50 protein-coding genes and 2 pseudogenes are annotated in these 45,385 nt (G+C 58.3%); 24 read left to right on the top strand and 28 right to left on the bottom strand.

The features are described 5' to 3' along the window. The first annotated feature begins 243 nt into the window (after positions 1 to 243). Both O4H62_RS25400 and O4H62_RS25395 read left to right on the top strand, forming a co-directional pair. Positions 244 to 495, top strand: a complete 252-nt coding sequence (locus tag O4H62_RS25400; protein WP_269391685.1) for a type II toxin-antitoxin system RelE family toxin — start codon at positions 244 to 246, stop codon at positions 493 to 495. Between the two features lie 11 nt (positions 496 to 506). Next, a complete protein-coding gene (locus tag O4H62_RS25395; protein WP_269391684.1) occupies positions 507 to 851 on the top strand; it encodes a helix-turn-helix transcriptional regulator in 345 nt (114 codons plus the stop codon). Positions 852 to 912: 61 nt separating this feature from the next. On the opposite strand, the gene scpB is transcribed toward O4H62_RS25395, so the two are convergent. The 3 genes from scpB to O4H62_RS25380 form a co-directional block, all read right to left on the bottom strand. Continuing rightward, positions 913 to 1,602 carry an SMC-Scp complex subunit ScpB gene (gene scpB / locus O4H62_RS25390; protein ID WP_430538522.1) on the bottom strand — a complete coding sequence of 230 codons (690 nt, stop codon included), beginning with the start codon at positions 1,600 to 1,602 and terminating at the stop codon, positions 913 to 915. Positions 1,603 to 1,604: 2 nt separating this feature from the next. Next, a complete protein-coding gene (locus O4H62_RS25385) occupies positions 1,605 to 2,558 on the bottom strand; it encodes a DUF1403 family protein (protein WP_269391682.1) in 954 nt (317 codons plus the stop codon). A 371-nt stretch (positions 2,559 to 2,929) separates the two neighbouring features. Continuing rightward, positions 2,930 to 3,829 carry a hypothetical protein gene (locus O4H62_RS25380; protein ID WP_269391681.1) on the bottom strand — a complete coding sequence of 300 codons (900 nt, stop codon included), beginning with the start codon at positions 3,827 to 3,829 and terminating at the stop codon, positions 2,930 to 2,932. Positions 3,830 to 4,223: 394 nt separating this feature from the next. On the opposite strand from O4H62_RS25380, the gene O4H62_RS25375 reads away from it, so the two are divergent. After that, positions 4,224 to 5,426 carry a site-specific integrase gene (locus O4H62_RS25375; protein ID WP_269391680.1) on the top strand — a complete coding sequence of 401 codons (1,203 nt, stop codon included), beginning with the start codon at positions 4,224 to 4,226 and terminating at the stop codon, positions 5,424 to 5,426. Between the two features lie 55 nt (positions 5,427 to 5,481). Here O4H62_RS25375 and O4H62_RS25370 read toward each other — a convergent pair whose 3' ends face one another. The 5 genes from O4H62_RS25370 to repA form a co-directional block, all read right to left on the bottom strand. Continuing rightward, positions 5,482 to 5,895 (bottom strand): type II toxin-antitoxin system VapC family toxin, encoded by a 414-nt coding sequence (locus O4H62_RS25370; protein WP_269391679.1) that lies wholly within the window; start codon positions 5,893 to 5,895, stop codon positions 5,482 to 5,484. Then, positions 5,892 to 6,140 (bottom strand): plasmid stabilization protein, encoded by a 249-nt coding sequence (locus O4H62_RS25365; RefSeq protein ID WP_269391678.1) that lies wholly within the window; start codon positions 6,138 to 6,140, stop codon positions 5,892 to 5,894. The genes O4H62_RS25370 and O4H62_RS25365 overlap by 4 nt, the downstream gene beginning before the upstream one ends. Positions 6,141 to 6,428: 288 nt before the next feature. Beyond that, a complete protein-coding gene (gene repC, locus O4H62_RS25360; RefSeq protein ID WP_269391677.1) occupies positions 6,429 to 7,667 on the bottom strand; it encodes a plasmid replication protein RepC in 1,239 nt (412 codons plus the stop codon). 156 nt (positions 7,668 to 7,823) lie between these two features. Next, on the bottom strand, positions 7,824 to 8,816 hold the full coding sequence (gene repB, locus O4H62_RS25355; protein WP_269391676.1) for a plasmid partitioning protein RepB: 993 nt from the start codon (positions 8,814 to 8,816) through the stop codon (positions 7,824 to 7,826). Between the two features lie 87 nt (positions 8,817 to 8,903). Continuing rightward, positions 8,904 to 10,094: a plasmid partitioning protein RepA gene (gene repA, locus O4H62_RS25350; protein WP_269391675.1), complete on the bottom strand. Its 1,191-nt coding sequence runs from the start codon at positions 10,092 to 10,094 to the stop codon at positions 8,904 to 8,906. 379 nt (positions 10,095 to 10,473) lie between these two features. Here repA and trbB point away from each other — a divergent pair, with 379 nt between their 5' ends. From trbB to trbI, 11 genes are read left to right on the top strand one after another with little or no spacing between them, the layout of a single operon-like run. Continuing rightward, positions 10,474 to 11,439, top strand: a complete 966-nt coding sequence (trbB, locus tag O4H62_RS25345; protein ID WP_269391686.1) for a P-type conjugative transfer ATPase TrbB — start codon at positions 10,474 to 10,476, stop codon at positions 11,437 to 11,439. After that, a complete protein-coding gene (locus tag O4H62_RS25340; RefSeq protein WP_269391674.1) occupies positions 11,429 to 11,815 on the top strand; it encodes a TrbC/VirB2 family protein in 387 nt (128 codons plus the stop codon). The genes trbB and O4H62_RS25340 overlap by 11 nt, the downstream gene beginning before the upstream one ends. Next, positions 11,808 to 12,107, top strand: a complete 300-nt coding sequence (locus O4H62_RS25335) for a conjugal transfer protein TrbD (RefSeq protein ID WP_269391673.1) — start codon at positions 11,808 to 11,810, stop codon at positions 12,105 to 12,107. Before O4H62_RS25340 ends, O4H62_RS25335 begins: the two co-directional genes overlap by 8 nt. 10 nt (positions 12,108 to 12,117) lie before the next feature. After that, entirely contained in the window at positions 12,118 to 14,553 is a 2,436-nt protein-coding gene (locus O4H62_RS25330) for a conjugal transfer protein TrbE (RefSeq protein WP_269391672.1), read from the top strand. Further along, on the top strand, positions 14,546 to 15,352 hold the full coding sequence (gene trbJ / locus O4H62_RS25325; RefSeq protein WP_269391671.1) for a P-type conjugative transfer protein TrbJ: 807 nt from the start codon (positions 14,546 to 14,548) through the stop codon (positions 15,350 to 15,352). Before O4H62_RS25330 ends, trbJ begins: the two co-directional genes overlap by 8 nt. Further along, positions 15,346 to 15,522 carry an entry exclusion protein TrbK gene (gene trbK, locus O4H62_RS25320; RefSeq protein ID WP_269391670.1) on the top strand — a complete coding sequence of 59 codons (177 nt, stop codon included), beginning with the start codon at positions 15,346 to 15,348 and terminating at the stop codon, positions 15,520 to 15,522. The genes trbJ and trbK overlap by 7 nt, the downstream gene beginning before the upstream one ends. Before the next feature lie 25 nt (positions 15,523 to 15,547). Next, positions 15,548 to 16,705 carry a P-type conjugative transfer protein TrbL gene (gene trbL / locus O4H62_RS25315; protein ID WP_430538521.1) on the top strand — a complete coding sequence of 386 codons (1,158 nt, stop codon included), beginning with the start codon at positions 15,548 to 15,550 and terminating at the stop codon, positions 16,703 to 16,705. A gap of 24 nt (positions 16,706 to 16,729) precedes the next feature. Next, complete coding sequence (locus O4H62_RS25310) at positions 16,730 to 17,392, top strand: conjugal transfer protein TrbF (RefSeq protein WP_269391668.1); 663 nt, start codon at positions 16,730 to 16,732, stop codon at positions 17,390 to 17,392. A 15-nt stretch (positions 17,393 to 17,407) separates the two neighbouring features. Then, on the top strand, positions 17,408 to 18,238 hold the full coding sequence (gene trbG / locus O4H62_RS25305) for a P-type conjugative transfer protein TrbG (protein WP_269391667.1): 831 nt from the start codon (positions 17,408 to 17,410) through the stop codon (positions 18,236 to 18,238). Positions 18,239 to 18,241: 3 nt separating this feature from the next. Then, positions 18,242 to 18,685: a conjugal transfer protein TrbH gene (gene trbH / locus O4H62_RS25300; protein WP_269391666.1), complete on the top strand. Its 444-nt coding sequence runs from the start codon at positions 18,242 to 18,244 to the stop codon at positions 18,683 to 18,685. A gap of 12 nt (positions 18,686 to 18,697) precedes the next feature. Continuing rightward, the gene (gene trbI, locus O4H62_RS25295; protein ID WP_269391665.1) at positions 18,698 to 19,993 is read left to right on the top strand and encodes an IncP-type conjugal transfer protein TrbI; all 1,296 of its coding nucleotides are present in this window, start codon (positions 18,698 to 18,700) and stop codon (positions 19,991 to 19,993) included. Between the two features lie 15 nt (positions 19,994 to 20,008). Here trbI and O4H62_RS25290 read toward each other — a convergent pair. The 5 genes and pseudogenes from O4H62_RS25290 to O4H62_RS25275 all read right to left on the bottom strand — a co-directional run. Next, positions 20,009 to 20,629 (bottom strand): annotated as a pseudogene (locus tag O4H62_RS25290) (acyl-homoserine-lactone synthase); the annotation flags it as partial. 117 nt (positions 20,630 to 20,746) lie between these two features. Next, on the bottom strand, positions 20,747 to 21,523 hold the full coding sequence (locus O4H62_RS25285) for a helix-turn-helix transcriptional regulator (protein ID WP_269391664.1): 777 nt from the start codon (positions 21,521 to 21,523) through the stop codon (positions 20,747 to 20,749). 40 nt (positions 21,524 to 21,563) lie between these two features. Then, the gene (locus tag O4H62_RS26460; protein ID WP_331284490.1) at positions 21,564 to 21,767 is read right to left on the bottom strand and encodes a hypothetical protein; all 204 of its coding nucleotides are present in this window, start codon (positions 21,765 to 21,767) and stop codon (positions 21,564 to 21,566) included. A gap of 64 nt (positions 21,768 to 21,831) precedes the next feature. Then, positions 21,832 to 22,740, bottom strand: coding sequence for a HEPN domain-containing protein (locus tag O4H62_RS25280; protein WP_269391663.1), 909 nt, complete (start codon positions 22,738 to 22,740; stop codon positions 21,832 to 21,834). 36 nt (positions 22,741 to 22,776) lie between these two features. Beyond that, a complete protein-coding gene (locus tag O4H62_RS25275; RefSeq protein ID WP_269391662.1) occupies positions 22,777 to 23,157 on the bottom strand; it encodes a hypothetical protein in 381 nt (126 codons plus the stop codon). Between the two features lie 277 nt (positions 23,158 to 23,434). On the opposite strand from O4H62_RS25275, the gene O4H62_RS25270 reads away from it, so the two are divergent. Next, a complete protein-coding gene (locus O4H62_RS25270) occupies positions 23,435 to 23,734 on the top strand; it encodes a transcriptional repressor TraM (protein WP_269391661.1) in 300 nt (99 codons plus the stop codon). Between the two features lie 14 nt (positions 23,735 to 23,748). Here O4H62_RS25270 and traR read toward each other — a convergent pair whose 3' ends face one another. Next, positions 23,749 to 24,453 carry an autoinducer-binding transcriptional regulator TraR gene (traR, locus tag O4H62_RS25265; RefSeq protein WP_269391660.1) on the bottom strand — a complete coding sequence of 235 codons (705 nt, stop codon included), beginning with the start codon at positions 24,451 to 24,453 and terminating at the stop codon, positions 23,749 to 23,751. Positions 24,454 to 24,756: 303 nt separating this feature from the next. Between traR and O4H62_RS25260 the strand changes: the two genes are divergently transcribed. The 3 genes from O4H62_RS25260 (at position 24,757) to O4H62_RS25250 (ending at position 26,971) form a co-directional block, all read left to right on the top strand. Continuing rightward, positions 24,757 to 25,008: a hypothetical protein gene (locus tag O4H62_RS25260; RefSeq protein ID WP_269391659.1), complete on the top strand. Its 252-nt coding sequence runs from the start codon at positions 24,757 to 24,759 to the stop codon at positions 25,006 to 25,008. A gap of 586 nt (positions 25,009 to 25,594) precedes the next feature. Then, the gene (locus O4H62_RS25255; RefSeq protein WP_269391658.1) at positions 25,595 to 26,350 is read left to right on the top strand and encodes an XRE family transcriptional regulator; all 756 of its coding nucleotides are present in this window, start codon (positions 25,595 to 25,597) and stop codon (positions 26,348 to 26,350) included. Continuing rightward, complete coding sequence (locus tag O4H62_RS25250) at positions 26,351 to 26,971, top strand: RES family NAD+ phosphorylase (RefSeq protein WP_269391657.1); 621 nt, start codon at positions 26,351 to 26,353, stop codon at positions 26,969 to 26,971. A 32-nt stretch (positions 26,972 to 27,003) separates the two neighbouring features. Here O4H62_RS25250 and O4H62_RS25245 read toward each other — a convergent pair whose 3' ends face one another. Genes O4H62_RS25245 through traA form a run of 4 tightly spaced genes read right to left on the bottom strand, consistent with a single transcriptional unit; the run spans position 27,004 to position 32,675 of the window. Further along, positions 27,004 to 27,615: a TraH family protein gene (locus O4H62_RS25245; protein WP_269391656.1), complete on the bottom strand. Its 612-nt coding sequence runs from the start codon at positions 27,613 to 27,615 to the stop codon at positions 27,004 to 27,006. Positions 27,616 to 27,632: 17 nt separating this feature from the next. Further along, the gene (locus tag O4H62_RS25240) at positions 27,633 to 28,799 is read right to left on the bottom strand and encodes a conjugal transfer protein TraB (protein WP_269391655.1); all 1,167 of its coding nucleotides are present in this window, start codon (positions 28,797 to 28,799) and stop codon (positions 27,633 to 27,635) included. Then, positions 28,789 to 29,325: a conjugative transfer signal peptidase TraF gene (gene traF / locus O4H62_RS25235; RefSeq protein WP_269391654.1), complete on the bottom strand. Its 537-nt coding sequence runs from the start codon at positions 29,323 to 29,325 to the stop codon at positions 28,789 to 28,791. Before traF ends, O4H62_RS25240 begins: the two co-directional genes overlap by 11 nt. 26 nt (positions 29,326 to 29,351) lie before the next feature. Next, a complete protein-coding gene (gene traA / locus O4H62_RS25230; protein ID WP_269391653.1) occupies positions 29,352 to 32,675 on the bottom strand; it encodes a Ti-type conjugative transfer relaxase TraA in 3,324 nt (1,107 codons plus the stop codon). Positions 32,676 to 32,927: 252 nt separating this feature from the next. Here traA and traC point away from each other — a divergent pair, with 252 nt between their 5' ends. The 4 genes from traC to O4H62_RS25210 all read left to right on the top strand — a co-directional run bounded on the left by traC (position 32,928) and on the right by O4H62_RS25210 (position 35,974). Continuing rightward, the gene (gene traC, locus O4H62_RS25225) at positions 32,928 to 33,236 is read left to right on the top strand and encodes a conjugal transfer protein TraC (protein ID WP_269391652.1); all 309 of its coding nucleotides are present in this window, start codon (positions 32,928 to 32,930) and stop codon (positions 33,234 to 33,236) included. A 4-nt stretch (positions 33,237 to 33,240) separates the two neighbouring features. Further along, complete coding sequence (gene traD, locus O4H62_RS25220) at positions 33,241 to 33,456, top strand: type IV conjugative transfer system coupling protein TraD (RefSeq protein WP_269391651.1); 216 nt, start codon at positions 33,241 to 33,243, stop codon at positions 33,454 to 33,456. Then, a complete protein-coding gene (gene traG / locus O4H62_RS25215) occupies positions 33,443 to 35,380 on the top strand; it encodes a Ti-type conjugative transfer system protein TraG (RefSeq protein WP_269391650.1) in 1,938 nt (645 codons plus the stop codon). The genes traD and traG overlap by 14 nt, the downstream gene beginning before the upstream one ends. 312 nt (positions 35,381 to 35,692) lie before the next feature. After that, on the top strand, positions 35,693 to 35,974 hold the full coding sequence (locus O4H62_RS25210; protein WP_269391649.1) for a WGR domain-containing protein: 282 nt from the start codon (positions 35,693 to 35,695) through the stop codon (positions 35,972 to 35,974). Positions 35,975 to 36,038: 64 nt separating this feature from the next. Here the strand turns inward: O4H62_RS25210 and O4H62_RS25205 are convergent, their stop codons facing one another. The 9 genes from O4H62_RS25205 to O4H62_RS25165 form a co-directional block, all read right to left on the bottom strand. Further along, positions 36,039 to 36,455 (bottom strand): hypothetical protein, encoded by a 417-nt coding sequence (locus tag O4H62_RS25205; RefSeq protein ID WP_269391648.1) that lies wholly within the window; start codon positions 36,453 to 36,455, stop codon positions 36,039 to 36,041. Then, positions 36,452 to 36,718 (bottom strand): type II toxin-antitoxin system prevent-host-death family antitoxin, encoded by a 267-nt coding sequence (locus O4H62_RS25200; RefSeq protein ID WP_269391647.1) that lies wholly within the window; start codon positions 36,716 to 36,718, stop codon positions 36,452 to 36,454. Before O4H62_RS25200 ends, O4H62_RS25205 begins: the two co-directional genes overlap by 4 nt. Before the next feature lie 288 nt (positions 36,719 to 37,006). Continuing rightward, positions 37,007 to 37,171 (bottom strand): hypothetical protein, encoded by a 165-nt coding sequence (locus O4H62_RS25195; RefSeq protein WP_269391646.1) that lies wholly within the window; start codon positions 37,169 to 37,171, stop codon positions 37,007 to 37,009. 305 nt (positions 37,172 to 37,476) lie between these two features. Continuing rightward, positions 37,477 to 37,791 carry a DUF736 domain-containing protein gene (locus O4H62_RS25190; RefSeq protein WP_269391645.1) on the bottom strand — a complete coding sequence of 105 codons (315 nt, stop codon included), beginning with the start codon at positions 37,789 to 37,791 and terminating at the stop codon, positions 37,477 to 37,479. Positions 37,792 to 38,539: 748 nt separating this feature from the next. Beyond that, positions 38,540 to 39,469 (bottom strand): ArdC family protein, encoded by a 930-nt coding sequence (locus O4H62_RS25185; RefSeq protein WP_269391644.1) that lies wholly within the window; start codon positions 39,467 to 39,469, stop codon positions 38,540 to 38,542. A gap of 300 nt (positions 39,470 to 39,769) precedes the next feature. Next, positions 39,770 to 40,369: a hypothetical protein gene (locus O4H62_RS25180; RefSeq protein ID WP_269391643.1), complete on the bottom strand. Its 600-nt coding sequence runs from the start codon at positions 40,367 to 40,369 to the stop codon at positions 39,770 to 39,772. 492 nt (positions 40,370 to 40,861) lie between these two features. Then, the gene (locus tag O4H62_RS25175) at positions 40,862 to 41,089 is read right to left on the bottom strand and encodes a hypothetical protein (protein ID WP_269391642.1); all 228 of its coding nucleotides are present in this window, start codon (positions 41,087 to 41,089) and stop codon (positions 40,862 to 40,864) included. 176 nt (positions 41,090 to 41,265) lie between these two features. Further along, positions 41,266 to 41,742, bottom strand: a complete 477-nt coding sequence (locus O4H62_RS25170) for a hypothetical protein (protein ID WP_269391641.1) — start codon at positions 41,740 to 41,742, stop codon at positions 41,266 to 41,268. A gap of 95 nt (positions 41,743 to 41,837) precedes the next feature. Then, positions 41,838 to 43,607, bottom strand: coding sequence for a ParB N-terminal domain-containing protein (locus tag O4H62_RS25165; RefSeq protein WP_269391640.1), 1,770 nt, complete (start codon positions 43,605 to 43,607; stop codon positions 41,838 to 41,840). 363 nt (positions 43,608 to 43,970) lie between these two features. Here O4H62_RS25165 and O4H62_RS25160 point away from each other — a divergent pair, with 363 nt between their 5' ends. Both O4H62_RS25160 and O4H62_RS25155 read left to right on the top strand, forming a co-directional pair. Further along, on the top strand, positions 43,971 to 44,237 hold the full coding sequence (locus tag O4H62_RS25160; RefSeq protein ID WP_269391639.1) for a type II toxin-antitoxin system ParD family antitoxin: 267 nt from the start codon (positions 43,971 to 43,973) through the stop codon (positions 44,235 to 44,237). Next, entirely contained in the window at positions 44,234 to 44,530 is a 297-nt protein-coding gene (locus O4H62_RS25155; RefSeq protein ID WP_269391638.1) for a type II toxin-antitoxin system RelE/ParE family toxin, read from the top strand. The genes O4H62_RS25160 and O4H62_RS25155 overlap by 4 nt, the downstream gene beginning before the upstream one ends. Positions 44,531 to 44,575: 45 nt before the next feature. Here O4H62_RS25155 and O4H62_RS25150 read toward each other — a convergent pair. Then, positions 44,576 to 45,385, bottom strand: a pseudogene (locus O4H62_RS25150) (lactate dehydrogenase); the annotation flags it as partial.

The following is a 45,385-nucleotide window of genomic DNA, read 5'->3' as shown; positions in this document are numbered from 1 at the left end:
GCAGCGGTTGCCGATGGTCGGCTCAAGCAAGCTAAGATTGCCCTTGCGGCTTGAACCCCACCTTTTTCCCACTCCCCCCGTCGATCATCAGCAAGTCATCGCCTCATGAAACTGAAATCACAGAAATTCACGGGCTAACTTGACGATGCCCAGCAATCCATTGCGCAGTCGGATCTGCTGCGAACATGTAGCTTTTAGCGACCACCTCTTGACTCTCGACTGAATGTCGCCCATAGCTACAAAATGAGGCAGATCAGTTATACGAAGATCGCCATTCGGGTCTTGCGCCGGATGCCAGTGAACAAGGCTAAACTGATCCGGTCCAAGATCGAAGCCTATGCACAAGACCCGGCCTCGCAGGCGAACAATGTGAAGTCCTTGAAGGGGCGAGATGGGATCCGACTGCGCGTGGGCGATTGGCGGGTAATCATGGATGAACAAGACAATGTCCTGGCCATTCTGGATATAGGCCCCCGCGGCGGCATTTATGATTGAAAGGGTATGACATGAACGAGATGGTGACGATCCCCCGCGAAGAATATGATCGCCTTCAGGCGGCAGCCGAAGATCTGGCCGACCTTCAAACCTATGATCGCGCCAAAGCGGCGCTGGCAGCGGGCGAGGACGAACTGATCCCGGAAGGCTTTGCAAACCGCCTGATGAATGGCGAAAGCCCACTGCGCGTCTATCGTGATCTGCGCGGCTTGACCCAGGCGGCGCTGGCGGAAAAGGCCGGTGTGAACCGCGTCTCCATTGCCGAGATAGAGACCGGTCGCAAGCAGGGGTCGATCGCGTCCCTGCGCGCTTTGGCAGATGCCCTTGGGGTCACACTGGACGATCTGGCAGACTGACTTCTGGCCTCTTGCGATTGTTGGGTCCGCTGCGCATCGTTTCCGAAAGCGGTGGCTCGTCCTACTCGTCTTCTTCAGGACTTTCTTCCGCAAAACATTTGCCCAAGGGTATACGGGCATCCAGCAACCCCGCGTCCTCCAGCGCCTCGATGTCGGGCAGGTCACGCAAGGTCTCCATGCCGAAGGCTGACAGGAAGTGTTTTGAGGTAACATAGGTATAGGGTGCCCCCGGGGTCGGGCTTCGCGGCCCAGATGCAATGAACCCCGCACTGCGCAACGAGGCGATGACATCACGGCTGACCTCCCTGCCAAAAATCTTCGACAGCTCGCTCCTCGTTATGGGCTGGGAATACGCAATCGCCATAAGCACCATCGCCTCGAACTCGGACAGAGCCGCAGCCCCGCCCCGCGTCGGCGTCTGAGATGCCCGGATCGCATCCGCGTAAGCCGTACGGCTTCGGTGCTGCCAACCACCCGCGACAGATACCAATTCATAGGGCCGGGAACGAAGTTCCTCGTGCAGATCGTCGATCAGCAGATCAATACTGCAATCCTTGCCGACAACGCGCGCCAGGGTCTCACGCGTCACTGGCTCGGCCGAGGCAAAGATCACCGCCTCAACCCGCATCATCCATTCCCGCCAGCGCAGATCTGCCGGCAGATCCCCGAGCTCCCGATCAAACAGCCATTCGGCTGTCCGTTTTGTTTGTTCTTTACTGCGGGACGACTTTGCGGGTTTGGCTTCGGACATTGTCATAGGCCGTAAATCCGGAAGGACGATCGGCTGGACAGCTCTCTCACAGCGCCAAAACTCTGAAGCCGTTCGAACATACGCGTGCTCGCCCAACGGGACAGACCACTGCCGGGTGCGGATGCTGCAATCGCATCCTCATCGAGCAATGTCTGTATCACTGGCTCCGCACCCTTGGTTCGCAGTTTTGGCGCTACGGCCAATAGCTGGTCAGCTCGGCGGGCAATTTCCGTTGCTGACCGTAAGGCTGCCTCTGTGCCGTCGACCAACGCCAAACACATCGCCGTGGCGAATGCCACTTCGCCGGGGCGGACGCGCCCCCTGCCCCCGATCGTGCGGAAAGCTGGGCCATACCGTTCGGCCATCAGAAGCGGGACGGGCCTCGACCAGTTGAGTTTATTGGCCAGGACGAGATCAGCGAGAGCGAACGCCAAGACCTCTGCGTCGGGACGAACGGCACAAATCGCACCTATCAGGTCCGCCACTGCGAAAGGCGCCGCTCGACCGGACTGAAGGGCAGCATCCGTCAGATCGGGAACACTGGCAAGAGCGTCATCCCATCTAAGGGCAAAAAGGCCTGCTAGTTCCTCAACGAACGCCGTCCTCACTCCGCCGGTCCGGCCAGACACCTTCTGCATGGCCAAAAACAGGTTTCCGGCAGGTCCGGGATCATCCCCCGGAGCGGTCAACAACGTGGCGTCACGCAAAGCGTGTTCGTCCACGTTGCGGCCCATCAGCCGTACGGCGGCGGCGGCGCATTTGAGCGCCTGCCGCGAGCGCCAGCAGCCGGCCCAGACGGGATCCAGCCGAACCAGATCGTCAAGCGATTTCAGGGCGATGCCGGCAGCAAACGCGGCGTCCGTCTCGGTCACATCACGACCCCGCGACAACGCCCAGCTCGGGAGGCGGAGCGACCAGAAACGGTCTGATGATATGGCTGGCGGCAGCGAATCCATATCCGTGACGCTACACCATACGTGCGGTTTAGGCTATCATTTTCAACATTATCCGCACGGCATGTCGTGATCCTTTTATGAATGATAAGATTGTATTATCGTTCATTATGCTCTTTATAGAGGGAATGGCCCATGTCGCTCGTTTTTCACCGGCGGACAGCCCCTTTTGAGCGTCAGATTGACGAGAATTCGCGTTCATTGAGCGGACCGGGTTTGCGGCCAATTCCCGGACTGCTGGCCGAGGATGGCCTCTGTCGTCGAGCAGAAGGCTGAAATCAACGTAAATCATCTCCCGGACGAAATCTGGCGCACCATTGTGAGACTGGATGAGTCGGAATTCGTGAGACTCCCGGTTAAAGTGCGCAGTCTCACTAAATCTGAATCTCCTCTCCGTTGCTCGACTGGGACAACAATGTTGGTCCGTGCGCTGCCGCCAAGTTCCCGGCAAGCGCAGCATCGATCAGGAGTGCCCGGACACCCTCGCGTTTTCGCCGGGATAGTTTTTCCGCGGCGATCCAACGCGGATCAGCTATGATTTGCATTGCCAGGCGCTCATACTCGGCCGGGGAGCGCTTCAGCGCCTGAACATGCGGCCGTCGGCCTGGCCTTGGGAGGCGGCACTGCCGCGGCGCGGCGCGCCGGACCAGTTGAACGGCCAAAGGTGGCATTTCCCCGTCCCCGGCCAAATCAGTGCCGAAACAGTCGTTGAGAGCAAGCAGCGTCACCAGACGCCAGCGCACTGGCAACTGACCGAGCGGAGCTGCGGCGCCAACTGCATGCCGGACATCGTAGGGACAGCGCCAGCCCGCTTCTTTTAGCCACAGCGCCAATACGGGCCGCGCGGCGGCCGGATGATCGAGCGGCGCCCAGAGGATCGCAAGCGCCTCCTCAAACCTTTGCTGTTCAGGATATCCACGATCCACACTCGCCGTGATCCGCTGCTGGATGGCGAGCGTGCTGAGCATCAGGTTTTGGTCGTGCAGTCGGTCGCGCACCCCTCCCCTGTCGGCCAAAATCGAGCCGCAAGAGCCGCAGACTGGCTGCGCGCGCCCCTCAAGGAGGCGAAAAGCAACAAAAAGATGCCGATGGCACGACTGGCAGCGATCAAGCAGCAGCTCGCCATCAACAGAGCAGATGCAGCGTTCGGCGAGCACCCAGCCGGATCGCAAATAGCCGTCGCGCCCTGCGGATTGATCGGCAGCGAAACAGCGCAGACAAACCGGGGTCGACCCGGTTAGCGTCGACGGTATCCATTCCGGTCCAGTGTTCATGTACCAAGCTCGAGTGCGTCGCGGGTAAAGCCAGTTCAATGACAAACGATACAGCCGATTGGGATCGACACCGCAGAATTGTGCCCAAACCTTCGTCTGGCCAGCCGCTGGAACCCTGTCATCAATAGGCAATGGTGACGGCCTATACACTTTGATCAGCTCATAAAGCCGGGTTCGCTTGAGGCCGAGCTCATGACAAGCTCGAAGGAAATCGGACCGGCTTGGGCTATCGATCGAAACCAGCGTTCGGATCACAACTTCCCTTGCGACCGCCTCACTCCAGGAGGCATCATCAATGGTATCTTTGTCAGGTCCGTGAACCACAGCGGCCTCGCCGTAAAGTTCGTCCGCTCGAATATTACAAAAAATCCGCTGATTCGGCTAGAATCCGGAAATGAACCAAAAACCTGATTCGTGCGAGATCAATGAGTTGCCGTCCGTTGATAAAACGCGAACGACAGCCCATATCGTCGAGCAAAACACCAAAAATGACGCCCAGGAGTGCTCAGCGCCGTCTGACAGCACGGCGGTTTCCGGTGAAGTTCCGGCGGCACAGGCGCCGGCCGGGCTCCCCTCCCCTCTTGCAGAGATCAATGCCGGCGTGCCGGCTCATCTCCGCGACCTGACCGATCGCGCCCGCACCTATGTCGAGGCGGCGTCTTCCGCAAACACGCGCCGCGCCTATGCCAGCGACTGGAAGCATTTTGCGGCTTGGTGCCGCCGCCAGAATCTGGCCCCCCTCCCCCCGGATCCAGAAGTCGTCGGTCTCTACATCACAGCTTGTGCCTCAGGCAGTGCCTTGGGCAACCGGAGCGGCAAGCCCAACAGCGTCTCGACCATCGAGCGGCGCCTGGCTGCGATCGGCTGGAACTGTACCCAACGCGGCATGATGCTCGATCGCAAGGATCGCGCCATTGCGACGGTGATGGCCGGTATTCGCAACACCCACGCAGCCCCACCCAGGCAGAAAGAAGCGTTGCTACCGGAAGATCTGATTGCCATGCTAGAAACGCTTGATCGTGGTTCATTGCGTGGCTTGCGCGACCGGGCGATGCTGTTGATCGGCTTTGCAGGTGGCTTACGCCGTTCAGAAATCACCGGACTCGATCTCGGCCGCGACCACACAGACGATGGCCGCGGTTGGACTGAGATGCTTGAGAAAGGATTGTTGATCACCCTGCGGGGCAAGACCGGTTGGCGCGAGGTTGAGGTCGGCCGCGGCTCGTCTGACGCCACCTGCCCGGTCGTCGCTATCGAGACCTGGATCAAATTCGCCAAACTGGCCAAGGGGCCACTTTTTCGCCGGGTAACGGGCAAAGGCAAGGATGTCGGGCCGGATCGCCTCAACGATCAGGAAGTTGCGCGGCTGGTCAAGAAGACTGCCCTGGCCGCCGGTGTGCGCGGTGATCTATCGGAAACTGAACGCGGACATAAATTCGCCGGACACTCGTTGCGCGCCGGTCTAGCGTCGTCAGCCGAAGTCGATGAGCGCTACGTCCAGAAACAACTCGGCCATGCAAGTGCGGAAATGACCCGCAAATACCAAAGACGGCGTGATCGGTTCCGAGTCAACCTGACAAAAGCTGCGGGACTGTAGAGACCACGCGCGCCCTACCCTGCCCTGGTCACGACGGAAGGGTCCCAAAAAGGCTTCAGAAATCCCACGGAGATGTAAGATCAAGCCCTGTCGTCTCGAAATCGGTCAGATTACGAGTTGCCAGGCGACCGCCATTGACGCGGGCAATAGCTGCGATCATCCCGTCAGGTGCCGACATTCCTCGTCCCTGACGTGCAGCACTTCCCATGAGTTCCCCGTAGGCAAGGGCTGCTTCCTCGGTCAAACCAAAAATCCGATCCGCAAAACGACGTCGCCAATCGTCAAGCCCCCGCTCCAGTCCATCGGCTCTCTGGTCCGGCTTTATCTTCTGGATGCCATAGGCGATCTCGGCAATCGTCACCGTCGACAACGCGAGTTCTGCATCGTGTCGGACCAGCCAGGCGATAACCGCCTCGTTGGGTGCCTTCCTCAGGGTTTCGGAAACGACATTGGTGTCGAGAAATATCAAAGCTCGACAGCCTGATGCGGTTGCCTGTTCTCGCGGACAACTGACTCCAGATTGATGTCTGTGCCAGATTGCGTCGTAAGGCGCGAGTAGAAGAGAGAAGCGGGTTCACGACCTGCTTCTCGAACCTCATAGGATTCGAGCGCACGCTCGACCACATCGGCAATCGAGCGGTTTTCGCGCCGGGCAAGCCGGTGGGCCAGATCTCGCGCCTTCGAGCTTCGAACAGAAAGTTGTGGTTCAGCCATATCGAGCTCCTTTTGACACCGAATATAGGGTAAAAATCAACTGCCATCAAGATGGCTGCCGATGGCGTGTCGTCAACTTCTCGCATCCAATCCAACGTTGCAACTCGCTTCGTTGTGATTCAGCAGCAATGTTTTTCCGAAACCACAAGGCTTCTCGGTTCTGAAGGGTCGGTAGCCACGACGCAAATCAAACCGACCTTGAGCAGTTGATAGGCGAAGCGATGCTCGCATTGCACCTTTCGACAAATATGCCGATGCGCCATGCCGTGATCACGTTTGACCGCCGCTTCATGCCGTTTGGCGCTCCTCACCAGAATTCACTCGCATCAGCGACATCAGCATCGGCCCAAGCCCGAACTCCCCAAGACGCGCCCTGCGTGTCAGATCACGAAGATAACCGCCAGCCGAGTTGATATGCCCGGCTCGCTCAAGGATGCAGGCCATGGCAGTGGCCGCATTTTCAGGCCCCATGGCTTCGCACGCCTCCTGGTAGGCTGAGGGGCTGACGCCCAGCATCGAACGAACCACCACGGCCGCGGTCATCAACTCGCGCCAATGCGAAATCGCCCCATTCGGCCCGTAGTCAGTGATCTGCGGGCAAGCCCGAAGCACCATGGCCAGCGGGAACACCTTCATTTGTTCCGCTACCGGTACCGGTTTCGCGCTGTTCTGCGCATGCTGTTCCTGCAGCGCTCTCTCTTCGTGCTCTTTTCGAGAGCTAGGTTCAGATTCATTGATGGATTCTGGTTTTGAATTCTGTATGTGGCATCCATTCTGGCTAGCATTGCCATCCATATTTTCAGATTTTACCTGACTTTCCAGGATGTTGATCACTTCAGAGAGCAAAAGCTGCATTTCATCGAGGATGGCCTCAACCTGAGTGCGGTCCGGATTGCGTGGCAAGCGGTCGATGAGCCCGACATACATGGCCTCAATGACGTCCCAGTCGCCCTCTGCGCCCTCCTCTATGGCTGCGGTGATGAGCTTGCGGACGTCTCGCCGGCAGATCGTCAATGCCTCTTTGGTTCTCCGGAGACGCAAACGCTCCGCGGCAATTTCCTGGGCGAGCGCTGCAAGCTCAGCAGCCCTTGCCAGGAGCGGCGTCAGATCGAAACCGAACGCCTGTTCGATCTCCCCCTCGCGATCGCGGTGGGCGTAGCGTTTTCCGTTGGGACTGTCGCGGCGCTGTATCAACCCCGCTTCAACCAGTGCTGCCAGATGTCGGCGTAGTGTTGTTCCGGTGATGCCGTGAGCTCTGATCGAGAGCTGAGCATTCGAGGGAAACACCACGAGCCCATGCTCGGAATTGAGTTCCGGTTCCGGGTAGAATGTCAGCAGCGCGTCGAGGACCGCGAGCGCTCTGTCTTGAAGTCCCAGATGTTCCCGGGCCTCGCAGGCATCACGGAACACTTTCCATTTCTCGACCGGCTTGCCAGGTTTGAATTCAGCCGTCTGAAGCTGCCTTTTGAAAAGGGCAAGCGCCATCGGCCGCCGCCCAAAGGGCGTCGTCACGTTCGTTATCTGCATTTTCTCTCACCTTTCTAAAGGCAATAGAAAAACTCTCGCCAAAACGGCGCCAAAGACTCTTGACTAGGTTTCGTGGAAGTGCGATTCTCGATCTTGCTACAGATGACGAGGAAGGCTTCCACGGTTTGCCGTTTGGGGGCCTTTTTCTTTTGCGGTTTAGTCTCCATTATGTTGAGGTTTGGACCGCCGGTATTCATCATACAAGCGATCAAGATGATCTGACAGCCAGTTGCCAAAAGGTCTCGCTTCGGAGTTAGTAAACTCCATTGCGACCTTCTTCGACCGCGAGTTCATTACAAAGTTCACGGAGCTATCGGGAGAAGTCCAGGACTTTGAGCTCTGGGTCTTCTTCGGAGTCTTCGCTGCGGACTTCACTTTGTAGCGGCGAAGATAATCACTAAGCGCATCAAAACGATTATCTTCGGCCATTTGAACGAAGTTCGCGCTTGAAATGTATTCCTGCGCAGCACTCAAATGGGACGGGTTCAGTATCATCTGCCTCAAGTTCAGCCATTTATCGCGGCCAATCTTCTTTGAAGCACCCAACATCGTCAGCATCTCGGCAGGGACGGTTTCGATGACACTGAGCATTTTTGACAACATCGCGTCATCAATCCCGATAGAGGACTTTACGACATCCTTGGTCATTCCGCGCGAAAGCAAATTTTGAGCGAAAAATGCTCGCTCGATAAAGGACAAGTTAGATCGTGCAGAGTTCTCCTGTCCTTGTGCGACCGCGGACGCGATATCATCGAGCCTTTTCACGACCGCCTTTACCGTGATCCCAAGATCTTTGGCCACCCGTGCACGACGGTGCCCGAAGACGACCATATAGCGTTGACCATCATTCGGGTTCGGGCGCACCAATATTGGGGTGGACTGCCCGTGATCCCTAATTGCTTTCTTCAACTCCTCAAATTCGTCGTCCTCAGTTGAGAGGCGATCCGATACGGATGAATCATCAAGCAGCGTAGGATCGAGATCGATAATTATCTCCCCATCCATAAGCTTCTTAGTATTCTCTGCCATTTCCTCGATTGAACGCACAACAGTCTTCGCAGCACCCGTCATACCGTATCCTGGTTTCGTAGACTGCGCTCCGGACAGAGCGGCAATATCGATCGCATCGAAGGGGTTCTTACGAGACATTCATAACCTCCCGTTTTGCTGTCAAATCCACTAAACATAAGCTTTCATTGAGAAAAAGAGCAAAAAAACCGGCTGACAAATAGAACATCATCTGCGCCCCCATGAGCTGTGGATGATATCTGCAATCTCCCCATTTGATGCATTCAAACTCTCCATCGCTCGGTCATATGTCGCGCGAACGAAATCAGTTCTGTCAACTTCGTATAAAGTCTGTTTCCTGATAGAAGCATCCGAAATCGCAGTCGATTTCAGAACGTGGCAATTCAGCATGTTCTGAGCGAACATGGACTGCATAAAGCCCACCATCTGAGCCTGCGGTATGTCTGTCGGCTCAAAGCGCGTTATCAAGTAGCGAAACCACTTCACCCGAATCTCTGCACCGACTTCGGCAATTGATGTCAGGATCCCACCGAGCATAGTCAAGAACTGGCTCATTGACATGATATCGAGCATCTGAGGATGGATGGTAATCAAAATACCCGTGGAAGCCATCAAAGCAGTGATGGTCAGATAGCCGAGTTGGGGAGGGCAGTCGATAATCACTACGTCATAATCGGAATCCACCTCCTTTAAGGCATTTACAATACGCATGTGAAAGAGGCGGCCCTGCTCCCCCTTTTTTCCTGAGATGGCCAAAGGCACATCGTATTCATATTCCTGCAAAACAAGGTTCGCCGGGACAATGTTCAGGTTCGGCACGTTCGTCTTCTGGATAATTTCAGCAATCGGTTTCCGCTCGTCATCAAACCGCAGCGCCTCGTACAATGAAGCGGTCTCATCAAGCTCCGGCTGAATGCCGAACATTGACGTGAGCGATGCTTGTGGGTCGAGGTCTATCGCAAGAACCCTATGGCCTGTCAGAGCAAGATATTGGGCGAGGTGTGCCGCCGTCGTAGTTTTCCCGCTGCCACCCTTAAAATTGACAACGGATATGACTTGGAGAGGCTCGCCCTCTTTCCGTCGCGGAACATAGAATCTCTTATCGGATTTCTTATTGGATTCAAGATAATCGCGAAGTTCGAGCATTTGGCTAGCAGTGTAAAACCGGCGCCCACCTATCGTTTCGACCTCTGGGCCTTTGCCTTCAATATGAAGTTGCCTCAGGTGGCTTTGTGTAACGCCAATTAGATCGGCTACTTCAGCAATCTGAAACTTTCGCAATCCCTTGCGTGCATCAGGTGGATACTGCTGCATTCTCAGCATATTCAGCGCATTCGAAATCTTGGTACCCTGTTCCGCGATTTCGAAATCGAAACGGTTTGCAGCATGATCATTCATTTCGTGAACTAGTTCCCATAAGAGGACATTTTCGCAAATTTGCCCTATGCGCTGAAATTTGCGCAACTATAGTTCTGATTCTGCGATAGCTGCAAGAAATTTAAGGTTAACAGAATCTTAACGCAATCGTTTCTATCCAGCTCTGGTTTATATTCCACCTGCATTTTCATACCGTTAGCTTCCCTACTGCGCCTCTCCATACGAAAGGCCCCCACAGCCAATGCCTGCTTAAATGCGTCCAAAACGCCGCTGACTCGATGATTTGCGTAACCGTGACGGAACCGCGGGAGAATCGCGAGGTACAAATTTGTACGTGGACAAGACCGCTGGGTCAGGCTTTTTTCCTCGCGAACCAATCAACGAGGAGACAGTGCTTCAAATGCTTCAATCGCATTCCCGCCTTGTCCGCAAACTGCAGGAAGCCTTGGGTGACCGCCTATGTGACGCACTTGACGATCCAGGTGTCGTGGAGATCATGCTCAATCCTGATGGAAAGGTCTTCATAGAAAGGCTGGGCCAAGGTATCGCTCAAGCTGGCGAGATGGCGCCAGGCGTTGCAGAAACCGTAGTCGGCTCAGTTGCCCATGCCCTCCAGTCCGAAGCCGATCATGGGCGCCCGATAATATCAGGCGAACTTCCAATTGGCGGGCACCGCTTCGAAGGCCTCTTGCCGCCTGTGGTGGCGTCACCAACCTTTACGATCCGCCGGCGAGCGTCTCAGCTCATTCCGCTCAACGACTATGTCGCTGACAACGTGATGACAGAAGCACAGGCCGCGGTGATCCGAAACGCGATCGCGAACCGCCTCAACATCGTGATTGCTGGCGGCACGGGCTCTGGCAAGACGACACTCGCCAATGCAGTGATTGCAGAAATCATTGCCTCAGCGCCGGACGATCGAATGGTCATCCTTGAAGATACCGCAGAAATCCGCTGCGCTGCAGAAAACGCGGTTTGCCTGCATACAAGTGACACCATCGACATGGCTCGGCTGCTCAAGAGCACAATGCGGCTTCGTCCTGACCGTATCATCGTTGGCGAAGTCCGCGATGGCGCCGCGCTGACACTGTTGAAGGCCTGGAACACAGGCCATCCCGGTGGCGTAACCACGGTCCACTCCAACACCGCCATGTCTGCTTTGCGCCGATTGGAGCAACTGACAGCCGAGGTCAGCCAACAGCCAATGCAGGCGGTAATCGGGGAGGCCGTCGATCTCGTCATCTCGATCGAACGCGCGGGGCGGGGAAGGCGAGTGAAGGATGTAATCAATGTCGAGGGCTTCAACGGCACTCGGTATCAGACAGAACATTATGCTCAAATATACGAGGACATTCATGCCGCATAATCGCACTTTGCACCTGGGCCTGCTCGCTGCTTCCTTCTGCGCCGTCGCCGTAGCGCCGGCACTCGCCAGCTCCGGGGGAAGTCTTCCGTGGGAAGGCCCGCTTGAACAGATCCAGGAATCCATCACGGGGCCGGTTGCGGGAGCGATTGCGTTGGCCGCCATGGCGATTGCCGGCGGGATGCTGATATTTGGCGGCGAACTCAACGATTTCGCGCGCCGACTTGTCTACATCGTGCTTGTCGCCGGTATCCTGCTGGGAGCCACGACGATCGTCGGGCTGTTCGGTGCGACCGGAGCTTCGATCGGCATTGCTGGGACGGGTGCACAAGGTGATTTTTCGCAGAGGTCGATAAGAGGGGAGGGGGCACATGAGTGAGCCGCAATCCACACTCCAACGCAATCGCATTCACCGCGCGCTCTCTCGGCCGAACCTGCTGATGGGAGCAGACCGCGAGCTCCTGCTTGTCACAGGGTTGGTGGCGATCATCCTGATCTTCGTCGTCCTGACCCTGTATTCGGCGCTGTTCGGCATTGCCATCTGGTTCGTGATCGTCGGTGCATTGCGCATGATGGCAAAGGCCGACCCCCTCATGCGTCAGGTCTACGTGCGGCATCTGCGCTACCGCCATCACTACCTGCCCACGTCGTCGCCGTGGCGACGTTTCTAGAGGTGCTGTGATGGTTGCTTTGCGTTCCCTTCGCCCGTCAGCGCCTTCATTCGCTGATCTTGTCCCCTATGCCGGACTGGTCGACAACGGCATCATTCTCCTCAAGGACGGAAGTCTTATGGCAGGTTGGTACTTTGCCGGCCCGGACTCTGAGAGCGCAACGGATTTTGAGCGCAGCGAACTCTCCCGCCAGATCAACACGATCCTTTCACGGCTTGGTTCCGGCTGGATGATCCAGGTCGAAGCCGTGCGCATTCCAACGACTGACTATCCCTCCGCTGAGCGCAGTCATTTTCCCGATCTCGTGACACGCATGATCGATGACGAGCGGCGCAAACACTTCGAACGAGAGCGTGGGCATTTCGAGAGCCGGCATGCGCTCGTCCTTACATATCGCCCGCCTGAGCGCCGACGTTCGGGCGTCACTCGCTACATTTATTCGGATACGGAGAGCCGAACGGCGACCTATGCCGATACGGTCCTCGACAGCTTCCGGCGCTCCATCCGGGAGATCGAGCAGTATCTCGGCAACGTCATCTCCATCGAGCGCATGCGAACGCGCGAGGCGCCAGAGCGCGATGGCGCCCGTATTGCCCGCTATGATGAGTTGTTTCAGTTCATCCGGTTTTGCATTACCGGTGAGAACCACCCGGTGCGCCTGCCCGAAATCCCGATGTACCTCGACTGGCTGGCAACAGCGGAGCTTGAACACGGCCTCACCCCGAAGGTTGAAAACAGATTCCTCGGCGTGATTGCTATCGACGGATTACCGGCAGAGAGTTGGCCCGGCATTTTGAACAGCCTCGATCTCATGCCACTCACCTATCGCTGGTCGTCGCGTTTTATCTTCCTTGATGCCGAGGAAGCAAAGCAACGGTTGGAGCGGACGCGCAAAAAATGGCAACAAAAGGTGCGGCCGTTTTTCGACCAACTCTTCCAGACCCAGAGCCGATCGGTTGACCAGGACGCCATGGCCATGGTTGCGGAAACGGAGGACGCCATTGCAGAGGCTTCCTCGCAGCTTGTCGCTTTTGGCTACTACACGCCGGTCATCATTCTGTTCGACGAGAGTAGAGAAAACCTGGGCGACAAAGCCGAGTCCGTTCGACGGCTAATCCAGGCCGAAGGATTTGGCGCGCGGATCGAGACCTTGAATGCCACCGACGCTTTCCTCGGCAGCTTACCGGGCAATTGGTACTGCAACATCCGGGAACCGCTGATCAATACGCGAAACCTTGCCGACCTCATCCCGCTCAACTCCGTATGGTCGGGCAGTCCAATTGCGCCGTGCCCGTTTTATCCACCCGACGCGCCGCCACTCACACAAGTGGCTTCCGGATCGTCACCGTTCCGACTGAACCTTCACGTCGACGACGTGGGGCATACCTTGATTTTCGGCCCTACCGGTTCGGGCAAATCAACACTTCTTGCGCTGATCGCGGCGCAGTTTCGCCGGTATGACGGAGCGCAGGTTTTCGCCTTCGACAAGGGCAACTCCATGCTGCCTTTGACGTTCGCGGTCCACGGCAATCATTACGAAATCGGCGGTGATCAGGGGGAGGGGGCAGGCCTTTGCTTTTGCCCACTCTCAGACCTCTCAACCGACACAGACCGAGCTTGGGCCTCCGAATGGATCGAAACGCTCATCTCGCTGCAGGGTGTTGCGGTGACCCCGGATCATCGAAACGCCATATCGCGGCAAATCAGTCTAATGGCGGGAGCACCAGGCCGGTCGCTGTCGGATTTCGTAAGCGGCGTGCAAATGCGCGAAATCAAAGATGCGCTCCACCACTACACGGTCGATGGCCCCATGGGCCAGCTTCTCGACGCCGAACAGGATGCGCTCACCCTCGATCTATTCCAGTGCTTCGAGATCGAGCAACTGATGAACATGGGCGAGCGAAATCTAGTGCCGGTGCTGACCTATCTGTTTCGCCGGATCGAAAAGCGGCTCACGGGGGCGCCCAGCCTCATCATTCTCGACGAAGCATGGCTCATGCTCGGCCACCCCGTCTTTCGTGACAAAATCCGCGAGTGGATGAAAGTGCTTCGCAAGGCCAACTGCGCCGTCGTTCTCGCCACCCAATCGATCTCGGATGCGGAGCGCTCGGGGATTATCGACGTCTTGAAAGAATCCTGCCCAACGAAGATATGCCTCCCAAACGGTGCTGCGCGCGAGGCTGGCACCCGCGACTTCTACGAACGCATCGGCTTCAATCCCCGTCAAATCGAGATTGTTTCGGCCGCTATTCCCAAGCGGGAATATTACGTGACCTCTCCTGACGGGCGCCGGCTGTTCGACATGGCTCTCGGACCAGTCACCCTTTCCTTCGTGGGAGCGTCAGGCAAAGCCGACCTCGCTCGTATCCGCGAACTTGTCTCCATTCACGTCAAAGCCTGGCCGACCCAGTGGCTCATCGAAAGAGGGATCAATCGCTATGCTTGACCACAGGCTATCGCTGAAAAAGGGAACCGTAACCGTCGCGATTGTGACAGCTCTCGCCATCGGCGCTTCGCCGCCGGCGTTTGCCGGCACGGCGACCGGCGCAGCAACCGAGTGGACACAGCTTGCCAACAATGCACAGCTCGTCGACCTTCTGAAAAGCTCCGGTCTGCAGGTCGACAATCAGCTGACGCAGATCAGCCAGCTGGCCGAGCAAATCCAGAACCAGATGAGGATTTACGAGAACATGCTGCAAAATACAGCGCAGTTGCCTGAGCACATATGGGGGCAGGTCGAGGGCGACCTCAATAGACTTCGCAGTATCGTGGATCAGGGTCAGAGCATTTCGTTTTCGATGGCAAACGCGGACGACATCCTGAAACAGCGCTTTCAATCCTATGCCGATTTGCAAGCCGCAGCCAGCAATGGAACCGACCTGTCGTCGTACTACGCAGGTTGGTCCGAAACCAATCGCGACACCGTCGCAAGTACGCTGAAAGCAGCAAGCCTGACGGCCGATCAATTCGACAGCGAGGAAAGCACGATGAGCTCGCTTCGAAATATGTCGGAGTCGGCCAACGGTCAGGTGAAAGCCCTTCAGGTCGGCCACGAGATTGCAGCACAGCAGGTTGCGCAGATGCAGAAGCTGCGGGGCCTGGTTTCCCAGCAGATGACAATGATGGGAACCTGGCTGCAAAGCGAGCAGACCGACAAGGATCTCGCGCAGACTAGGCGCGAGGAATTCTTCAGCAGCACAGCACCGTCCACCTCCGGCGGGGAAAAGATGAAGGTGGAATGGTGAGAACGAAACTCATTCTGATTGCAATCGCATCGTTGCTCGCCATTGGCGCCACCGGCTTCTGGTTCGTGATTTCGGAGAAACAGGAGGCACAGCATCGCCGCGTGGAGTTTTTCGATTCGTCGAAATCCTATCCGACTACCGGCGGAGAGAAGATGAAGATCGAATGGTGAACCAATGACAACCTCCATCGGCGAAATGCGGCTGGCTCTGCTTCTTGTCACCATTCCTGTCATGATTACTCACCCTGCGCTTGCGCAGGAAGGCTCGGTTCTGACATCGCTCCAAACGCAAATAACTACCGCTGCCAAGGGATGGGAGACCACCATCATGGATGCGGCGAAATCGCTATTCTGGATCCTCGCCACTATCGAGATCGGACTTGCCGCTGTCTGGCTGGCATTGCAGGCAGCATCCCTTGATAGCTGGTTCGCCGAGCTTGTTCGCCGAATCATGTTTGTCGGCTTCTTCGCGTTCGTCCTCTCTCAAGGCCCAGCCTTCGCCAAGGCTGTCGTCGACAGCCTCTTTCAGATTGGCGCCGGCGGAGGGACGGCTTCTCCTGCGGACGTTTTCAATGCTGGCCTGACAGTGGCGACGAAAATGTCTGAGAAGGTGCAGTTCGGCCTTTTCGAGGATAATGCGCTGGCGATCTCGGCCGCATTCGCCATGGTTGTCACGGTCATTGCTTTTTCTCTCGTCGCCGCAATTTTTGTTTCCGTCATGGTCGAGATGTATCTTGGACTTCTTGCGGGCATGATCATGCTTGGCCTCGGCGGTTCATCCTTCACCAAGGATTTCGCCGTCCGTTATCTGGTCTATGCTTTTTCGGTTGGCATGAAACTGATGGCGCTCGTGATGATCTCCCGCATCGGCTCCGAGGTTCTCATCGGACTTGCGAACGAACCAAATGTCGGAGACCAGTTTCAGACTGCGCTCGCGATCGCCGGCATTGCTGTCGTGGTATTTATCATCGCGATGTATGTGCCAAATATCATCCAGGGCGTGGTCCAAGGCGCGTCAGTCACAGGCGGAATGGAAACCATCCGCCATGGCGGGCAGACAGCCTCCTTTGCGACCGGCGCCGCATTTCTGACGGCGGGTGCTGCGGGAGCTGGATTCGCAGCAGCACAGTCGGCGCGTGCAGGTGGATCATCCGTCGCCGGCGCTACTCTTCGCGGAATCGGCGCCAGCTTTGGATCCGGTGCAAAAGCCGCAGGATCCGCGGCAAAGGAGAAGGCTATTGGTTCACCCGGCGCCTATGCTGGTTCAATCCTGGGCCTCGCCAACGCGAAACTGGATCAAGCCCGTGGCAAGGGATCTTTGCCGGGCCAACCGCCTGAACGCCAGGACAAATAGTAATCTGTAGACAAGGAAACTCATATGGCAGCGCCACGCGCCCCGGAAAACCCGTACCTTGCCGCACGGCAAGAGTGGTCAGAACGATACGGCTCTTATGTCAGAGCGGCCTCGGCCTGGCGAACGGTCGGAATTCTGAGCCTCGGCATGGCCGTAATCGGCTTTGGGTACGCACTTTACCTGAGCACACAGGTCAAACTCGTGCCGTACATCGTCGAGGTCGACAAACTCGGGAACACCGTTTCGGCAGGATTTCCGCAGCAGATCGAATATGCCGATGCCCGGGTCATCCGGGCGACGCTCGGAAGCTTCATTACGAGCTTCCGCTCCATAACCCCGGATGCCGTCGTCCAGAAACAATATATCGACAGAACCTATGCGCTTCTGAGAACAAGCGATCCGTCGACCCAGAAGATCAACGCCTGGTTCCGCGGCAATTCTCCGTTCGAAAAGGCGGTGAACGCCACCGTCGCCATCGAGGTGAACAACATCGTCGCACTGTCGAACCAGACCTACCAGATCGACTGGACCGAGTATGAGCGGGATCGAAAGGGCAAGGAAATCGCCAAACGCAGATTTCGCGGCATAGCGACTGTCGCGATCACTGCACCCCAGGACGAGGCAACGATACGGCTCAATCCGATCGGCCTTTACGTCAAGGACTTCGACTGGACCGCGCAACTGTAAGGGCAGGGGAATTCAATGAATACAAGGATACACCGGGCAGCACTCTGCTGCGTGACGGCGTTCGCTCTTTGGAGTGTGGGAACGACATCGGGCTCTGCACAAAGCCTGACAACCAATGAAGCGAAGGGAACTACCCTTTCCAACAAATGGCGCGGCCAGCGGGGACTGGTGACAACCGGCGCTGATGGAAAAGTCATCTTCCTCTTCGGTGAAACGCAGCCTTCTGTTGTCTGCTCACCATTGCAGGTTTGTGACATCGAACTACAAGGCGGGGAGATTGTACGCGACGTGCTCGTGGGCGACACAGTGCGCTGGAAAATCGAACCGGCAACATCAGGTGCTGCAGGAGGTCAGGCAATTCACCTGATCGTCAAACCGTCGGAACCGGGTCTGATCACATCGATGGTGGTGACAACGTCAAGGCGCACCTATCACATCCAGCTTAAATCGCACCCAAACCAGTACATGGCCCGCGTCGGCTTCGAGTATCCTGAAGATGCCGCAACGAAGCTGTCCGATATCAACGCCCGCATCCAAACGATGACAAATCCGGACGGTGGCGTGCCACCGGAGCACCTCGCTTTCTCGTATGCGCTGAGCGGCAGCGCGCCCTGGAAGCCAAAGCGCGTTTTTTCGGATGGTCAGAAGACCTACATCCAGTTTCCGCGCATCCTCTCTGGCCAGGACGCGCCGATTCTCTTCGTGGTTTCGGGCGGGAAAAACCGGATCGTCAACTACCGCATGAAGAACGACATGATGATTGTCGATTACAACGTCGACAAAGCCATTCTTGTTTCGGGCGTCGGCTGGCGCCAGCAGAAGATCACTATCCGGCGGGGAGACTGACCGATGCGCTTGAACCTTTTGCCATTCGTTGCCGCCCTTATCCTATCAGGTTGTCAGACCGGGAACGACGCCCTGACGACGAGTGCTGCGCCTTCCACTGTGTCCGGCCCGGCAGCAAGCGCAATCGCTGGCGATCTGGCCGGACGCTTTGCCGAGCAGGCCGGGTCCACCACCACCGCGATCAAGCTGCATACGGACACATCGGATTTTTCGACTGCGCTTGAAGCCGCGCTGAAGGGCTGGGGTTTTACTGTCTTGACGGATGACACGGCTGATTCAGGGAACGACAACACCAAACCGATCGAGTTGGCGTATTCCCTGGTCGACTTCGACGGACAGGTTCTGGCGAGACTATCCACTGAAACGCTCGAGCTTGGCCGGGCTTATGCGATCTCGGCTAGCGGCGCCACGCCGTCGAGCCCGCTCTCGTTGATGAAGCGAAGCTGAGGAAAGGCGATCATGGTACAGTCGCTCCAGCTCGGCAATCCGAGCAACACCACGCAAGAAAAAGGCATGAAAAGGCTCAACCGTCTGCCGGTTTTCTTCGGGATTGGCATCACGGTGGTCGTGGCCGCCGTACTGGTCTACGGCATCTCTTCCCGTGGACTGCGGTTTGGCGAAAAAAACCCAAGTGAAGCAGGCTCAAACGTCCCGGCTTCGACCTTCGCTGATCAGATGAAGCGTGGGGTGAAAGACGGCATCATCGGCGATCGCGAAGAGCAGCCCGTATTCCAGCCCGCGCCCCCAACCCAGACAAAGGTGGAAACCACGCCGGTTGAGGAAGAGCAGATAAAGCGGCAGGTCCGGGAAGAACGCCGGCCGCGGATGGAATCGGAGGAAGAATGGCTGGAGAGGCTTCGTCGCGAACAACGCGAGCAGGTCCTTCGTGAACAGCAGCGCCAACGCATGGCGAGCCTCCAGGCCCGCGCAACGGCGTTGGACTCGCCGCTCAAGGTCAAAATCTCGGAACTCGGAAATATCCCGACCGATACACGGACATCTGACCGGCAACCGACCAGCACCAGCAGCGCCTCTGATCTCTATGCCACGGCCATGAAATCCGGTCTCATGGGTCAGAACGTCGATCCGAACGGCCAGACTTCGAAACAAGACTTCTTCAACGCCGACATCAAGGATCTTGGTTACCTGCCGAACCGGGTGGTTCCCCAACAGTCGCGCTATGAGCTAAAGCGCGGCTCAGTCATCCCGGCGACGATGATTACCGGCATCATTTCCGATTTGCCGGGCCGGATCACAGCGCAGGTGAGCCAGCACGTCTACGATAGCGCCACCGGCCACTTTCTGTTGATCCCGCAGGGGACCAAACTGTTCGGTCGCTATGACAGCAAGGTTTCGTTTGGCCAGAGCCGGGTTCTCGTGGTTTGGACGGACATTATCTTCCCGAATGGCTCGACGTTGCAGATCGGCGGAATGGCTGGTGCGGACTCGAAGGGGTACAGCGGCTTCGCCGACAAGGTCAACAACCACTATCTTCGCACCTTCGGATCGGCAGCGCTCGTCGCACTGATCGGGACGGGTATCGACATGGCGGTTGCCGAGAGCTCCACGCTCGCTACCCAGGATACAGCTTCAGACGCAGCCCGGCGTAATTTCGCGGAGACCTTCGGCCGCGTCGCCGAGCAGACCATCACCAAGAGCCTGAATGTGCAGCCCACGATCCGGATCAGACCAGGCTACAAGTTCAATGTTCTGGTTGACCAGGATATCGTCTTCCCCGGACAATACAGTGGTTGATGGCGTGTTGTTGCGCGGACAATAACCTGCATAGAGGGGAACTGAGACACCGAGCGCCTGCTGCATCAGTGCGCGAACGGTCTCAGAAACCTCGAAGATACCGCAGCAAACCGGAGAGCGACCATACCCGTCAGCACGTCCAACTTCTTCAACAGCCAGGCCCGCCCGGCGATAGACCCGCGCCAGGTGCGGTTCGTAATTGGAGACCAGCGCCTGGATGCCATGGCTCAACCCACATTCGCACAACGCCAGCAGCAGCATGCCGAAAGCCCTCCCTGTTTCCAATCCTGGGAAGTCCTTGGAGAGCGTTTTCTCATCGAGACACATTCTTGTTCCCTCGAAAATGCCAGGCGCAATCAGGCTTGCTCCCGCGAAAGTGTCGCGGAAGACATCGTAGAGAAGCGTGGGCCCCGTTGTTGGCATCAGTCGTAGCGTTCCATAAAGACGATCCGCGCGATCATTGCACCACATCAAATAAGCCGGCCGCAGGTCATCATATTCGTCGCGTTCGCAATCCCCCTCGATCGTAACGGCCCAACCGAGTTGGTCATGAAATACGCGCTTGCGCAGCCGAAACGCCTGATCCATGAGGGACTTGTAACGGTTGTATTGATGCGCCTGAATCAAAATGAACAAGGTTTTTCCTCCAGCTGTTGATCTTTGCCGGAAAATGGCGGCTTGCCGCAGCTCACGAAATTCCCGCACATGGGCACACTCAAATGCGGGTATTGTCAGAACTACGCAGCGGTCAGCTCATATCGAGATCAGGCGCAGCTTCAGGGCAAGGGTGGCCGCCGCAGAGACTGTCCCGCAACCGAGTTTCGTCCTGGCCGACTTTAGGTAACTGCGAGTCGTATGGTGCGAGAGGCCAAGAATGAGCGCGATGTCCTTGCAATCCTTGCCGAGCCCGCTCCAATACAGGCACTCACGCTCCCGTGGGCTCAGGGCCGGGATCGGATCACTCTCTCCGTGCAGCTCGAAGACTGCCATCTGGTGCACGAGATATGCGAGATCGACCCATTCGCTCCGATGCAGATCGAGCAGAACGTTCCAGTCTTCAGCGGACGTGTTCGAATTGAAAGACAGAATGGCGCGCCGGCCGGCTTTATCCGAAATCGGAATGGAGAAGCCGAAGCGGCCGACACCATGGCGCATTGCGTCCTCTAAGAACGTGAGCGTTTCGGACGCGAACTCGAGCTCTCGCCAATCGAATGGCAGCTGGCGCAGAAATCCCTCCCGCGCCACCGGATCGATGTGGACATAGCCCTTGAGCAAGTAAGTGGACACCCACGCAGCCGGGTAGGTCGTCCGCACGAACGGGGCGTCGAAATCACCTATCACTGTCGACGCGAGATGGTAGGTAACGAAATCCACGCGATAAATGGATTGTATCAAATGGAGGGCTTCGTTGACTGTGCCTGCCCTCGTAAAGCGCTCTTTGACGCTGGAAAAATCGGTGGGGGATCCGGTCAATATACGTTTCCAGCACTGCGGCCCGACAATCGCCGCGGAGATCGTATGATCGATCATACGAGTTCCGCAGAGATGCAGATATTCAGGAACCGCTGCTTTAGTCCGATTGTTTTCGGAGATCAACGCAACTTCTCGACGAGAAAAGGCAAATCGCCCAAAACAGTTCGAAAGAGTTGCCAGTCCGCGTTATGTGCGCCCGTGCATCGGCAAGCGATTTCAGTCTTGCGCCACGGATTTCGGTTGTGCGCCCAATGTCCTGAAGATACTGCGTTGATCGCGCTAGGCGGTCCAGCCTGGTCACCACAAGGAACTATCTTTCATCGGAAGTCCCTCTCTACGCCTAGTAGCCGGTGTCACAGCGCCGATCAGAGGTCGGCTTTCTGCCGAAGCCCATCCAGCCATTCGCACGACACCGCCGCGACCGCGTCGCGCAACATGGTCACCGCGGCCCGGATCGCCTTCAGATCGTCGCTGCCTATATCGTAGCTCACCGAGTAGCGGGCCTCGACATAGGCGCGTTTCGTCAGTTCGAAGCGTCGGCGGTCGAGCTTGGTTGCCCGCGGCCAGATCTGGGTAAGACGCGGTTCGCGGTCCTCTGCCAGCGAGCGCAAAAACTTCAGATTATGCGAGCGCGGAACATATTGGCCGCGCACGAGCAGGAAGCAGGTGTAGGCCCGCTCCGCTGCCTGGTGCAGGGTGAACGCCGCATCGTTAAATTTTCGCTTCTCGATGCAAAATTCCGCTATTTCGAGCGCATCGTTCACCTTCGCCGACCAGTCCACGAAATAGCCGTTGGCCATCGTATATGCATCCGACGCCGTCAGCGGCATCGGGGTGGCCAGTTCGCTTCCGGGCAGGCTGTAGAGCGTGATGCCGTCGCGCGCGATGTCGACCCAAAAATATTCCCCGCGCTTCAGCCCGCGGTTCACCTCATCGAGCGTATGCACGATGATGTTCACAGGCCGCGCGATCGCAGCATCGCGCAGGATCTTGTCCTCCGCGACATACCAACAGTCCGCGATATCGGTGAGGTCGGCGTGGCTGACGATGATCAGCAGATCATAATCGGACTGATAGCCATTCTCAGGCTCGTCAACCCAGTCGCCGCGCGCATAGCTCCCAAAAAGGATAATTTTCTGGACTTTGCCGTTCTTCTTCCACGGCTGCGTCGCGCGCGAGATCGCGACGGCAAATTCGTCCATCAATATCCGCGTCGCTCGCGCCAGTTCTTCCTGCTGGACCGGCGGAAGATGATCCACATCGTTTCTCATCATCGGTTTCTCGCTGTCTTCACGTCCGGTGGCAAGGCCTTATTGCAGCAAATGCGCGTCGGTGTCCCCAGATCGGATACTTAAAACTATGCCGAGCCGATAACCGTGATGTTGATGGCAAACGGCGACATACCGCGACCACTCGGCAGAAGGGACTGCAAATAGCAATAACCACAAGAACGCAGTGATACTGTCGCTCTGTGGCTTGGTGGAGTTGTAAAGCTGTTTCAGGCAACTTGGCGCGTTCTGCAAAGATCGCCGGATCAGATGGCTGCCAGTTGGATGTGCTACCGCTTTGACCGTGGTGTCGACCATGATCTGTTCCAATTGGCGCTCAATTAAGGCCTCAGGCCTGACGCCGAACTGCAATGGTGACAAACGATTTTCAATTTTCCCGAACGAGCCGATCGCCTGCGCCAACAAATCTACGGTGGCGCCAAGGAGGATCGGCCGCTATAAGCGCTGATGAGGCAGTACGCGCTGTCTCCGGGCTTTGTAACCCGAAGCACACCGGTTTGGTGTCCGCCGTTAGGGCACCGAATTCCTCGATCTATGGTCGGGGAGCCATGGACGTATGTCCAGGTTCCTCGGAACTAAAGGTCCTTGGGCTGAGTGTGCTCGGTTACAAACTCCCCGATCGCCAGGGGTCAGGAACTATGCGGGGGCGCACCGCGCATTCCTCTTTTGGGAGCTTAACATGGACGCCGATGACCGGTTGAATGGTGAGACAATCGATCTGAAGCCGCTGGTAGGGCTCCTGCATGGGCTTCCGTCATCAATCATTGAGCGCCTCACGGTCGATGCAATCCACGAGCATCGCACATTGTTGGAGCAGGCTGAAAACCTGTTCAATGAACTGCCCGCTGAGGTCAAAGCCGGCAAGGAAGCTGGTAGCAATGCCCATGTTGCCTATCTCGAAACAACCATCAGGTTGCACGCGCAAATGTCGGCCTTGACGACCCTGCTTCACATTCTGGGCTACACGCCAAAGGTCTGAACCGCCGGACCGCCCTAAATTAATCCCCGCCGAATTGCCAGCGCCACCACCTGCGCATGATTGGCCAGATTGTATCGTGTTCTTACATCGTCAATCGCCGAGCGGACGCCGGCATATTTTGCCTGTTCCAGTTCAGCGATCACTTCGACGGTCTTGCCAAGTGAGAGCCAGCGAATGTAGGTCGCCTGCTTCGGGGTCAAAACAATTTTTTCCTCGATGGACGGCGTGACCCGCAAATGCTCGAAACGCGTGTGAAGCTGGGAGACCGCTGATGCCGCTGTGATCGCATCGATTTCCACATCACCGGCCAGCGACGGCTTCGCCGATGCGAAGGTCAACATGGACATGGCGCCGTTGGCGGTTGCGACAGGAATGGAAACACCGGAGCGAATGTTGAAATCAGCGGCTCTTGAAAAGAAGTTCGTCTGCTCTTTGGAGAGCGAACTCTTGTCTGCCTCGCCGGACCAGGCAAAAGCGCGTCTTATGAGTTGCGCCTGCCGCATGACCGGATCGATGAACCGGTAGTCCAGCCTGTCGTAGATTTTCTGCCATTCGAAATCGTAGTTTGACACCGCGTAGGTCTGGCCAGGACGAACATTGACGAAGGCATAGCCTGCGAAATCGAACCGTTCAGCGAGATTGGCCAGCGCGCCCTTCACCATGGACTGATCGTTTCCGATCGCGGTGACATCCAACAGCTTTTCGACCCAGTTTGACATCCATACTCTCCCTGTGAAGCGCACCCTTCCCGCGGTGGCGGAATGCGGCTGCAGTCAGAAGGCCCGCGACGCACGCGAACAGCGACCTTGTAAAGAGTGAGGCATATTCACTCGCGTAAGTTGATCGTCAAGGAACGGTTTTCTATTTTGTTTTCGCGAGATTGAAAACCTCCGATTTTGTTCACTCGCGGAAACCTGTGGCAGAAAGACGACGCATTGACTCTGTCTTTGCCCCGGGCGGCGCTTTCATCTGTCATTGCCTCGGAAAATGCACCATACCTTGAAGGTTTTTGGAGAAAGTTCATGTTGCAGCTCACACACGACACCGAACAGCTCGCCCGCAAGGTGGCGGCCTGTGTAGGCCTCAGACCTGAGCAACTCATCCGCGCGGCGCTTGAGCGTGAAGCGAAGGCGCTCGGCGTTTATCACGGTCAGCCCGGCAAACAGCGGATGACGGTGGAACAGATGATCGCTCTTGGCAAGAAAGTCACCGCCCTGCCACTGCTCGATCCGCGCTCCCCAGAAGAGATTATAGACGATCTGAACGAACTATGATCGTCGTCGATTCTTCTGCTGTGGTCCCCATCCTGGAAGAGGAAGCTGACCGTCTTCTTTATGCTCATGTCATTCAGGACGCTGACGATCTCACCGTCTCGGCCGTTAAAGCTCACGAGTGCCGTCGTTCTACGTCGTAGGCGAGGCCCAGAGGGTGAGCAGATCATCTGGATCTTTCTGGCCGATAACGGCATTCAGATCGCTCCCTTCGATGAGGAGCACCTAGAAAGGCATCCGAAGCGTTCGGACGATACGGCAAGGGCATAGATCCGAAATCCAGGCTCAATCTTGCCGACTGCGCGTCCAATGCACTCGCAAAGAGCCTGTCAGTTCCTTTGTTGTCAACGGCGATGAATTCATACACACCGATATTGAGGTCGCAGTTCGCTTAGCCGTGCAAGCGACGAAATTCAACGCGTCGCTACTGCCTTCTCACCCGTGACATTTCGATCCTGAGACGCAACCTGCTGGCGTCCGCTTCAGTTAAGCCAGTCTGGCCCAACATAAAACGAGCACGCAGCACTTTACCAACTTGACGAACTTAACCAACCTTGCCATATATAGTCTTCTGAACGAAGGGTGAGACATGGCATCTCTGAAGTCAAAAACCAACCTACGCGACGGTGCAAGTGGGCGCGACAAACCGGGCGCAGAATCCATGGCTTTTTTCCTGACCACAGGCGCCGCCCCGCTGGCGAAGGGGAGAGCCGCTTTCAAGATCAAGATCCCGGACAACGCATCAAAAGCGCTGACCGGCAATCCCAATCGCGTTAGGGCGCTCCTCCAGGAATACGGGCAGGCGATAGCAAAAAGCCGTTCTGCTGGCCGCCCGGTCAGCTTCCGTGTCGATGTCGATTCCGAAGGCGAGATGGTTGTTACTCCCGTTGAGGAGGTGGAAAGGACAACTGCGCCTGTCGCGGAGGAAGAAGATGCACTGGAACCGGAGTTGGAGCAGGCGTTGGTGGCCGCGCGTGCGCGGGGACGCTTAAAGGCTGCTGAGGTCCTCAGCGGCACTGACATGCTGAATGCCGACGAATTCGCCAAGCTGCTTGGCACAACACGGGTAACGGTGAATTCAAAGCGTCAGAGCGGACTGGTGTTGGGACTAGATGGCGCGAAACGCGGCTTTCGGTTCCCGGATTGGCAGATCGATGCCGATGGAAAGCCCTTTGCAGCGCTTGCAACGCTCTATGAACGACTAGGCGGAGCCTGGGCGGTTTATCGCTTCCTGGTCCAGCCCCACGGAGAGCTAGACGGATTGACAGGCCGCGAGGCATTGGAGCGGGGACGGGCCGAGCAAGCGCTCGAGGTTGCCGAGAGCATTGGTCGAGATTTCCGCTAAATGGCAGGTGCTCTGCCGCCTCCCGGCTTTGCGAATGCAAGCCTTCACCTGCACACGGTCGCGGCGGGGCTTCGGTACGGTCGCATCTATCTGGGCAGATACCCCGATCCGCTGGGCTTTGGGAAGACGCCGAGCCGTTTCAGCGATCCCCGGCGGCGCAAATTCGCCAACCGGTTCGGGCTGCTCTATTTGGGCGATACGGTGAAGGTTTGCTTTCTCGAAGCCGTTCTGCGCGACCAGCGCGATGGGATCCTCGGCGACCTACCGATCGCTGAGTCCGAACTATATGACCGTCATTTCGCGGAGATCGAGGTCACTACGCCATTGACGATGGTCGATCTTCGCGACGATGGGCCGATCAAAATGGGTGTGCCGACGGATGTCTCGAAGGGCTCAAAGCAATCCCTCGCACGGCAATGGGCGGTCGCCTTCCATGAACACCGTACACAAGTGGACGGTGTTATCTACCCGTCTCGGCTCAACGGCCACACGAACCTTGCAGTTTTCGATCGAGCCATCGAAAAACTGAAGGCGGTCGGGACGAAAAAGCTGATCCTTGCTCCCGGTCTGGCTGATGTGCTCAACGACCTCAATGTCGCAGTTATCGAACCGGATCCCTGATGTCTTGCCTGTCTTCAAGGTAGAATCCAGCGCTACTTCTGCCCACCGATCCGGGACAAATCGACCCGAATTCCCGCAGCCCCAATCTCTTTCTCGTCTGAGCGCTCCGCTTCGCTCTGGGAGAGCGTAGCTCCAGCCGGTGCGTCCGTGATGTCTGGAACAGATTCTTTTCGATCGACGATTGCTCCGCCTGGGTCCTCCGCCTGAAACACGCTCTGCCCCTCGAACTGGCCGGAGTTCCAAGCATAAACAGCATCTTCGAACATCAGGGGAAACACCTCTGTGCTCTTGGGGTTGCCATACCATTCCGCGACAATGCGCATGATCTTTGCGAACATATTCGTCCCGATGCGAAGGTTTTCGCAAGGATCGACCAGATCTGATTTCAGCTCGGATATGTCCTTTACGCCCACACCCGCCGGAAACTGTGTCAGACCAACCCGCACGACAGCTTGTCCGACATACTGGCGTATGACCTCCATCGCCTCGTCGGGTGTTTTCGGTTTAGGTATGAGGATGAGCCGCCCTCCGGATTTCACCGTGACGGCCAGCGGGTCGCCAGGACCGACCGCAGATACGAACTGCTCAACGATCGCGGGTTTCAACAAGGGATCAGCACATTGTTCGATAAAGGCAGCATCCATGACGAAGGCTCCAAAGTTCAGGTGTTGAAGGAAATCACAAGAGGGACGCCAAACAGGTCGGACCAGGCCTTCGCGCTCGCGCGTTGGATGGCGACGATGTTGCCGCCAGTTGCCCACCAGCCATTGCCCATCAGAACAATCGCGTCGGGCCGATAAATCATCGAGTGGAGAATGGGCCACAGCACGAGTTGTTCGTAGCAGATGAGAGGCGCGATCTTCTTGCCAGCGATCTCGACAACGGGGTTTGCGAAAAAGCTGGCGCGGGCGCCGCCGGTCTGCCCGGTCCATCGCTCCCAGGGACGCCACATCGACACCGGCACGGGCATGCGCTCGTGATAGAGGACATTTCCGCCATCGGAATCGATGGCCATCATGACGTTGTCGTAACCCTCAGCGTCGATCACTGCCGCGCCGGCGATTACCGTCACAACGGTCCCTCGCAATCCTTCCCGCCAGAGACGTTCAAGAGTAGGCGTCCAGAAACCCAGCGCGCTTTCAGGCAGAACCACGACGGCTGCGCCGGCTCCCTCAGCCTCCCGAACGAGGCCGATCAATTGGTGTTGACGTTCAAGCGAGCGATCGCGGCCAAGGCTCGAACCCATTTCGAGGTCGACACCACGCCACCCCTCCAATAGGATCTGATTTGTCCCCGATGCGGCGGACCAAAGCCATAGACCTGTTAGGGCAATGGCGATAGCCGGCCCGATCCGGGTTACGAGACCGATCAGGCCGGCTGTCAACGCGAGAAGCCCCCACCATCCCCATCCCGGAAACAAAATGCCGGCCGCCGTCAGCGGATGCGCCCAGCCTGTGATGCCGAGCGGCGGCAGACCGGTGAGAGCCAAGATCAGGAGATAGCGCCCTGCTTTTGCCGAGCCTGATCGCGCCGTCCAGAGTGCCGCATGGACAGCAACGAAAGACGATGCCGCCACGATCCAGAAGCAGAGCCCGACCCAGAGATCCGCTGAAAAGAACTGGCCGACGCCGACAGGCAATCCTCGTGACGCCGCCAGGAAATAGCCGGCCGCGACCAGGGCTGCGGCGATGCGCGTCGGTGATCGCGCCCACAGAAGCGGGAAGAAGGTTGCCGCAGGCAGCAGGGGCGCCTGGCCGCTCCAGCCGATCGTACCAATAACGACGGCGAGGGGGACGAGAACGGCAGTCATCATAACGTCACGGCGCATAGGTCAACACCTCTTGCGCTAGACCGAGAACACCGGAATCCGGAACCGGCCCGAAATACCGGGAATCCCATGAGCCGATAAAGTCCGAGTGCAAATACACTTCTCCTGGTAGCAACATTCCACTTTGACCATGACGAAGAGAGCGCCCCTGTCCGTCCTTCTCGAAAATGCGGGAGTTGCGGATTGGTACGCCATCAATGGCGACGAGATCGGTGACTGCCACGCGCTGTCCGGTGACGGCCACAACGGTCTTGATCAATGGCCCGAACCCGCCGGGGCAAAGACCCGAACGCAGATATCCACGTCGGCGCGCCTCGCGCAGGGCGGAGTTGTCCGGCGGACAAACGAACACCATTTCACCGGGCCGGATCGAACGGGTGATCTGAACAATGCGCCAAAGGCCGAGCGGCTCGCTCGGCGTCATGTTTATCCGCAAACCACCGATATAACCTGCGACCAAAAGGAGGATCAACAGGCCGCAAGCCAGTGACAAAGTGCAGAATGCAAAGCGTCGTTGACGGTGCATCGTGCCTGGTTCCATCCCCGCAGCCGTCATTTGAGGGAAAGTCCCTTGGTCTGAGTTTGACGTGCCGTCTCCGCTTGCTTCAGCGCCAGCGTAGTGCGCTCGTGCACGGCGAGCTGCTGCACTGTGCGCATGCTGCTCCAAGCTGCTTGCACCTCGCTCTTCTGGATCGGGCTCATGCCTGCCGTCAGCTTATGAAAGGTTTCACCGTTTGCATCCTTTGCCGACAGCGGCAACAGGCTTCGTTCTCCAAAACGTTCCGATACGGCCTTGGCAAAACCTTCGAGTTCTGCCTTGACCATTTTGTCGGCAAGCACAAACTCGAGACCGGCAGGTAGGTCATTTCGATCGATCGCATCGCGCAGCCGCTCAAGCATCTGCCTGGCCGATGCAGAGAGCGCCGGGATATCGACGGAAACTTTGAGGCGGACTGCCCGCTCCTCGGTTTCATGCTTGCGCTCAGTTTCTGCTCGTACGGTCAGATAACGCTCAAGGTTGCGCGCCAAGGCGGGCGCGTTGAGAAGCGCCGTATCGCGCGCCGCCCTCTCCGTGCGGCCGGCGAAGATGCCGGTCTTGCCCTTTAGTGCTCCAAAACTTGCCGGCTCAGCTGCGATCTTTGCGAGCGTTGTCTGCGCTCTTGCCGGATCCTTGAGCATGGCATCGACATTGACCGCCTTGAACGCGGTCTCCGGCTCGGCGAAGATCTGGTGGAAGCGTGCTGCAACCTCCTGCCATTGCCTTTTGAGACCGGGATCGGCGGCGAGACGATCCTCGACGGCATGGTTGATCGATTTCGGGAAAGTCGTGATGCCTGATACCATTGGCTTTGTCTCCATGACGGGTTCCGGGGTCGCCCGAGTATTCGACCGCTTGATCCCGAGCTGCACGCCGATCGTCGCAAGTCGAGCGGCGAGATCGACGACCCTTTCTTTCTGCCGCACGGTCCAGTCGAGGCGATCGCGAACGAGGGTGCGGGCGACGTTGACCAGATGCAGGCCGCGCGCGTCGGCAAAACGAAGAGCCGCGCGATAGAAGGTGCCTTTTTCGTAATCGAGCGTTGTCTCTTTCGAGTTCTTGCGGGATAGGAGCTCGACGAGACCGCCAGACTTGGCGAAGGAACGACTGCCGTAATAGACTGCGAGATCCTCACGATGGCGGGTCATCGCCACATATGTCAGGTGACGATCGAGCGAGAGCGAGGCAAGTACCTTGACCCGGTCAACCGTTGCCCCTTGGCTCTTGTGGATCGTGGTCGCGTATCCATGATCGACGTTGTTGTAGAAGCGCTGCTCTACCGTGATCGATTGCCGGTGTTGGCCTTGCCCAATCTCGGCAACAATACGGCCCGGAGCGGCGTCCACGATCTTTGCCAGCATTCCGTTCTTGACGCCGAGCGAGCCTTCGTTCTTGAGGAAGACGATTTGATCGCCGACGGCAAACCGGCGGATCCCGTCTTCCGTTTTGAAGGCGTGACCGGCCTCGACGAGGCCACGCTCCACCAGCTTGGCGCGCGCCATCGTGTTCAGCATCCGCACATCACGGCGAAGATGGGCGAGGATAAGCGAGGACCCGACCGGATCGTATTCCCGATTCCAATCGGAGATGAGATTTTCGACTGCTTGAGACTTCAAGGTCGAACCCATCATCCTGCCATTGGCGCGATAGGATGCGACGGCTTTACCGACATGGCCGCGGGCAAGATCGAGTGAAGCATCGCGCATCCATTGCTCGCGCTGGCGATAGATGGTTTCAAGTTCTGCGTAACCGATACGATCGGCGATCGCACGGAATGCGGCGCCCGCTTCGATCGGCTGCAGCTGTTCTGGGTCGCCGACCAGAACGAGCTTCGCTCCCCGCAATGTCGCCCGTTCGACAAAGAGCGCCATCTGTTTCGAAGACACCATGCCGGCTTCGTCAAGGACCATGATTGTCTTGTCGTCGAGATGATCGCGACCGTTGTTCCAGCGTAGCTCCCAGGACGACAACGTCCGGGACGGAATCCCCGCTTCGCTCGAAAGACCCTCCGCCGCTTTGCCTGCCAGCGCGCCGCCGACGACACGATAGCCGGCCGCCTCCCACGCCTCGCGTGCGGCCTTCATCATTGTGGTTTTGCCCGCACCTGCACGACCGATGACGGCTGTAATCCGCTCAGGCCCCGCGACGTGCTCGATCGCCACTTTTTGCTCATCAGACAGCCGCGTATGGCGCGAGAACGTCGCTTCGAGCACGGCTGCGCGGACGCCATGGGAGTTGCGCCCAGACAACCAGATCGCCCGGTTGGCCATCTCTGCCTCGAGCCGGATCATCTCGCGCGTCGTGAAGCGTGCTGGCGTGCGGACGCCGGAACTGAAGTCGATCCGCTCACGGTCGAGACGCAACACGTCCGGATCCTGCATGACCCGCGCCATGAGGCTTTGGAAGAGACCGGCGTCATCAACATAGCGGTGTAGAACCTTTGCCACGTCAGGTTCATCGAACACGCTCTTCTCGCGGGTGATGAGGTCGAGTACAACACCTGGATTGCGCTGAATGCGCCTGATGTTTTCGACGCGCCGCGCCTCCTGCAGCTCGGTCCGCTCGAGCTTCGGTGACCAGGTCGGGGCTGACGCTTTCTGCGTCTCCGATTTGCGTTCAATCGCGGTGGCGCCGACGCCGATATGGATCGTTGGCGTCAGGTCGATGCCCTGCTTTTCGAACGACCGGCCGTCGATGCGGATATCGAGGCCGGCAAGGGCGAGATGCCGGTTCTGGGTGGCAAACCATCCATCACGAAAGGCCTTGAAGTCCTCGGCGCCACCAGCCCAAAGTTCGTAAACGATCTTACCGGCGTCATTGCGCATGGGTTGTCCGGCTGGACCGAGAAAGGCGACCTTCTTGGCGCCGAATCCATCCTCGCACAGAGGCCGCAGCGTGGTCATCAAGTGAACATGTGGGTTGCCGGGCGCGTCGTGATAAACCCAGTCGGCGACCATACCTTTCGAGGTAATGTGCTCGACAATGAAGTCGCGCATCAACGCGATATTTTGCTGGGCTGAGAGTTCGATCGGCAGAGCGATCGTGGTGTCCTTGGCGAGTTGCGCGTCGATACGCTTCTCGAACGCTTCGACCTTGTTCCAGAAAGCTTCCGAGGCTCCGGCGACCGAGCGGTCGGCAATCATGGCGCGTAGCCAGTCTGGGGCATCGGCAGGGACCGCGAACTCCTCATGGAGCAGCCCCTGCTTGCGGGTGTAGTCGATCGTCCTCGCTTCGCGCTCGTAGTCCATCCTGGCGCAGTGCCGATAGGCCGCAGACAGTACGGCGCTGCGGCCAGAGCCACGCGCGACGATGCTGACGGAGAAATGCGGGACTGCCACAGGCAAGGCGCTCCTTCTTACAAACGAAATCAACCGGTTCGTCTAGAGCGGGTTGGCCTCGGCCAAAGGCCAAAACAGCACGTCGCGTCAGCGACGTATAATTGCGCCCTTGGATCCGCTCCTTCGGAACGGCGGGATCATTCGCCAAATGCTTGCGCTTTGGCGAGGTACAAATTTGTACCTGTCCTGCCGGGGAAAAATCGGGAACTCTCCTTCAGGAATTCCTCAGACCTCACTGGAGATTGCATCCCGATGAAAAAGCCTACGTCGAAGATCCGCGAAGAACTTGCCCGTCTGCAGGAACAGCTGAAGCAAGCCGAAACACGCGATGCCGAACGTATCGGCCGCATCGCGTTGAAGGCAGGCCTTGGCGAAATCGAGATCGAAGACGTGGCTCTTCAGGCGGCGTTCGAGGACGTGGCGAAACGGTTTTGCGGAAGCCCAGGATCAGGGAAGGCTGGATCAACAGGAAAGGAAAGGGGCAGCTCTCGCTCACGCGCAACGTCGGAAACCGCGCCGATCGGCTCTGGCGCTGCTACGGGCCAGGCTGGCGAGTCTTGAGCGCATGCAGCGGCTAACGACGACAGAGGCTCGAAAAAAGGATGCCCGCGAGAAGATCGAGCTGGGCGGCCTGATTGTCAAAGCCGGGCTGCGCTATGAGAAGCGCGCGCTGCTGCTCGGTGTGCTGATCGAAGCGAAGAAAAGGATCAGGGGTGATGAGACGGAGCGATCACGGCTCATCGCAATCGGCGCGGAGGCATTCGGCGATGACGGCAAATAGGGTTCTGCTCGCCGTTGTGCCGCCACTGATAATGATTGCCATCGCACTCGCATTACCAGGGGTCGAACAGTGGCTCGCGACGTTCGGAAAAACGGCAGATGCGAAAATGACGCTCAGTCGGATCGGTCTGTCACTGCCCTATGTCACAAGCGCTACGATCGGGCTGATCGTTCTTCTTTCTGCCAACGGATCGCTCAACATCAAGACGGCAGGATGGGGCGTTTTGGCTGGATCGGGCGCCGTCATTGTGCTGGCCGCCATTCGGGAAGGGACGCGGCTTTCGCAATTCGCGGAGCAGATTCCCACTGGCAATGCGATCCTGTCCTATCTGGATCCGGGAACGATGGGCGGCGGGGCGGCAGTTTTGATCTGCGGCATCTTCGCGCTTCGCATCGCGGTGATCGGCAACGCCGCATTTGCACGTTCCGAGCCGAAGCGTATTCGCGGCAAGCGCGCGCTGCACGGCGAGGCGGAATGGATGAAGTTGCCGGCTGCCAAAAAGTTGTTCGGGGAGGGTGGCGGTATCGTCATCGGCGAACGTTATCGTGTCGACCGGGACAGCACGGCAGCACTCACTTTTCGTGCCGATAATCCTCAGACATGGGGCAGCGGCGGCAGGTCACCGCTGCTTTGCTTTGATGGCTCCTTCGGTTCGTCTCATGGGATCGTCTTTGCCGGCTCGGGCGGGTTCAAGACGACGTCGGTTACGGTGCCAACAGCGCTGAAATGGGGCGGCACGCTGATCGCGCTCGATCCATCGAACGAGGTGGCGCCGATGGTCAAGGCCCACCGGAGAAATGCCGGTCGTGATGTCGTTGTTCTCGACCCTAAACACCCGGAAGTCGGGTTCAACGCACTTGACTGGATCGGTCAGCATGGTGGGACGAAGGAAGAGGACATTGCCGCCGTTGCCTCATGGATCATGAGCGAGAACGGCCGCGCCAGTGGCGTGCGTGACGACTTCTTCCGTGCGTCCGGCCTGCAGCTGCTGACTGCGATCATCGCCGATGTATGCCTTTCGGGTGGTACAGAAAAACGAGAGCAGACGCTACGGACGGTGCGCATGAACCTCTCAGAACCGGAGCCAAAACTAAGGGCTCGGCTGCAAGAGATCTATGACAATTCGGAATCCGATTTCGTAAAGGAGAATGTCGCGGCTTTCGTCAACATGACGCCCGAGACCTTCTCCGGCGTCTATGCCAATGCGATCAAGGAAACGCATTGGCTGAGCTATCCGAACTATGCCGGTCTCGTGTCCGGATCGACCTTTTCCACCGACGACATCGCCATCGGGAAGACCGATGTATTTGTCGCGTTGGATCTTAAAACGCTGGAGACCCATGCCGGTCTCGCGCGGGTGATTATCGGCTCATTCCTGAACGCCATCTATAATCGCGACGGTGCGATGCCGGGACGCACTCTGTTTCTGCTCGATGAGGTCGCGCGGTTGGGTTTCATGCGGATCCTCGAGACAGCACGCGATGCCGGACGCAAGTACGGGATCACGCTTCTTATGATCTATCAGTCGATCGGCCAGATGCGCGAAACCTATGGTGGCCGTGACGCCACTAGCAAATGGTTTGAAAGCGCAAGCTGGATCAGCTTTTCGGCGATCAACGATCCGGAAACGGCGGAATATATTTCCCGGCGCTGCGGAACGACGACGGTCGAGATCGATCAGGTCAGCCGCAGCTTCCAGGCAAGGGGATCGTCACGAACCCGATCAAAGCAGCTGGCCAGCCGCCCGCTGATCCAGCCACACGAAGTTTTGCGCATGCGCGGCGACGAACAGATTGTGTTCACCGCTGGAAATGCGCCGCTTCGGTGTGGCCGTGCCATGTGGTTCCGCCGCGACGACATGAAATCCTGCGTTGCCGAAAACCGCTTCCACGGGAAGCGTGAAGCAACGGAGAAACCGGTTTGAGGAACGATAGACCTCCAGGAATCCGGCGATGAAATATTGGGATGCGCGCGAGTCACATGTTACGGCGGACGAAGCGATCGAGGAATGCCGCATCTCGGCAATCCCGGATCCTGATTGATGCCCTTCGGCTATCGCGGGAGGAACGTCACCGGAATCGGCGAAGACCACAGGTGGGCTTCGTTCGCTTCAGCGAATAGAGCCGTACGCCACAGGCGGACCGCCCAAACTCTCATCACCAACGTGAATCGATCAGGCCAATCCGATTCATAACTCTCGTTGGACACGGACAGGGGAATTTCCGATCCTGCCACTATGATCGCGCAGCCCTACCATTTGTATGTCGAACGCAGCGACCCCTCAAGGAACATGGCTCGGTATTACGCCATGGAAATCTCGATGACACTGTTCGGAGAGGCCTGTCTGACGCGGTCATGGGGACGTATCGGGAAACGTGGCCAGAGCATGAACCATCATTTCGAGCGGGAAGAAGAAGCAGTGGACCTGTTTCTCGATCTCCTTCGCCAGAAGCGAGCCAGAGGCTATCGACCCGCTGGCTGTGAAAGCCGCAAAACCCGATCTCATACACACACATAGTCTGAACGCCATGACACCAAGAACCACTCAGGATTAAAGCTGGTAGCCTCGTTGCGATACGGCGCTATCTGGAACGGTTGACCTCGGCCAATGACTTTCGGCGCGCTAGGAATTCCCTCAGGATAGGCAAGAAGAACGCCTTGCTGAAGCGACCGATCGGAGGCTCAGGTTCTAGGTAGAACGACCGCCCGATGATGTCGCTATTGAACTCGTCAAGGATGATCCAGAGACGCAAGTCGACATCGAGGCCCGTCCGGCGTTTTTCAATGGCTGGTATTTCCACCGCGAACCGGTTTGGCCGGGGTTGCTTCGTCGTGATGGGAAAGAACAATACGAGATCCCCGTCCGCTCGCGGGATCCGGACGCCGACTGCCACCGGTCGGTCTTTGCGCCCCTCTGTTTCACCCTTTCCGGCTTCACGGCTCCATAGATAGGGATAACGGATGATCGCCGCTGTCTGGATCTCGTCATATCCACTCATCGGCTCGTCTCATCACTGTCGGCGTAAGCATCGACCGCGCCCTCGAATTCGGCGAGCAGTGCATCGGACATGGTCTCAAGCGTGCCGGCAGCACGCATATCGGACTGGCGCATCAGGCGTTCATAGTCTTCGATGTTGAGCAACACCAGCCGCGGCTTGTTGCGCTGAGTGATGGTAACAGGATGGCGCAAGGCCTCGGCGATGATGTCGCCTGACTTCCGCGAGAGGTCACTTGTCGTATAGGAACCGGTTCTGCTCGTCATCTGCGTATCTCCTCGCGGTGAAATCACGGTGAACTGGATACATATCCCCACCACAAAGATCTTACAGCAAATACAGCATTGCTGCAAATTCTGTATATGGCGAACCTATCTTTTTGATATGACACCTGTTGCAGCGGGGAAAATTCTGGCGGTGACAGATTGCGACCAGACGCACGAGCTGCAACATCCCCGATGTCGATGACTTCATCGACAAGGAATCTGAGCATCGTGTCGCGCGGTGGTGACACTGGTCGTAGGCCGCTTCCCGAAGGGGATGATCTACCGCCCTCAGAAGGGCGGCCCCGCGTCGATACGACCCTCCTGTTCGGCCCTGGCAACGATCAACTCGGCCTCGGCAAGTTCGAGGTCCACCGCGATCTCGCGGCGTTCCCCGGCGTCGAAAGCGTTCCTGAGTTCAGCCAGCAGTTCTTCAATGTGCTGTTCGATGGTCATCGTCGTCATCTCCTGATGTTTGAGAAAGATGACACCGGCATTCGGGAAGGTGAGGCGGGGTCAGGGATCGCACCAGCGACCGCCGGAGGCGGCGCGTGGGGGAGCCGAAATGCGTCAGTATTTTGGGGGTACCGCGCGTCCTTGAGGCCGCCTTGCATGAGCGATACGATCGGTTCGATCTGAGCAGACACCCAAGCTCTCGGCATGGTGACCGAAAGTCTAGAGCGGGCTCGACGCCCGGTCCAGGCTTCACTATCAGCAGGGGAGAAGGCCCCGCTCGGTGAGCGGGGCCAGTGCCGTGCCGATCAGGCGTCGCGCTTGGGGCGGTTCCAGACCAGCGTGTAGTCGCCGTCTTTCTCGGCCGGCCACAGGGCCGCGTTGATCGGGGCATTGAAGCTCGGGTCGTCGAGCTTGACCGAAACGTAGGGTTCGCCGTCGTTTGAGACCTGGTTCCAGCCTGCACCGATCTCAACGCCTGCGCCGGCGGTGATGCGGAAGTCGGGGGCGTCGCGCGAGGTGCGTTCGATGGGGTTGAGGCGGGCCTTGAGCTGAACGGTGAGGGTGCGGACGTTGCCGGTGATTGCGTTGCCGTTGGTGGTGAATTCGCCGATGATAGCCATTGTCGTAATCCTTTCGGTTGTTCGGGTCGCGACCACCGCGACCTCGATGGCTGTCACAATGATCGGAGACGATCGGGCCGCACCCCTTGGGGCCGCAACAGAGTGGAGGACGGCCGGGCACAGGCTTTTTGCTTCGCGGTGCAAAGCGCGTTCACGCGCGGCGGAAAAAGACTGGGCGCGGTCGTTGCGGTGAAACGATCGAGGCGTAGCCGCTCTTCGATCAGACATGCCACATCGAGGACGTGGTGGCCGCGCCGGCAATCCCCAACCGCAAAGGATTCGGAAATGGCGGTAGTTCTTCGGTACAGACGCTGCCGACGGCAACATGGTGGCTGACCTGCATTGGTGCTCCTGTCATGCCATGCTGGAGGGCTATCTGGAATCCAGGATTGCCTTGATGACGTCTCCACGACCTGCCGCTGACGGTTGATGGTTATGTTGATCACTGTAGCGACTGTGACTTCTCGGATGGCCGCGCACCTTGGGCAAGATCGCTGACACATCATGCAACCACCTCGATTCCGGCTTTGTCGACGGTGAATGACACGACAACCTGCTGCTCAGGCGCGATGAAGCCAAAACCCTGACCGGACATCGCTGTTCTGTCCACGCAAGGGGCCTTGTTTCGGGCGACCCTTCGGTTGCGACGGGAGAGGACAAGCAGGACAGTGGCAGTCCTCACTCATGAGTATCGAAATCTGAAGGGGCAGGGCGCGCCCTGCCCCTTCAAGCATTCGAGCAGGAAGCCTCAGGCGGCCTCTTCTGCAATTTCAGCCGTTGGCTGGAGATCGTGCAGATAGGCGACGGCGCGTTGCGCATGTGCCGCCGCCTGGAAAATCGCCCTGCGGTCGCCGTCGAGGAGCTTCAACCACGAGGCCACGTAGCTTGCGTGATCCGGCCGCGGCTCCAGCTCGGGCACGATGCCGAGATCTGCGCAAAGGAAACTGGCGCCAATGTCGGCACACAATTCTTCTCGGGCGCGCTCGGTGCGATCCTTGTGATAGCGGCTGAGATCCCTGTTCAGCCGGTGGCTTGCGCCGGCCCAATGCGTTACCTCATGGCCGAGGACCGCGTAAAAACTCTCCGCATCCCGAAACGTCTCGAATCCCGGCATCTGGATGGTATCGGTCGATGGCTGATAAAAAGCTTGGCCTCCCCCGTGCCGGATCACCGCTCCGGTGTTAGTAAAGAAGCGATCGGCATGCTCAATGCGGTTGAAGGGCTCGGCAACAGGCTCCGGAGGGAGTTGATACTGGTCAGGAAGACCGTCGATCTGGTCGCAGTTGAATACGGTGTAGGCTTTGAGGAAGGGGATGTCGCGGTCAACCTCGCCGCCGCTCGCATCCTTCTCGGCCCTGGTGAAACGGCTGGCATAGACGACAGTCGCACCGCTCTCACCCTTGCGAACATGGGCGCCGAGTTCATTTGCCTGCCTGAGCGTCATCCAGGACGCCGACGTGTAGCCGCAAGCAATGCTTTCAGACCAAAGCAGCAGCACATTAAGCCCGGTATAGGGCTGGCCATTATGGCGCAACGGCCGGCTCACCCGACCGGCCAGATTGCCGGCGCTCCAGGGCTGCACCCAGGGACGTACGCCCTTTTCCAGATCTGCGACAATGCGTTCCGTGATCCGCGTATAGATGTCGCTTCGCGGGCTATTGTTCGATTTATTGCTCATTTCCAAACCTCCTTGGCTGGGGGCCGCGTCAATCGCGACCCCGTCACGCAGGTCCAATGGCAGGAGCGACCAGGGGGCTGGCGCACCGGAACGGCCGGAACGAAAGTGGAGGACGGCGTAGCCGTTGAGCCTTGCCACCGGCTCCTGCAGGACCGGCGCGCGGGACGGGGTCACGAGAAGCGCGCCTTCCCCTTTTCCACTCCTTGCCCGCGTTCCAGTGGCGTAACGATCACATGAACCGACATGCAAAAGCCGCCTCCCTGGCGGAGACGGCCTCGATATCGGATTGGGGGTGTCGGCTTAATCGAAAGCTGATAGCTGCGCGGTTGCCGCCTTGCGATCAATTGACTGGCCGGGATTTTCGACCGGGCGGTTGAAGGGCTTCCAGGCCTCGCCGACGATCTGTTTGTAGGCTGCGACCGCGCCTTCAGCGGCCATCCGGAGCGCGTGCGCCTGGATACCAATGTCAGCTGCGAACTCCCGCTTGCGCTGGGCGGCGCTGTCATAGCCGACGGGACCATCGAGATCCTCGTCGCGGGCGTCTCCAGCTCCCTTGGCGGTTGCGTCACGCGCTTCGGTTACTGCGCGGCTATAGAACTGACCGGCTCCGTGGGCGGATCCGACATAGGCGCCGACGATGCGCTGGAGATGGATCTGCATCGCCCGCTCCGCGAGGCCGTCGGAAAGGGCTGTGGCGGTCTCAGTGATCAGGCGCTCATGCAGGTCGCGGATGCCGTCACTGTCGACGATTGCGGTCGCGAAGCTCTCAGCGATCTTGAGCGCCTGCGCTTCATCCGGGCATGTCAGGCGGACAACCTCGATGGTGGCGCCCTTGCGGAGCTGGAGGACGCGGGCTGGGTTGCGAGCGGACTGACGGGACTGGGTTGCGGGCTTTGCCATGGTGGTTTCCTTGTTCGCTTGCCGAAGCGGTTCCGGCCCCTTGGCCGGTCTGCCCTTCGGTGCGGTCAAAAGGAACCGGCAAGGGACGGGGGTTTCCAGGTCCGGGCAGGCCAGATGGAGCGAAGCCGGTGCGCGGGCAAGCGAGGCCGAGAGCCTTGCGAAGACCGCGTGCCTGCTTTGCGACAAGCGGCATGGCCGGCCGCCCTGCGGCGCGCCAGCGGCCTTGAAACACCCGGCCGCCGGTTCAGACCGCAACAAAACCGAAGGGTAGATCGGCCAAGGGATCGGGCCAAATTGCCAGAAACGAACAAAAGCACAGGCAAGACACGCTTCTCCGCCCTGTTCACCGGAGCCAGATAGGGCAAGACCAGATTAAGACGCGCCGACGATTCCAGTCATCATGCCGCACAGCGCCGTATTGAAGCGTTGAGTTTTGTCTGCAGTGCCTGGATTGCCGCGTTCTGACGCGCCAGTTTGCGGGCGAGCGCCTGATCACTGAGACCGGAACTGCATCTCGTCCCAACGGGTCCAGCGTGATTGCGCTCGTTTGGAGGACCTGTTGTTGGTCTTTTGCAAGATCGTGATGCGCTCGGCCCGGCCCGCGATCTGCCGGCAGACCAGGTCCAGGTGATGACGCGTCTCGCGACGCGCCGCCTCCATGCGGGAAAGCAGAATATGGGAACTGACGGGTTTCATGCCGAAGTCGTCCCTGGCTGCCATCCGATGAAGCTGGATGAACCGTCATGGACGGCAAAACGCTTTGGATTGATGATGAAGCCGAAACGACCACGCCTGGCATAGCCGGGCGACAGGTAAACCGTCTGCGCTCGCGCCAAACTCCACCCCAGCATGGTCACGGGTGAAAGCGCTTGTGTCGTCCGAAATAACAGGAGCCGTCACGCCGCAGCCCTCCCTTCCACGCAATCGACGGCAATCTCGTCAGCCGTGACCTCCTCCAGAACCGCAAGCGGATACAGATGTTCCTTCAGCCATGCTTCGGCCGCGGTGTGGCTCTCGGCGAGATAGACCAGTTCTCGGGAGGAACCGGGACGGTCGAATATCCTGACCGCACCGAGCGGCGGGCGTTCCAGGACCTTGAAAGCGAGGCTGCTGTCGAGCCCGAATGTTCTGAGGATCGTGACCATGATGGTGTTTCCGCTGCCGATATTGCCTTCATGCAGGGTGAAGGAGGCGGGCGCGGTGTAGGTGCCAAGCGTACGCGGACCCTCCTTGCGGATCAGCCGGCCCTGGCTGTTGCGGGTCTTCCAGGTGGCGAGTTTCTTTTTGTGCCGCTCGGGCGGGCGAGGGGCGCCATCCGACCAGGCGACAATGGAGCCAATCGGGGCAAGATCATAAATCAGGGATGCAGACATGGGATTGTCCTTGTCAGTTCTGTGGTTGCTGGAAACGAAACCGCCGCCGGTTGTGGCCGGCGGCGGAGACAGTTGGGTAAGGATGAATTGGGCGGTTATTCAGCCGCGATCGCGTAGGCATCCTGGTCACCGCCGGGATCGGTTTCCGCCGGAACATCGAAGGTGCCGGGCAGATCGTCCTCGTCTTCGACCGGATCAAGACATTCATCGTCAGTGCCAGAGCCTTCGGAGGTCTCGCCATCAATGCAGCCCTCTGTGGCGTCAGCGTCGGCTTCCTCATCATCGAGCGTATCTGCATGCCTGATGAGATCTGCGATATCGGTGGGATCCGGCGCGAAGCTGGCGGACGAATGCACGAAATGCCGTTCCTTGAAATGCTCGACCAGAGCCGCACGTGTCTCCCGCACCTTCTGTCGTGGAGACACATTCACCTCCCCGGCGGCAGCTTCCAGCGCTTGCCTTGACAGGCACAACAGGAAGTCCTCGGAGCCCATGTTCGGAAGATACCCGTCAGCGCCGATGGCGTCTCCGGCAACGCGGGAAACCACACCGCTGTCCGACATGCCGCGTCGGCACGACAGGACGTCGATCAGCGTGGAGCGGGCGGTGATGCGCACCGTCTCCATGTCGAAGGCGAGCTTGCCCTCTTCCGAGAACAGGCGGGCGGCATGGCGGCGGAACCGGTTTGGTCCGAACACGGTATCGCTGGCGCCGGAATCGACGCGCACATTCTGGCCGGCGATTGAGAGCACGAGCAGTGCCATCAGCATGTCGTCCTCGATCGACGCGCGGGAGAGCGCGGTGTGAAGCGCGTCGGTGCGGAAGTCTCCGATCATGTCCTGGCCCTTTTGGGTCACATCAGGGCGGGTCTTGATGGCAGTCGTATCATCCGCGATCTGGTCATCTCCATGCTTCGTTGTCTTACCATTGGCCGCTTTTGCTTGCGGCATCCGGTAGTGAACGGTCTGCACCTTGCCGTCGCGATCGAGATAAAGGCCGGTATGGTCACCTTTGCCCGGCTTGCCGTAGACCCGCTCCGCCTTCCTGGGCAAGTCGGGCTGGCCGTAATTGTTTACCTCGACGATGGCGCCCTTTTTCGGCAGATTGTTGGTCATCCACTCCTGTTGAGCGCCCAGGAATGCCTCGACATTGGTCGTGAACCGATTGTCCTGGTCGGCTGGCCCGAACAGATCATCGGCCCATTCGATGCCATAAGCTTCACGAAGATCATCGTCAAAGCTCGCGTCACGGGCAAACATGCGGGTCTTTGAAAGGCCGTTGGCGATCGACCACCATTGCGCGGTGTCACCCTTCTTCGGCTTATGGGCCTTCCAGACCTCTTTCTGATCCGCAAACGATGCGGCCGCGATCGTACGCAGCTGCTGCTCGTTCGGCATGTCGCCCCTGGCCATTTGATCGAGCATAGCCGGGAGCACATTGGCAAGCAGACGCAACTTGCGTATCTGGCGCACGGGCAGGGCAAGGGCGACACCAATCGCTTCCTCGGTCCAGCCCAGCGCAACAAGCCGTTCGATACCGCGCCATTGATCGACAGGGTTGAGGGGCTCACGGGCGATGTTCTCTACCATCGAGCGCATGGCGCCGTTGTCGTTGGCAGGCTCAACGATGAGGATATCGATTTCCTCCAGTCCGGCGGCAACAGCCTGTCGTACACGACGATGGCCCGCCTGAATGACATAGCCATTTCCGCCATCTGGTTCGGGCGATACGACCGGTGGCTGAAGAATGCCGACCGCCTTGACCGTTGCCAGCAGCAGCGCGTCGGACTGTGGTGAGGATTTCGAGCGGCGCGCGTCGTCAGGATTGTCCTTCAGCGCACGGGGATCGAGTTTCATAATCTGCATGGGATTTGCTCCTTCCGGGGTCATGGAGCGGCGGTCGCCACCCCTTCCTGTCTTCATAGTTTCGAAGACATCTTCCAGACCGCAGGGCGGGAAGAGCGGCGCAACTGCGCGCGAGCAGCTCTGTCCGTCAGGGCGAGCGGGGCGGAGCCTTGCGAGAACGACGGGCAGGGGTGAGGAGGGGGCGGTTGAGCGATAGCGGCGACGGCATGACCGTTCTGCGAGAGGGGTTTCCCTCTTTTTCCTTTTACCTTTCCACTTTCCTGTCTCCACTCCCACTTTCGGAACAAGAGTGCTCGCGAAGCGGGTTGATAATAGTTGATAAAAGACCTATCTTGTTCTCAATCACATCAGATGGAGTGCAGCATGATTAGTGCCGAACTGGGAAAGCAGCTCGAAAGCTATATCCAGCAACTCGTCGACACCGGTCGTTATGGCTCGAAAAGCGAAGTCCTGCGGGAAGGTGTACGACTGGTCCAGGACCGCGAAACCCGTCTTGCCGCACTGGATGCCTCCATCATGCGCGGCATTGCCGATGCCGACGCGGGCCGAACGAAGCCGGCGAGCGACGTTTTCGACCGACTTGAGACCAAATACCGTGCGATGGCTGATCAGGCCGAAAAATTGGCATGATCCTTGAGTTCGCCAGCGAGGCGGAAAACGATCTTGAGCAGATCGCCGACTATATCGCCAAGGACAATCCCCGGCGCGCCCTTTCATTCGTCCGGGAGCTGCGGAGCAAGTGTGAGGATCTCGTCAACAGGCCGAACGGCTTCGCCCTCGTACCCCGGTATGAACACCATGGTATCCGCCGGCGCGTTCATGGCAATTATCTGATCTTCTACCGCGTCGAAAACGCGAAGGTGGTCATCGTCCATGTCCTGCATGGCGCCACCGACTATGGCGCTCTCCTGTTCGGCGATTAACTTCGGTCGGCCGATCTGAGACGATCTCTGGCCCGAAACATAGAGCTAAGCGGCAATATTCTCCGCCCCGGCATCCCGCCGGGCCGATGTCGCGAGCGCCTCTTCGATCTCCCGCAGCTTCTGACGCTTTTCTGCCAATTCGTCCGCGAACGAAAACGACCCACCTTCGCGCGATCGGTAGGACGCAAGCCGCCGTTGCGCCGCATCAAGCCGCTGGCGGTATTGATGCTGTTCCTCCGCGAAACCACCGAGCGCATGTTCAAGGCGGGAGATCGCGCCGAGCGGTGTGACGGTCACGGACAGATCGATCTCGCCATCCGCGCCGGTGTGCTGGAGCAGGGTCTGGTAGTGATAGCCGTCGCCCCGGCCGGACCACTCACCCGCGTACACGAGATCGAAGCCACCGATTGATGCAATCTGCACCTCGCCTTGCCTCTGAAGCTGAACAAGGGTGAGGATCTCTTTCATCAGGGCTCGGCCGGCATCCTTGCGCTCCGTGTGCGGTTTGCCCATCACGGTCATTGCGAAGGCATCCCCTGACGTCGGAATGCGGCGTTCGATGTCCTTGCCGATTTCGCCAATTCGCCTGGTGGCTGTGTCGATTTCTCGCTCGGCGTCGCGGATCTGCCGACGGACCGCATGGAGATCATCGCCGTGGGCGGCGCGGAGACGCTCCAGCCGGGCGATATCGGCTTCAAGCCCAGCCTTCTGCATCAGACGTTCGTCGCCGGACGCAATCGCCTTGGCCATGGCGAACTGGTTGGCCTGACCCTCGTTCGGAGTTGTCACGCTAATTCCCACCGATTGCCGGAGCAACGATTTGAACGTAGTCGGTACTGATGCAGACACGGTCCA

It is taken from the genome of Parahoeflea alexandrii (assembly GCF_027214025.1).
Classification (GTDB): domain Bacteria; phylum Pseudomonadota; class Alphaproteobacteria; order Rhizobiales; family Rhizobiaceae; genus Hoeflea; species Hoeflea alexandrii_A.
Note: the sequence above shows the minus strand (reverse complement) of the source record. Positions and strands in the feature narration are given on the sequence as shown.

Coding starts and splice junctions, on each gene's coding strand:
- O4H62_RS25400 (WP_269391685.1), top strand. CDS start 244: ATGAGGCAGATCAGTTATACGAAGATCGCCATTCGGGTCTTGCGCCGG.
- O4H62_RS25395 (WP_269391684.1), top strand. CDS start 507: ATGAACGAGATGGTGACGATCCCCCGCGAAGAATATGATCGCCTTCAG.
- scpB (WP_430538522.1), bottom strand. CDS start 1,602: ATGTCCGAAGCCAAACCCGCAAAGTCGTCCCGCAGTAAAGAACAAACA.
- O4H62_RS25385 (WP_269391682.1), bottom strand. CDS start 2,558: ATGGATTCGCTGCCGCCAGCCATATCATCAGACCGTTTCTGGTCGCTC.
- O4H62_RS25380 (WP_269391681.1), bottom strand. CDS start 3,829: ATGAACACTGGACCGGAATGGATACCGTCGACGCTAACCGGGTCGACC.
- O4H62_RS25375 (WP_269391680.1), top strand. CDS start 4,224: ATGAACCAAAAACCTGATTCGTGCGAGATCAATGAGTTGCCGTCCGTT.
- O4H62_RS25365 (WP_269391678.1), bottom strand. CDS start 6,140: ATGGCTGAACCACAACTTTCTGTTCGAAGCTCGAAGGCGCGAGATCTG.
- repC (WP_269391677.1), bottom strand. CDS start 7,667: ATGCAGATAACGAACGTGACGACGCCCTTTGGGCGGCGGCCGATGGCG.
- repB (WP_269391676.1), bottom strand. CDS start 8,816: ATGTCTCGTAAGAACCCCTTCGATGCGATCGATATTGCCGCTCTGTCC.
- repA (WP_269391675.1), bottom strand. CDS start 10,094: ATGAATGATCATGCTGCAAACCGTTTCGATTTCGAAATCGCGGAACAG.
- trbB (WP_269391686.1), top strand. CDS start 10,474: ATGCTTCAATCGCATTCCCGCCTTGTCCGCAAACTGCAGGAAGCCTTG.
- O4H62_RS25340 (WP_269391674.1), top strand. CDS start 11,429: ATGCCGCATAATCGCACTTTGCACCTGGGCCTGCTCGCTGCTTCCTTC.
- O4H62_RS25335 (WP_269391673.1), top strand. CDS start 11,808: ATGAGTGAGCCGCAATCCACACTCCAACGCAATCGCATTCACCGCGCG.
- O4H62_RS25330 (WP_269391672.1), top strand. CDS start 12,118: ATGGTTGCTTTGCGTTCCCTTCGCCCGTCAGCGCCTTCATTCGCTGAT.
- trbJ (WP_269391671.1), top strand. CDS start 14,546: ATGCTTGACCACAGGCTATCGCTGAAAAAGGGAACCGTAACCGTCGCG.
- trbK (WP_269391670.1), top strand. CDS start 15,346: ATGGTGAGAACGAAACTCATTCTGATTGCAATCGCATCGTTGCTCGCC.
- trbL (WP_430538521.1), top strand. CDS start 15,548: ATGCGGCTGGCTCTGCTTCTTGTCACCATTCCTGTCATGATTACTCAC.
- O4H62_RS25310 (WP_269391668.1), top strand. CDS start 16,730: ATGGCAGCGCCACGCGCCCCGGAAAACCCGTACCTTGCCGCACGGCAA.
- trbG (WP_269391667.1), top strand. CDS start 17,408: ATGAATACAAGGATACACCGGGCAGCACTCTGCTGCGTGACGGCGTTC.
- trbH (WP_269391666.1), top strand. CDS start 18,242: ATGCGCTTGAACCTTTTGCCATTCGTTGCCGCCCTTATCCTATCAGGT.
- trbI (WP_269391665.1), top strand. CDS start 18,698: ATGGTACAGTCGCTCCAGCTCGGCAATCCGAGCAACACCACGCAAGAA.
- O4H62_RS25285 (WP_269391664.1), bottom strand. CDS start 21,523: ATGATCGATCATACGATCTCCGCGGCGATTGTCGGGCCGCAGTGCTGG.
- O4H62_RS25280 (WP_269391663.1), bottom strand. CDS start 22,740: ATGATGAGAAACGATGTGGATCATCTTCCGCCGGTCCAGCAGGAAGAA.
- O4H62_RS25270 (WP_269391661.1), top strand. CDS start 23,435: ATGGACGCCGATGACCGGTTGAATGGTGAGACAATCGATCTGAAGCCG.
- traR (WP_269391660.1), bottom strand. CDS start 24,453: ATGTCAAACTGGGTCGAAAAGCTGTTGGATGTCACCGCGATCGGAAAC.
- O4H62_RS25260 (WP_269391659.1), top strand. CDS start 24,757: ATGTTGCAGCTCACACACGACACCGAACAGCTCGCCCGCAAGGTGGCG.
- O4H62_RS25255 (WP_269391658.1), top strand. CDS start 25,595: ATGGCATCTCTGAAGTCAAAAACCAACCTACGCGACGGTGCAAGTGGG.
- O4H62_RS25250 (WP_269391657.1), top strand. CDS start 26,351: ATGGCAGGTGCTCTGCCGCCTCCCGGCTTTGCGAATGCAAGCCTTCAC.
- O4H62_RS25245 (WP_269391656.1), bottom strand. CDS start 27,615: ATGGATGCTGCCTTTATCGAACAATGTGCTGATCCCTTGTTGAAACCC.
- O4H62_RS25240 (WP_269391655.1), bottom strand. CDS start 28,799: ATGCGCCGTGACGTTATGATGACTGCCGTTCTCGTCCCCCTCGCCGTC.
- traF (WP_269391654.1), bottom strand. CDS start 29,325: ATGCACCGTCAACGACGCTTTGCATTCTGCACTTTGTCACTGGCTTGC.
- traC (WP_269391652.1), top strand. CDS start 32,928: ATGAAAAAGCCTACGTCGAAGATCCGCGAAGAACTTGCCCGTCTGCAG.
- traD (WP_269391651.1), top strand. CDS start 33,241: ATGCAGCGGCTAACGACGACAGAGGCTCGAAAAAAGGATGCCCGCGAG.
- traG (WP_269391650.1), top strand. CDS start 33,443: ATGACGGCAAATAGGGTTCTGCTCGCCGTTGTGCCGCCACTGATAATG.
- O4H62_RS25210 (WP_269391649.1), top strand. CDS start 35,693: ATGATCGCGCAGCCCTACCATTTGTATGTCGAACGCAGCGACCCCTCA.
- O4H62_RS25205 (WP_269391648.1), bottom strand. CDS start 36,455: ATGAGTGGATATGACGAGATCCAGACAGCGGCGATCATCCGTTATCCC.
- O4H62_RS25200 (WP_269391647.1), bottom strand. CDS start 36,718: ATGACGAGCAGAACCGGTTCCTATACGACAAGTGACCTCTCGCGGAAG.
- O4H62_RS25195 (WP_269391646.1), bottom strand. CDS start 37,171: ATGACCATCGAACAGCACATTGAAGAACTGCTGGCTGAACTCAGGAAC.
- O4H62_RS25190 (WP_269391645.1), bottom strand. CDS start 37,791: ATGGCTATCATCGGCGAATTCACCACCAACGGCAACGCAATCACCGGC.
- O4H62_RS25185 (WP_269391644.1), bottom strand. CDS start 39,469: ATGAGCAATAAATCGAACAATAGCCCGCGAAGCGACATCTATACGCGG.
- O4H62_RS25180 (WP_269391643.1), bottom strand. CDS start 40,369: ATGGCAAAGCCCGCAACCCAGTCCCGTCAGTCCGCTCGCAACCCAGCC.
- O4H62_RS25175 (WP_269391642.1), bottom strand. CDS start 41,089: ATGGCAGCCAGGGACGACTTCGGCATGAAACCCGTCAGTTCCCATATT.
- O4H62_RS25170 (WP_269391641.1), bottom strand. CDS start 41,742: ATGTCTGCATCCCTGATTTATGATCTTGCCCCGATTGGCTCCATTGTC.
- O4H62_RS25165 (WP_269391640.1), bottom strand. CDS start 43,607: ATGCAGATTATGAAACTCGATCCCCGTGCGCTGAAGGACAATCCTGAC.
- O4H62_RS25160 (WP_269391639.1), top strand. CDS start 43,971: ATGATTAGTGCCGAACTGGGAAAGCAGCTCGAAAGCTATATCCAGCAA.
- O4H62_RS25155 (WP_269391638.1), top strand. CDS start 44,234: ATGATCCTTGAGTTCGCCAGCGAGGCGGAAAACGATCTTGAGCAGATC.